Annotated in this window: 50 protein-coding genes and 1 tRNA gene (2 of these 51 running past the window's edge); 22 read left to right on the plus strand and 29 right to left on the minus strand. The window is 72.3% G+C overall.

What is annotated here, in order from left to right; translation table 11 throughout:
- The 7 genes in view from ACFVQZ_RS16970 to ACFVQZ_RS17000 are tightly spaced (each overlapping or abutting the next) and all read right to left on the minus strand, a layout consistent with a single transcriptional unit that may run on beyond the window.
- Window positions 1-97: the 5' portion of an HpcH/HpaI aldolase/citrate lyase family protein gene (locus ACFVQZ_RS16970; protein WP_383623229.1), read on the minus strand. 758 nt of this gene lie to the left of the window's left edge; the window shows 97 of its 855 coding nt (coding positions 1-97); it begins with the start codon at window positions 95-97; its stop codon lies off the left edge, out of view.
- Entirely contained in the window at window positions 94-1,311 is a 1,218-nt protein-coding gene (locus ACFVQZ_RS16975; protein ID WP_383623232.1) for a CaiB/BaiF CoA transferase family protein, read from the minus strand. Before ACFVQZ_RS16975 ends, ACFVQZ_RS16970 begins: the two co-directional genes overlap by 4 nt.
- On the minus strand, window positions 1,308-2,228 hold the full coding sequence (gene rbsK, locus ACFVQZ_RS16980) for a ribokinase (RefSeq protein WP_030492936.1): 921 nt from the start codon (window positions 2,226-2,228) through the stop codon (window positions 1,308-1,310). Before rbsK ends, ACFVQZ_RS16975 begins: the two co-directional genes overlap by 4 nt.
- On the minus strand, window positions 2,225-3,604 hold the full coding sequence (locus ACFVQZ_RS16985) for an ADP-ribosylglycohydrolase family protein (RefSeq protein WP_383623235.1): 1,380 nt from the start codon (window positions 3,602-3,604) through the stop codon (window positions 2,225-2,227). Before ACFVQZ_RS16985 ends, rbsK begins: the two co-directional genes overlap by 4 nt.
- The gene (locus ACFVQZ_RS16990) at window positions 3,601-4,752 is read right to left on the minus strand and encodes an ADP-ribosylglycohydrolase family protein (protein WP_030492934.1); all 1,152 of its coding nucleotides are present in this window, start codon (window positions 4,750-4,752) and stop codon (window positions 3,601-3,603) included. Before ACFVQZ_RS16990 ends, ACFVQZ_RS16985 begins: the two co-directional genes overlap by 4 nt.
- Window positions 4,733-6,016 (minus strand): ADP-ribosylglycohydrolase family protein, encoded by a 1,284-nt coding sequence (locus ACFVQZ_RS16995; RefSeq protein WP_383623239.1) that lies wholly within the window; start codon window positions 6,014-6,016, stop codon window positions 4,733-4,735. Before ACFVQZ_RS16995 ends, ACFVQZ_RS16990 begins: the two co-directional genes overlap by 20 nt.
- Window positions 6,013-7,011 carry an ADP-ribosylglycohydrolase family protein gene (locus ACFVQZ_RS17000; RefSeq protein WP_030492932.1) on the minus strand — a complete coding sequence of 333 codons (999 nt, stop codon included), beginning with the start codon at window positions 7,009-7,011 and terminating at the stop codon, window positions 6,013-6,015. Before ACFVQZ_RS17000 ends, ACFVQZ_RS16995 begins: the two co-directional genes overlap by 4 nt.
- 277 nt (window positions 7,012-7,288) lie before the next feature.
- Between ACFVQZ_RS17000 and ACFVQZ_RS17005 the strand changes: the two genes are divergently transcribed.
- The 5 genes from ACFVQZ_RS17005 (at window position 7,289) to ACFVQZ_RS17025 (ending at window position 15,934) form a co-directional block, all read left to right on the plus strand.
- Window positions 7,289-8,017 (plus strand): VIT1/CCC1 transporter family protein, encoded by a 729-nt coding sequence (locus ACFVQZ_RS17005; RefSeq protein WP_030492931.1) that lies wholly within the window; start codon window positions 7,289-7,291, stop codon window positions 8,015-8,017.
- A gap of 572 nt (window positions 8,018-8,589) precedes the next feature.
- Window positions 8,590-13,164, plus strand: coding sequence for a glutamate synthase large subunit (gene gltB, locus ACFVQZ_RS17010; protein ID WP_383623243.1), 4,575 nt, complete (start codon window positions 8,590-8,592; stop codon window positions 13,162-13,164).
- The gene (locus ACFVQZ_RS17015) at window positions 13,157-14,617 is read left to right on the plus strand and encodes a glutamate synthase subunit beta (RefSeq protein ID WP_030492929.1); all 1,461 of its coding nucleotides are present in this window, start codon (window positions 13,157-13,159) and stop codon (window positions 14,615-14,617) included. The genes gltB and ACFVQZ_RS17015 overlap by 8 nt, the downstream gene beginning before the upstream one ends.
- A gap of 189 nt (window positions 14,618-14,806) precedes the next feature.
- Complete coding sequence (locus ACFVQZ_RS17020; protein WP_383623246.1) at window positions 14,807-15,526, plus strand: VWA domain-containing protein; 720 nt, start codon at window positions 14,807-14,809, stop codon at window positions 15,524-15,526.
- Window positions 15,527-15,586: 60 nt separating this feature from the next.
- Window positions 15,587-15,934, plus strand: a complete 348-nt coding sequence (locus tag ACFVQZ_RS17025) for a VOC family protein (protein ID WP_383623249.1) — start codon at window positions 15,587-15,589, stop codon at window positions 15,932-15,934.
- Window positions 15,935-16,013: 79 nt separating this feature from the next.
- Here the strand turns inward: ACFVQZ_RS17025 and ACFVQZ_RS17030 are convergent, their stop codons facing one another.
- Both ACFVQZ_RS17030 and ACFVQZ_RS17035 read right to left on the minus strand, forming a co-directional pair.
- Entirely contained in the window at window positions 16,014-16,220 is a 207-nt protein-coding gene (locus ACFVQZ_RS17030; RefSeq protein WP_383623252.1) for a hypothetical protein, read from the minus strand.
- On the minus strand, window positions 16,217-16,612 hold the full coding sequence (locus ACFVQZ_RS17035) for a hypothetical protein (protein ID WP_383623255.1): 396 nt from the start codon (window positions 16,610-16,612) through the stop codon (window positions 16,217-16,219). Before ACFVQZ_RS17035 ends, ACFVQZ_RS17030 begins: the two co-directional genes overlap by 4 nt.
- Before the next feature lie 161 nt (window positions 16,613-16,773).
- Here ACFVQZ_RS17035 and ACFVQZ_RS17040 point away from each other — a divergent pair, with 161 nt between their 5' ends.
- Window positions 16,774-17,025 carry a GntR family transcriptional regulator gene (locus tag ACFVQZ_RS17040; protein ID WP_383623258.1) on the plus strand — a complete coding sequence of 84 codons (252 nt, stop codon included), beginning with the start codon at window positions 16,774-16,776 and terminating at the stop codon, window positions 17,023-17,025.
- A 55-nt stretch (window positions 17,026-17,080) separates the two neighbouring features.
- Here the strand turns inward: ACFVQZ_RS17040 and ACFVQZ_RS17045 are convergent, their stop codons facing one another.
- The 3 genes from ACFVQZ_RS17045 to ACFVQZ_RS17055 form a co-directional block, all read right to left on the minus strand.
- Complete coding sequence (locus ACFVQZ_RS17045) at window positions 17,081-17,959, minus strand: hypothetical protein (RefSeq protein ID WP_383623261.1); 879 nt, start codon at window positions 17,957-17,959, stop codon at window positions 17,081-17,083.
- Between the two features lie 104 nt (window positions 17,960-18,063).
- Complete coding sequence (locus tag ACFVQZ_RS17050) at window positions 18,064-18,519, minus strand: NUDIX domain-containing protein (RefSeq protein ID WP_383623264.1); 456 nt, start codon at window positions 18,517-18,519, stop codon at window positions 18,064-18,066.
- Window positions 18,520-19,154: 635 nt separating this feature from the next.
- Window positions 19,155-19,367 (minus strand): hypothetical protein, encoded by a 213-nt coding sequence (locus ACFVQZ_RS17055; RefSeq protein WP_383623267.1) that lies wholly within the window; start codon window positions 19,365-19,367, stop codon window positions 19,155-19,157.
- 140 nt (window positions 19,368-19,507) lie between these two features.
- Here ACFVQZ_RS17055 and ACFVQZ_RS17060 point away from each other — a divergent pair, with 140 nt between their 5' ends.
- Together ACFVQZ_RS17060 and ACFVQZ_RS17065 are read left to right on the plus strand one after the other, a co-directional pair.
- Entirely contained in the window at window positions 19,508-20,872 is a 1,365-nt protein-coding gene (locus tag ACFVQZ_RS17060) for a hypothetical protein (RefSeq protein WP_383623270.1), read from the plus strand.
- A 598-nt stretch (window positions 20,873-21,470) separates the two neighbouring features.
- Window positions 21,471-21,707 carry a hypothetical protein gene (locus tag ACFVQZ_RS17065; protein ID WP_383623273.1) on the plus strand — a complete coding sequence of 79 codons (237 nt, stop codon included), beginning with the start codon at window positions 21,471-21,473 and terminating at the stop codon, window positions 21,705-21,707.
- Here ACFVQZ_RS17065 and ACFVQZ_RS17070 read toward each other — a convergent pair.
- The 4 genes from ACFVQZ_RS17070 to ACFVQZ_RS17085 form a co-directional block, all read right to left on the minus strand.
- A complete protein-coding gene (locus ACFVQZ_RS17070; protein WP_383623406.1) occupies window positions 21,704-22,039 on the minus strand; it encodes an HNH endonuclease in 336 nt (111 codons plus the stop codon). The genes ACFVQZ_RS17065 and ACFVQZ_RS17070 overlap by 4 nt on opposite strands.
- A gap of 298 nt (window positions 22,040-22,337) precedes the next feature.
- A complete protein-coding gene (locus tag ACFVQZ_RS17075; RefSeq protein WP_383623276.1) occupies window positions 22,338-22,835 on the minus strand; it encodes a hypothetical protein in 498 nt (165 codons plus the stop codon).
- A 2-nt stretch (window positions 22,836-22,837) separates the two neighbouring features.
- Complete coding sequence (locus ACFVQZ_RS17080) at window positions 22,838-23,074, minus strand: hypothetical protein (protein ID WP_383623279.1); 237 nt, start codon at window positions 23,072-23,074, stop codon at window positions 22,838-22,840.
- A 502-nt stretch (window positions 23,075-23,576) separates the two neighbouring features.
- Window positions 23,577-25,310 carry a recombinase family protein gene (locus ACFVQZ_RS17085; RefSeq protein WP_383623282.1) on the minus strand — a complete coding sequence of 578 codons (1,734 nt, stop codon included), beginning with the start codon at window positions 25,308-25,310 and terminating at the stop codon, window positions 23,577-23,579.
- Window positions 25,311-25,583: 273 nt separating this feature from the next.
- Here ACFVQZ_RS17085 and ACFVQZ_RS17090 point away from each other — a divergent pair, with 273 nt between their 5' ends.
- Window positions 25,584-26,096: a pyridoxamine 5'-phosphate oxidase family protein gene (locus ACFVQZ_RS17090; RefSeq protein ID WP_030492926.1), complete on the plus strand. Its 513-nt coding sequence runs from the start codon at window positions 25,584-25,586 to the stop codon at window positions 26,094-26,096.
- 39 nt (window positions 26,097-26,135) lie between these two features.
- Window positions 26,136-26,753: a TetR/AcrR family transcriptional regulator gene (locus ACFVQZ_RS17095; RefSeq protein ID WP_030492925.1), complete on the plus strand. Its 618-nt coding sequence runs from the start codon at window positions 26,136-26,138 to the stop codon at window positions 26,751-26,753.
- 61 nt (window positions 26,754-26,814) lie between these two features.
- Here ACFVQZ_RS17095 and ACFVQZ_RS17100 read toward each other — a convergent pair whose 3' ends face one another.
- The 5 genes from ACFVQZ_RS17100 to ACFVQZ_RS17120 form a co-directional block, all read right to left on the minus strand.
- Window positions 26,815-27,705 (minus strand): tyrosine-protein phosphatase, encoded by an 891-nt coding sequence (locus ACFVQZ_RS17100; protein WP_383623287.1) that lies wholly within the window; start codon window positions 27,703-27,705, stop codon window positions 26,815-26,817.
- 191 nt (window positions 27,706-27,896) lie between these two features.
- A complete protein-coding gene (locus ACFVQZ_RS17105; protein ID WP_383623290.1) occupies window positions 27,897-28,418 on the minus strand; it encodes a MarR family transcriptional regulator in 522 nt (173 codons plus the stop codon).
- Between the two features lie 64 nt (window positions 28,419-28,482).
- Entirely contained in the window at window positions 28,483-29,955 is a 1,473-nt protein-coding gene (locus tag ACFVQZ_RS17110; RefSeq protein ID WP_383623293.1) for an ankyrin repeat domain-containing protein, read from the minus strand.
- Between the two features lie 54 nt (window positions 29,956-30,009).
- Window positions 30,010-30,768, minus strand: coding sequence for a methyltransferase domain-containing protein (locus tag ACFVQZ_RS17115; protein ID WP_383623296.1), 759 nt, complete (start codon window positions 30,766-30,768; stop codon window positions 30,010-30,012).
- A 45-nt stretch (window positions 30,769-30,813) separates the two neighbouring features.
- Entirely contained in the window at window positions 30,814-31,719 is a 906-nt protein-coding gene (locus ACFVQZ_RS17120; RefSeq protein ID WP_383623299.1) for a hypothetical protein, read from the minus strand.
- 210 nt (window positions 31,720-31,929) lie between these two features.
- On the opposite strand from ACFVQZ_RS17120, the gene ACFVQZ_RS17125 reads away from it, so the two are divergent.
- The gene (locus ACFVQZ_RS17125) at window positions 31,930-32,718 is read left to right on the plus strand and encodes a serine protease (protein WP_030492919.1); all 789 of its coding nucleotides are present in this window, start codon (window positions 31,930-31,932) and stop codon (window positions 32,716-32,718) included.
- A 62-nt stretch (window positions 32,719-32,780) separates the two neighbouring features.
- Here ACFVQZ_RS17125 and ACFVQZ_RS17130 read toward each other — a convergent pair whose 3' ends face one another.
- Entirely contained in the window at window positions 32,781-34,538 is a 1,758-nt protein-coding gene (locus ACFVQZ_RS17130) for a beta-galactosidase family protein (RefSeq protein WP_383623302.1), read from the minus strand.
- 80 nt (window positions 34,539-34,618) lie between these two features.
- On the opposite strand from ACFVQZ_RS17130, the gene ACFVQZ_RS17135 reads away from it, so the two are divergent.
- The 6 genes from ACFVQZ_RS17135 (at window position 34,619) to ACFVQZ_RS17160 (ending at window position 42,318) form a co-directional block, all read left to right on the plus strand.
- A complete protein-coding gene (locus ACFVQZ_RS17135) occupies window positions 34,619-35,506 on the plus strand; it encodes a helix-turn-helix transcriptional regulator (protein WP_030492917.1) in 888 nt (295 codons plus the stop codon).
- An 11-nt stretch (window positions 35,507-35,517) separates the two neighbouring features.
- Window positions 35,518-35,853 carry a chorismate mutase gene (locus ACFVQZ_RS17140; protein ID WP_030492916.1) on the plus strand — a complete coding sequence of 112 codons (336 nt, stop codon included), beginning with the start codon at window positions 35,518-35,520 and terminating at the stop codon, window positions 35,851-35,853.
- Window positions 35,853-36,842 (plus strand): asparaginase, encoded by a 990-nt coding sequence (locus tag ACFVQZ_RS17145; RefSeq protein ID WP_030492915.1) that lies wholly within the window; start codon window positions 35,853-35,855, stop codon window positions 36,840-36,842. The genes ACFVQZ_RS17140 and ACFVQZ_RS17145 overlap by 1 nt, the downstream gene beginning before the upstream one ends.
- A gap of 66 nt (window positions 36,843-36,908) precedes the next feature.
- Window positions 36,909-39,395 carry an aminopeptidase N gene (gene pepN, locus ACFVQZ_RS17150; RefSeq protein WP_383623306.1) on the plus strand — a complete coding sequence of 829 codons (2,487 nt, stop codon included), beginning with the start codon at window positions 36,909-36,911 and terminating at the stop codon, window positions 39,393-39,395.
- Between the two features lie 128 nt (window positions 39,396-39,523).
- Window positions 39,524-40,909: an aspartate aminotransferase family protein gene (locus tag ACFVQZ_RS17155; RefSeq protein ID WP_030492913.1), complete on the plus strand. Its 1,386-nt coding sequence runs from the start codon at window positions 39,524-39,526 to the stop codon at window positions 40,907-40,909.
- Entirely contained in the window at window positions 40,906-42,318 is a 1,413-nt protein-coding gene (locus tag ACFVQZ_RS17160) for a SidA/IucD/PvdA family monooxygenase (protein WP_030492912.1), read from the plus strand. The genes ACFVQZ_RS17155 and ACFVQZ_RS17160 overlap by 4 nt, the downstream gene beginning before the upstream one ends.
- A 3-nt stretch (window positions 42,319-42,321) precedes the next feature.
- Here the strand turns inward: ACFVQZ_RS17160 and ACFVQZ_RS17165 are convergent, their stop codons facing one another.
- A complete protein-coding gene (locus tag ACFVQZ_RS17165) occupies window positions 42,322-44,121 on the minus strand; it encodes a bifunctional metallophosphatase/5'-nucleotidase (RefSeq protein WP_383623310.1) in 1,800 nt (599 codons plus the stop codon).
- Window positions 44,122-44,269: 148 nt separating this feature from the next.
- On the opposite strand from ACFVQZ_RS17165, the gene ACFVQZ_RS17170 reads away from it, so the two are divergent.
- From ACFVQZ_RS17170 to ACFVQZ_RS17185, 4 genes are all read left to right on the plus strand, one after another.
- The gene (locus ACFVQZ_RS17170) at window positions 44,270-44,953 is read left to right on the plus strand and encodes an SIMPL domain-containing protein (protein WP_383623313.1); all 684 of its coding nucleotides are present in this window, start codon (window positions 44,270-44,272) and stop codon (window positions 44,951-44,953) included.
- A 147-nt stretch (window positions 44,954-45,100) separates the two neighbouring features.
- Window positions 45,101-46,528, plus strand: coding sequence for a pyruvate kinase (gene pyk, locus ACFVQZ_RS17175; protein ID WP_030492909.1), 1,428 nt, complete (start codon window positions 45,101-45,103; stop codon window positions 46,526-46,528).
- A gap of 296 nt (window positions 46,529-46,824) precedes the next feature.
- A complete protein-coding gene (locus ACFVQZ_RS17180) occupies window positions 46,825-48,339 on the plus strand; it encodes an NCS1 family nucleobase:cation symporter-1 (protein WP_030492908.1) in 1,515 nt (504 codons plus the stop codon).
- A 25-nt stretch (window positions 48,340-48,364) separates the two neighbouring features.
- On the plus strand, window positions 48,365-49,093 hold the full coding sequence (locus ACFVQZ_RS17185) for an aspartate/glutamate racemase family protein (protein WP_383623318.1): 729 nt from the start codon (window positions 48,365-48,367) through the stop codon (window positions 49,091-49,093).
- A gap of 112 nt (window positions 49,094-49,205) precedes the next feature.
- On the opposite strand, the gene ACFVQZ_RS17190 is transcribed toward ACFVQZ_RS17185, so the two are convergent.
- Window positions 49,206-49,278: transfer RNA gene (locus tag ACFVQZ_RS17190), tRNA-Leu, on the minus strand.
- A 116-nt stretch (window positions 49,279-49,394) separates the two neighbouring features.
- Between ACFVQZ_RS17190 and ACFVQZ_RS17195 the strand changes: the two genes are divergently transcribed.
- Window positions 49,395-50,048 (plus strand): ANTAR domain-containing response regulator, encoded by a 654-nt coding sequence (locus ACFVQZ_RS17195; RefSeq protein WP_383623321.1) that lies wholly within the window; start codon window positions 49,395-49,397, stop codon window positions 50,046-50,048.
- Window positions 50,049-50,128: 80 nt separating this feature from the next.
- Here the strand turns inward: ACFVQZ_RS17195 and ACFVQZ_RS17200 are convergent, their stop codons facing one another.
- The 5 genes from ACFVQZ_RS17200 to ACFVQZ_RS17220 form a co-directional block, all read right to left on the minus strand.
- Window positions 50,129-50,845, minus strand: a complete 717-nt coding sequence (locus tag ACFVQZ_RS17200) for an ABC transporter ATP-binding protein (RefSeq protein WP_030492904.1) — start codon at window positions 50,843-50,845, stop codon at window positions 50,129-50,131.
- Window positions 50,842-51,843: an ABC transporter ATP-binding protein gene (locus tag ACFVQZ_RS17205; protein WP_383623325.1), complete on the minus strand. Its 1,002-nt coding sequence runs from the start codon at window positions 51,841-51,843 to the stop codon at window positions 50,842-50,844. Before ACFVQZ_RS17205 ends, ACFVQZ_RS17200 begins: the two co-directional genes overlap by 4 nt.
- A gap of 3 nt (window positions 51,844-51,846) precedes the next feature.
- Window positions 51,847-53,703 (minus strand): branched-chain amino acid ABC transporter permease, encoded by a 1,857-nt coding sequence (locus ACFVQZ_RS17210; protein ID WP_383623328.1) that lies wholly within the window; start codon window positions 53,701-53,703, stop codon window positions 51,847-51,849.
- A complete protein-coding gene (locus ACFVQZ_RS17215) occupies window positions 53,700-54,629 on the minus strand; it encodes a branched-chain amino acid ABC transporter permease (RefSeq protein WP_030492901.1) in 930 nt (309 codons plus the stop codon). The genes ACFVQZ_RS17210 and ACFVQZ_RS17215 overlap by 4 nt, the downstream gene beginning before the upstream one ends.
- Window positions 54,630-54,736: 107 nt before the next feature.
- Window positions 54,737-55,804: the 3' portion of a branched-chain amino acid ABC transporter substrate-binding protein gene (locus tag ACFVQZ_RS17220; RefSeq protein ID WP_030492900.1), read on the minus strand. 177 nt of this gene lie beyond the right edge of the window; the window shows 1,068 of its 1,245 coding nt (coding positions 178-1,245); its start codon lies off the right edge, out of view; the stop codon is at window positions 54,737-54,739.

Here is a 55,804-nt window from a genome sequence, read left to right on the forward strand (position 1 = left end):
GGTCGCCGGGGGCGTACAGCCAGGTGAGCGGGGACCGGACGGGGGGACCGCCGCGCTGCGCCGCGGGCAGGCCGCGGGTGGTGCCGGGGGCGCTCATACGGCCCCCCGGGCGCGCAGCGCGTCGATCTCGTCGAGGGTGAGGCCGGCGGCCGTCAGGACCTCGTCGGTGTCGGCGCCGTGCGGGCGGCCGGCCCAGCGGATGCCGCCCGGGGTCGCGGAGAGCCGGAAGAGCACGTTCTGCATGCGGATCGGGCCCAGTTCCGGGTCGGGGACCTCGGTGACGGTGCCGAGCGCCTGGAACTGGGGGTCGGCGAGCACGTCGCGGACGTCGTAGACGGGGGCGATCGCCGCCTCCGCCTTCTCGAAGGCGGCCATGGCCTCGTCGCGGGTGTGGCGGGCGATCCACGCGCCGACGGCCTCGTCGAGGACGTCGGCGTGCGCGGCGCGGCCGGTGCCGTCGGCGAACCACGGCTCGTCGATCAGGTCGGCGCGGTCCACCAGGCGCATCACGCGTTCGGCGATGGACTGGGCCGAGGTGGAGACGGCCACCCAGGAGCCGTCGGAGGTCCGGTAGGTGTTGCGGGGGGCGTTGTTGCGGGAGCGGTTGCCGGTGCGCGGCTGGACGTAGCCGAGCTGGTCGTACCAGAGGGGGTGGGGTCCGATGACGGAGAGCATCGGTTCGATGATGGCCATGTCCACGACCTGGCCCTGGCCGGTCGTGGTCCTCGCGGTGAGCGCGGTCATCACCGCGTACGCGGTGGCGAGGGCGGCGACCGAGTCGGCGAGGCCGAAGGGCGGGAGGGTCGGCGGTCCGTCCGGTTCGCCGGTGATCGCGGCGACGCCGCTCATCGCCTCGGCGAGGGTGCCGAAGCCGGGGCGGCGGGCGTACGGGCCGAACTGGCCGAAGCCGGTGACCCGGGCCAGCACCAGCCGGGGGTTGACCGCGGACAGCTCCTCCCAGCCGAGGCCCCAGCGCTCCAGGGTGCCGGGGCGGAAGTTCTCCACGATCACGTCGGCGTCGGCGGCGAGCCGGAGCAGGGCGTCCCGGCCGCCCGGGGTGGACAGGTCGAGGGTGATGGTCCGCTTGTTGCGGCCCAGCACCTTCCACCACAGGCCGACGCCGTCCTTGGCCGGGCCGTGGCCCCGGGACGGGTCGGGCCTGCGGGGGTGCTCGACCTTCACGACGTCGGCGCCGAAGTCGCCGAGCATCATGGCGGCCAGCGGGCCGGCGAAGAGCGTCGCCAGATCGAGGACGCGCAGTCCCTGGAGCGGCGGGGCCTGCTCGGCCGGGGACGCGGTGGGGGTGGTCATACGGGATCGGCCTCCAGGGACTCGGGGGTGTCGAGGGCCGTCTCGATCTCGGCGCGGTACGGCATCGAGGTCGAGGCGCCCTCGCGCCGGACGGAGAGCGCGGCGGCCGTGCCCGCCCAGGTCAGGGCCTCCGGCATCGGGCGGCCCTCCGCGAGGGCGACCGCGAGGGCGCCGACGAAGGTGTCGCCGGCCGCGGTGGTGTCGACGGCCCGCACTTGGGGGGCGGGAACGGTGAGCGGGTCCGCGCCGCGTGCCGCGTAGAGGCAGCCGGCCGCGCCGAGGGTGACGACCACCTCGGGGACCACTTCGAGCAGGGCGAGGGCGGCGGCGCGCGGGTCGGTGCGGCCGGTGAGCGCGACGGCCTCGTGCTCGTTGGGCACCAGCAGGTCGGTGGCGTCGAAGAGGTCGGGCGGCAGCGGCTGGGCGGGGGCCGGGGTGAGGACGGTGCGCACGCCGTGCTCGCGGGCGTGGGAGGCGCCTTCGACGACGACGGGGAGGGGGAGTTCGAGCTGGAGGAGGAGCAGGCCGGCGGTGGCGATCAGGGCCTCGTCGCCGGCGGTGAGGGAGGTGACGGTGGCGTTGGCGCCGGGGACGACGACGATCGCGTTGCCGCCCTCGTCGTCGACGACGATGTGGGCGGTGCCGGAGGGGCCGTCGACGGTGCGGAGGAGGTCGGTGTCGACGGAGGAGTGCTCCAGGACGTCCCGCAGCCGGTAGCCGAAGTCGTCGGCGCCGACCGCGCCGATCAGGGCGACCTCGCCGCCCGCGCGGGCGGCGGCGACCGCCTGGTTGGCGCCCTTGCCGCCGGGGATCGTGCGGAACGCGCGGCCGATGACGGTCTCGCCGCGCGCCGGGGCCTTCCCCACGTACGCGACGAGGTCCATGTTGGTGCTCCCGAGCACCACGATGCTGGTCATGGGCGTACTGCCTCCAGGTGGGTCAGGTCGGCGAGGGTGTCGAAGCCGGTGCCGTCGAAGCCCGGCACCGAGGTGGCGAGCCGGTTCTTCAGCGGGGAGGTCCAGCGGTCCGGCAGCCGGTCGGGGTGTCCGGCGAGCAGGCCGGCGACCGAGCCGGCGGTGGCGCCGTTGGAGTCGGTGTCCCAGCCGCCGGAGACGGCCGCGCAGATCGAGCGGGTGAAGTCGCCGTCGGCGTGGGTGAGGGCGGCGGCGAGGAGCGCGGTGTTCGGCACGGCATGGACCCAGTGGTACCCGCCGTACCGGGCGTGCAGCCGGTCGGCGACCGTGTCGAAGAGGGGCGTGGCGCGGGCGGTGGCGATGCCGTACCGGACGGCCTCGGCGAGCCGGGAGCGGGGCGGGACGACGGAGAGCCCGGCGGCGAGCGCCGCGTGGACGTCGGCGGTGCCGCCCGCCGCGGCGGCCACGGTGGCGGCGACGAACAGGGCGCCGTGGACGCCGGTGCCGGTGTGGCTGAGGACGGCGTCCCGGTGGGCCTGGGCCGCGGCCGCGCCGGGGTCGCCGGGGTGGGTCCAGCCGTGCACGTCGGCCCGGATCTGGGCGCCGATCCACTCCCGGAAGGGGTTGCGGCGGACGGCGGTCAGCGGGGGCTCGATCCCGTCGAGGAGGTTGCGGTAGGCGATCCGCTCGGCGGTGAAGGCACGGCCGGCGGGGAGCTCGGCGAGCCAGAGGCGGGCGACGTCGGCGGTGGTGAAGCCGCGGCCGTGGCGGCGGAGCAGGAGCAGGCCGAGGAGCGGGTAGTTGAGGTCGTCGTCCTCGGGCATCCCGTCGATGGTCTCGGCGAGCGAGGTGGCGGCGGAGCGGCGGTTCCAGGGGTGGGCCGCCAGCAGGTCCGGCGGGACGCCGCGCGCGGTGAACCAGTCGTCGAGCGGCCAGTTCCCGGCGGCCCGGGCGAGCGCGCGGATCGCGCCGAGCGGCAGTTTCTCGACGGGCTTCCCGAGCAGGCACCCGGCGGCGCGGCCGAGCCAGGCGGCGTGCAGCCGGTCGCGGAGGGCGGGGTCGGCGCCGCCGCCGGGGGTCGGGGCGGGCCAGTCGGGGCAGGCGGCGGTGATGTCGTCGAGCGCGGTGGGCTCGGCGGCGGCGAGGGGGGAGGGGAGGGCGGCCAGCTCGTCGAGCAGCTGCTCGGCGAGCGACCGCAGTCCGGGCCGGGGCGCGTCCGACGCGCCGGCGGCGGACGGGGCCGGGTGCCCGCCGGCGGCGAACCAGCGCTCCGCGATCTCCCCGGCCTCCCGCCCGTCCTCGGCGGCCTGCCGCAGCTCGTGCCCGATCAGGTCCTCGGGCTGCACCCAGGTCAGGCGCACCGGGTCGGGGGGTGTCATCGGGCCGGGTCCGTCAGGGCGGCGCGGGCGGACTCGCAGGCGCGGCGGCGGTCGGCGTCCCGGGCGAAGACCTCCCGGGCCACGGCGGACAGGGCGCGCGCCGGAGCCTGCAGGTCGAGGCGGCTGGCCTCGGCGACCCGCTTCGCCCAGTCGGCGGGGACCGCGTCCTCGCCGTGCAGGGCGCCGGCGATCGCGCCCGCCATGGTGGCGATGGAGTCGCAGTCCCGGCCGTAGTTGACCGCGCCGAGGACCGTGCGGCGATAGTCGCCCTCGCCGACCAGCAGCATGCCGAGGGCGATCGGCAGTTCCTCGATGGCGTGGAGGCGGGAGGGGCGGCGGGCGCCGAGGCCGGGGTTGCGGTAGTCGGGGCCGACCGAGTCGTACGGGGCGACGGCGCGGCGCAGGGGGGTCAGCGCGGACTCGAAGTCCCGGTGCCGCTCGGCGACTTCGGCGACGGCCTCGATGGCGGCGCGGGTGCCGTCCTTGGCGAGGCCGAGGGCGGTGTCGACGACCGAGCGCGGGGTGGCGCCGGGCAGGCAGGCCGCCGCGACCGCCGCCGCGAAGACGCCCGCGGCCTCGCGGCCGTACGAGGACTGGTGGGCGCCGGCGACGTCGATCGCCTCGGCGTAGGCGCCGTGCGGATCGGCCGCGTTGACCAGCCCGACGGGCGCCATGTACATCGCGGCCCCGCAGTTGACGATGTTTCCGGTGCCGGCCTCGCGGGGGTCGTGGTGGCCGTAGTGGAGGCGGGCGACGATCCACTTCTCGGCGAGGAAGATCCGCTGGAGGGGCAGGGCCTCCGCCTCCAGTTCGGGGATCCACACGGGGGTGCCCATGAGTTCGGGGACGAGGTGGTCCGCGACGGCGTACGCGTCGAGGTGGTCGCGGACCTTCTCGTACACCCGGATCAGCGCGTGGGTCATCAGGGTGTCGTCGGTGACGTGCCCGTCGCCCTTGTGGTACGGGGCGATGGGGCGGGCGGTGCGCCAGGAGTCGCCGTTCCAGGGGCCGACGACGCCGGTGACGCGACCGCCGTGGCGTTCGGCGATCTGCTCGGGGGTGTACCCCTCCACGGGGCCGCCGAGGGCGTCGCCCACCGCGGCCCCGAGGAGACTTCCGCTGATCCGGTCATCCAGTGTGGGTGTCATGTCGGAATTGTCCACCTGGGGGTGCCGGTTCCGTGGTTCCCAGCAGCCCGGCGAGTTCCACCAGGTCGGTGCCGGCGAGCCGGGGGAGCGCGCAGCCGGCGAGCGTCCGGCAGGCGTCCCGCCAGCTCGCCGGGACCGAACGCCCGCCGCCCAGCGCGCCGGTGAGCGCCCCGGCCAGGGCGGGCGCCGAGTCGGCGACCCGGGAGAGGCAGGCGGCGGCCGGCACCGCGGCCGTCGTCGCGCCGCGCGCGGCGACGGTCAGCGCGAGCGCCACCGGCACGGTCTCGGCGGCGGCGATGCCGTAGCTGTAGACGTGGTCGACGATCTGGTGCTCCAGCAGCGGGACCAGTTCGAAGGCCGAATCGGCGGTACGGGCCAGCTTCACGGCGTGCCGGGCGTTGCGGCCGATCTCGGTGACGGGCGGGAGTTCGGCGAGGGCGGCCTCCACGGCGGTGTCGGGGTCCGCGCCGCCGAGGGCAGCCGCGACGGCCGCGGCGAGGGCGCGGGCGCCGTGCACGCCGTCGCCGTCCTGGGTGTACCGGGCGTCGAACTCGGCGAGTTCCGCGGCGGCGCGCGGGTCGCCGGGGTGGACGACGGCGAGGACGGCGGCCCGCACGCAGGCGGCGTCGTCGAAGTAGTGCGGGTTGTCGTGGCCGGTGGCCGGCGGGCGCAGGCCCGTCGCCAGGTTGCCGAGGCCGGCCCGGACCGAGATCCGGGCGCGCAGCGGCAGCACGGCGGACTCGATCTCCGGCGCGCGGTCGGCCGCGGCGGCGACCTGGCCGGCGAGGTGGTTCCAGGCGAGGTCCACGGCGGCGCGGAGCCGGCGCTCCCGGGGGAGCGCGGCGAACAGGGGGCCGGCGGCGGCCAGCACCGCCTCCGCCGTGAAGGCCGCCCATTCGGCGTCGTCGGACGGGCCGAGGCGGAGGGGCTCCGGGGGCTGGTTCAGGGCGATGGGGACGGGGAGGGTGGTCGTCGCGTTCTGCTCCGCGAAGGTGTCCAGCTCGCGGGTGAGGCGGCGGGTCCATTCGGGCATGCGGGCGGCGCGGTGGCGGGCGGCGGGCCAGCCGGCGGCGTCGCCCGCGGCGAGCCCGAGCAGCAGGCCCTCGATCCGCTCGCGGTCCGTCCGGGCCGGGGCGGCCGGCCTCGGCGGCGTCTCCTGGGGCGCGCCCCAGGAGCCGGTGCCGCGCGCGGTGCCGTGCGGCGCGGCGGCGGGTCCGGTGTCCTGGCGGGACGGGTGGGGGTCGGTCGTGGGGTGGAGGGTCATCGGGGGGCCTCTTCGGTGGCGGTGAGGAGGTCGGCGACGTCGAGGACGTGGTAGCCGCGCATGGTGGGGAGACAGCTGCCGGTGACCGGGGCGATGGCGGTGGCCCATTCCTCCGGGATGGCGTCCAGGCCGCCCGCGGCGCCGGCCAGCGCGCCGGCCACCGCCGCCGTGGTGTCGGCGTCGCGGCCCATGTTCACGGCCGTGAGGACCGCCGTCCGGAAGTCGCCGCGGGCCGCCGCGAAGGCGCCGAACGCGAGGCCGACGGCCTCCGGGGCCAGGTCGGTCCACGGGTAGCCGCCGATGACGACCGCCGAGCGGACCTGGCGTTCGCGGGTGAGCGGGTCCGGCTGGACGCGCTGGGCCGCGACCACCGCGCGCCGCAGCGACCGGGCCGTCCAGGAGTCCATCGGGATCACCGAGAGGGCCGCCGCGATCACGGACGTGACGCCGGCGCCGGTCATCGCCGCGGCGACGCCCGCCGCGACCGCCTGGCCGCCGTAGATGCCCTCGCCCTCGTGGCTGACGCTGCCGTCGACGGCGACGAGCCGCGCCGCCTCCGCCGGCCGGCCGGCCGCGAAGACGCCGAAGGGCGCGGCGCGCATGGCCAGCCCGTCGGACCAGGCGTGCCGGTGCTGGGCGGAGATGGGGGCGGCGAGGCCGCGGCGCAGGTTCTCCAGGGTGCCGCGCTCGGAGAAGCCGGCGCCGCGGAAGGGGCCCTCGTCGAGGTCGGCGATCCAGCGGTGCCAGGCCCGCTCGACGTGGGCGACGGTGAGGGCGGAGCCGTGCCGGGCGAGCAGCAGCGCGGAGAAGATCGCGTACTCGGTGTCGTCGGTGCCGGCCGGACGGTCCGTCAGGAAGCCTTCGATCCGTCCCCACCTGCGGCGGATCTCGGAGGGCTTCAGGTTCTCGGCCGGGGCGCCGAGCGCGTCCCCGACGGCGAGGCCGAGCAGCGCTCCCCTCGCCCGTTGCCGGGTGTCGCATGTCGTGGTCACCATTCCGCGCCCCTTCCTCGGTGCGGGGCACCTCTTCGGCGGTACCCCTTCGCCTGGATCTGTGCCACGGCGGGCCCGCGACTCGCGGGTGGACGGCTTCTGTCACCCGTCTGTCAGTGCGGGAGCGGCGGGTGACGGGCCGTCAAGGAAGGGTCGCCACACTGAGGCGGGCCTTACTAAGTACGGCCTGCCTTGCTGGCGCGCCCCTTACATCGCGCGTATTTTCGAGGGTGTTGGGGGCGGCGGGTGCGACCCGGCCCGCCGGAACGAGGGGAGAGTCATGTCCATCATCGAAGCCCAGGCACCACTGCACGAGGCCCACCGCGACAACCACACCCACCGCGACGTGAACGGCGGCTGGCTGCGGCCCGCGGTCTTCGGCGCGATGGACGGCCTGGTCTCGAACCTCGCGCTCATGACCGGCGTCGCCGGCGGTTCCGTCTCCTCGCAGACCATCGTCGTCACCGGCCTCGCCGGGCTCGCCGCCGGAGCCTTCTCCATGGCGGCCGGCGAGTACACCTCCGTCGCCTCGCAGCGCGAACTCGTCCAGGCCGAACTGGACGTCGAGCGACGCCAGTTGCGCAAGCACCCGATCGACGAGATGGAGGAGCTGGCCGCCCTCTACGTCTCCCGCGGCGTCGAGCCGGCGCTCGCGCGTGAGGTCGCCATGCAGCTGTCGAAGGACCCGGAGCAGGCGCTGGAGATCCACGCCCGCGAGGAGCTGGGCATCGACCCCGACGACCTGCCGTCGCCGGTCGTCGCCGCCGTCTCGTCCTTCGGCTCCTTCGCGCTCGGCGCGCTGCTGCCGCTGCTGCCGTACCTGCTCGGTGCCACCGCGCTCTGGCCGGCCGTGCTGCTCGCCCTCGTGGGCCTCTTCGCCTGCGGCGCGCTGGTCGCCCGGGTCACCGCGCGCGGCTGGTGGTTCAGCGGCCTGCGCCAGCTGGCGCTCGGCGGAGCCGCCGCCGCCGTCACGTACGGACTCGGCACGCTCATCGGCGCGGCCGTCTAGCGGCCCGCGCCGGACCGTCCGCGGGCTCCCCGCCGCCCGGCCCGCGCCGGACCGTCCGCGGGCCCGCCCGTGGGGCCCGTTCCCGCCGCAACCGGCGGAACGGAATCCGTACCGCCGCAGAAGCCCGAGAGGCCCCCGCATGGGGCCTTTCGGGCTTTCGGGGTGACTTTTCGGGGCAGAGGCCGCATTCTCACTGTGACGCATATCCCTGGTCACAACCCGCGCGGCGGTGAGACACTATGCAGGACGCCACATATGTAGCCGGTTACCCGGCGGTTTCGAACCCGTGACGGACGGGAAAGAGGCTGAAGCGTCGTGGGGCAACGAAGCCCTTCTCGGACGAGCCCGAACGGCGTCGTCCCCCGCGGATCAGTCACGGTGCCGTCGCTGTCCCCGCACCCCCAGGAAACCGGTGAACGCGCACCGCCGCTCCGTATCGGAATCGTCCGCATGCTGGAACGAGCTATCCGCTAGGCGAGAAGCGCGCCATCATGTAACCTGCACGAAATTTCGCGGAGGGCCAACGTCGTCCCTCGGCATCTGCATATGCCACGACGACGACGGGAGAGCCGATGCGTTCCGACGCCTGGTCGCCCATGGACGGTCGCCCCGCCCCCCAGGGCATGTACGACCCCCGTAACGAACACGACGCCTGCGGTGTCGGGTTCGTGGCCACCCTCACCGGTGTGGCCGGCCACGAGCTGGTCGAGCAGGCGCTGACCGTACTGCGCAATCTCGAACACCGCGGCGCCACCGGCTCCGAGCCCGACTCCGGCGACGGCGCCGGCATCCTGCTCCAGATCCCGGACGCCTTCTTCCGCGAGGTCACCGGCTTCGAGCTGCCCGAGGCCGGCGCGTACGCCGTGGGCACCGCCTTCCTCCCCGTCGACACCGCCGACGAGACCGCCGCCGCCATCGAGGCGATCGCCGCCGACGAGGGCCTGACCGTCCTCGGCTGGCGTGAGGTCCCCGTCGCCCCCGCCCTGCTCGGCGCCACCGCCCGCTCCACCATGCCGGTCTTCCGCCAGCTGTTCGTGGCGGACGGCGAGAGCACCGGCATCGCCCTGGACCGCAAGGCGTTCGTGCTCCGCAAGCGCGCCGAGCGCGAGGCCGCGGCGTACTTCCCGTCGCTCTCCGCCCGCACCCTCGTCTACAAGGGCATGCTCACCACCGGGCAGCTGGAGCCCTTCTTCCCGGACCTGTCGGACCGGCGCCTGGCCTCCGCCGTCGCCCTCGTCCACTCCCGGTTCTCCACCAACACCTTCCCGAGCTGGCCGCTCGCCCACCCGTACCGCTTCGTCGCCCACAACGGCGAGATCAACACGGTCAAGGGCAACCGCAACTGGATGACCGCCCGCGAGGCCCAGCTCGCCACCGACGTCTTCGGCGAGAGCAAGGCCGGCAAGGGCCTCGACCGGATCTTCCCGATCTGCACCCCGGACGCCTCCGACACCGCCTCCTTCGACGAGGTCCTGGAGCTGCTGCACCTCGGCGGCCGTTCGCTGCCGCACGCCGTCCTGATGATGGTCCCCGAGGCGTGGGAGAACCACGACTCCATGGACCCCGCGCGGCACGCCTTCTACCAGTACCACTCCACGATGATGGAGCCCTGGGACGGCCCCGCCTGCGTCACCTTCACCGACGGCGTCCAGGTCGGCGCGGTCCTCGACCGCAACGGCCTGCGCCCCGGCCGCTACTGGGTCACCGACGACGGCCTCGTCGTCCTCTCCTCCGAGGTCGGCGTCCTCGACATCGACCCCGCCAAGGTCGTCCGCAAGGGCCGCCTCCAGCCCGGCAAGATGTTCCTCGTCGACACCGCCGAGCACCGCATCATCGAGGACGACGAGATCAAGGCCGGCCTCGCCGCCGAGCAGCCGTACGCCGAGTGGCTGGAGACCGGGGAGATCGAGCTCTCCGACCTCCCCGAGCGCGAGCACATCGTGCACACCCACGCCTCGGTCACCCGCCGCCAGCAGACCTTCGGCTACACCGAGGAAGAGCTCCGCGTCATCCTCGCCCCGATGGCCCGCACCGGCGCCGAGCCGATCGGCTCCATGGGCACCGACTCGCCCATCGCCGCCCTCTCCGAGCGCCCCCGGCTGCTCTTCGACTACTTCACCCAGCTCTTCGCGCAGGTCACCAACCCGCCGCTGGACGCCATCCGCGAGGAGCTGGTCACCAGCCTGCGCTCCTCCCTCGGCCCCCAGGGCAACCTGCTGGAGCCGACCGCGGCCTCCTGCCGCTCGGTCACCCTGCCCTTCCCGGTGATCGACAACGACGAGCTGGCCAAGCTCATCCACATCAACCACGACGGCGACATGCCCGGCATGAAGGCCGCCACGCTCTCCGGCCTCTACCGGGTCTCCGGCGGCGGCGAGGCCCTGGCCGCCCGCATCGACGCCATCTGCGCCGAGGCCGACGCGGCCATCGAGGGCGGCGCCCGCCTGATCGTCCTCTCCGACCGGCACTCCGACGCCGAGCACGCGCCGATCCCGTCGCTGCTGCTCACCGCCGCCGTCCACCACCACCTCATCCGCACCAAGCAGCGCACCATGGTGGGCCTGCTGGTCGAGGCCGGCGACGTCCGCGAGGTCCACCACGTCGCCCTGCTCATCGGCTACGGCGCCGCGGCGGTCAACCCGTACCTCGCCATGGAGTCCGTCGAGGACCTGCTCCGCGCCGGCACCTTCCTCTCGGACATCGAGCCCGAGCAGGCCATCCGCAACCTCATCTACGCCCTCGGCAAGGGCGTCCTCAAGGTCATGTCGAAGATGGGCATCTCCACGGTCGCCTCCTACCGCGGCGCCCAGGTCTTCGAGGCCGTCGGCCTCGACGAGGAGTTCGTCGCCCGGTACTTCAACGGCACCGCCACCAAGATCGGCGGCGCCGGCCTGGACGTCATCGCCCGGGAGGTCGCCGCCCGCCACGCCAAGGCGTACCCCGCCACCGGCATCGCCTCGGCGCACCGCGCCCTGGAGATCGGCGGCGAGTACCAGTGGCGCCGCGAGGGCGAGCCGCACCTCTTCGACCCGGAGACCGTCTTCCGCCTCCAGCACGCCACGCGGAACAAGCGGTACGACATCTTCAAGCAGTACACGGACCGGGTGAACGAGCAGTCCGAGCGCCTGATGACGCTCCGCGGCCTGTTCGGCTTCGCCGCCGAGGGCCGCACCCCAATCCCCGTCGACGAGGTCGAGCCGGTCTCCGAGATCGTCAAGCGCTTCTCCACCGGCGCCATGTCGTACGGCTCCATCTCCCAGGAGGCGCACGAGACCCTCGCCATCGCCATGAACCGGCTCGGCGGCAAGTCGAACACCGGTGAGGGCGGCGAGGACCCGGAGCGCCTGTACGACCCGGCGCGCCGCTCCGCGATCAAGCAGGTCGCCTCCGGCCGCTTCGGCGTCACCTCCGAGTACCTGGTCAACGCCGACGACATCCAGATCAAGATGGCCCAGGGCGCCAAGCCCGGCGAGGGCGGCCAGCTGCCCGGCCACAAGGTCTACCCGTGGGTCGCCAGGACGCGTCACTCGACGCCCGGCGTCGGCCTCATCTCGCCGCCGCCGCACCACGACATCTACTCCATCGAGGACCTGGCGCAGCTGATCCACGACCTCAAGAACGCCAACCCGCAGGCCCGCATCCACGTGAAGCTGGTCTCCGAGGTCGGCGTCGGCACGGTCGCGGCCGGCGTGTCCAAGGCCCACGCGGACGTCGTCCTCATCTCCGGCCACGACGGCGGCACCGGCGCCTCCCCGCTGACCTCGCTGAAGCACGCGGGCGGCCCCTGGGAGCTCGGCCTCGCCGAGACCCAGCAGACGCTGCTCCTCAACGGCCTGCGCGACCGGATCGTCGTCCAGACCGACGGCCAGCTGAAGACCGGCCGCGACGTCGTCATCGCCGCGCTGCTCGGCGCCGAGGAGTTCGGCTTCGCCACCGCGCCGCTCGTCGTCTCCGGCTGCGTCATGATGCGCGTCTGCCACCTCGACACCTGCCCGGTCGGCATCGCCACCCAGAACCCGGTCCTCCGCGACCGCTTCTCCGGCAAGGCCGAGTACGTCGTCAATTTCTTCGAGTTCATCGCGCAGGAGGTCCGCGAGCTCCTCGCCGAGCTGGGCTTCCGCTCCATCGAGGAGGCCGTCGGCCACGCCGAGCTGCTCGACACCAGCCGCGCCGTGAACCACTGGAAGGCGCAGGGCCTCGACCTCGCCCCGCTGTTCCACGTGCCCGAGCTGCCCGAGGGCGCGGTCCGCCACGCCGTGGTCGAGCAGGACCACGGCCTGGAGAAGGCGCTCGACAACCAGCTGATCCAGCTCGCCGCCGAGGCGCTGAACGCCGCCTCCGCCGAGGAGGCCCAGCCGGTCCGCGCCCAGGTCGCCATCCGCAACATCAACCGCACGGTCGGCACCATGCTCGGCCACGAGGTGACGAAGAGGTTCGGCGGCGCCGGCCTCCCGGCCGACACCATCGACCTCACCTTCACCGGCTCCGCCGGCCAGTCCTTCGGCGCCTTCCTGCCGGCCGGTGTCACCCTCCGCCTGGAGGGCGACGCCAACGACTTCGTCGGCAAGGGCCTCTCCGGCGGCCGGATCGTCGTCCGCCCGGACCGCGGCGCCGACCACCTGGCCGAGTACTCCACCATCGCGGGCAACACCATCGCGTACGGCGCCACCGGCGGCGAGCTGTTCCTGCGCGGCCGCACCGGCGAGCGGTTCTGCGTCCGCAACTCCGGCGCCCTGGTCGTCTCGGAGGGCGTGGGCGACCACGGCTGCGAGTACATGACCGGCGGCACGGCGGTCGTCCTCGGCGAGACCGGCCGCAACTTCGCGGCGGGCATGTCCGGCGGCGTCGCCTACGTCATCGACCTCGACCGGTCCAACGTCAACTCCGGCAACCACGGAGCGATCGAGGAGCTGTCGGACACCGACAAGGCGTGGCTGCACGACGTCGTGCGCCGCCACCAGGAGGAGACCGGCTCCACCGTCGCCGAGAAGCTCCTGGCCGACTGGGACGCGGCGGTGAGCCGCTTCAGCAAGATCATCCCCACCACGTACAAGGCCGTGCTCGCCGCCAAGGACGCCGCTGAGCTCGCCGGTCTCTCCGAGCAGGAGACCACCGAGAAGATGATGGAGGCGGCGACCCATGGCTGACCCGAAGGGCTTTCTCACCACCGGCCGCGAGGTCGCCCGGACCCGCCCCGTCGAGGAGCGCGTCCGCGACTGGAACGAGGTCTACGTCCCCGGCTCCCTGCTGCCGATCATCAGCAAGCAGGCCGGCCGCTGCATGGACTGCGGCATCCCGTTCTGCCACAACGGCTGCCCGCTCGGGAACCTGATCCCCGAGTGGAACGACTACGCCTACCGCGAGGACTGGTCGGCGGCGCAGGAACGCCTGCACGCCACCAACAACTTCCCGGAGTTCACCGGCCGCCTGTGCCCGGCCCCGTGCGAGTCGGCGTGCGTCCTCGGCATCAACCAGCCGGCCGTCACCATCAAGAACGTCGAGGTCTCCATCATCGACAAGGCGTGGGACGGCGGCGACGTCAAGCCGCAGATCCCCGAGCGCCTCTCCGGCAAGACCGTCGCCGTCATCGGCTCCGGCCCGGCCGGCCTCGCCGCCGCCCAGCAGCTGACCCGGGCCGGCCACACCGTGGTCGTGTACGAGCGCGCCGACCGCATCGGCGGCCTGCTGCGCTACGGCATCCCCGAGTTCAAGATGGAGAAGCGGCACATCAACCGCCGCATCGAGCAGATGCGCGCGGAGGGCACCAAGTTCCGCACCGGCGTCGAGGTCGGCCGCGACATCACCGCCACCGACCTGCGCAAGCGGTTCGACGCGGTCGTGGTCGCCGCCGGCGCCACCACCGCCCGCGACCTGCCGGTCCCCGGCCGCGAGCTCAAGGGCATCCACCAGGCGATGGAGTACCTGCCGCTCGCCAACAAGGTGGTCGAGGGCGACTTCGTGGCCTCCCCGATCTCCGCCGAGGGCAAGCACGTCGTCGTCATCGGCGGCGGCGACACCGGCGCCGACTGCGTCGGCACCGCCCACCGCCAGGGCGCGGCCTCCGTCACCCAGCTGGAGATCATGCCGAAGCCGGGCGAGGAGCGCAGCCCCCACCAGCCCTGGCCGACCTTCCCCATGCTGTACAAGGTCACCTCGGCGCACGAGGAGGGCGGCGAGCGGGTCTACTCCGTCTCCACCACCCACTTCGAGGGCGACGAGGACGGCAACGTCCAGTTCCTGCACCTGGTCGAGGTCGAGTTCGTCGACGGCAAGCTGACCCAGAAGCCCGGCACCGAGCGGAAGATCCCCGCCCAGCTGGTCACCCTCGCCATGGGCTTCACCGGCACCGACGTGCAGAACGGCCTGGTCTCCCAGTTCGGCGTCGACCTCGACGAGCGGGGCAACATCGCCCGCGACGCCGACTTCGCCACCAACGTCGACGGCGTCTTCGTCGCCGGCGACGCCGGCCGAGGCCAGTCGCTGATCGTCTGGGCCATCGCCGAGGGCCGCTCCGCCGCCCGCGGCGTGGACCGCTACCTGACCGGCGCCAGCTCCCTGCCGGCCCCGATCCGGCCGACGGACCGGGCCCTGCTGGTCTGACGCACCGCCCCCCGAACGTCCCGTACAACGGCGTACGGAACCGAGCGACGCCCGCCCCGTCCCCGACCAAGGACACCTGGGGCGGGCGTCGCCGTGTGCGGGGCGCGGGCGTCCGGGACGGAACCGTCCCCACCGGTCCGCCGTCCTCCAGCAGAGGCGGACGGCGGACGGACACGAGGAGAGACCCCCATGGCACTGAGCCTGCGCAAGGTCGAGGAGACCGCGCCCGCGCTGGTCAGCCTGTACAAGACGGCGGGGGAGTCGCTGCGCCGGCACGGCGTCGACGGGCAGCGCGTCGCCGTCTACCTCGTCGTCGACTACTCCGGCTCGATGAAGCCGTACTACAAGGACGGCAGCGTCCAGGCCCTCGCCGACCGGGTCCTCGGGCTCTCCGCCCAGCTCGACGACGACGGGCGGGTGCCGGTCGTCTTCTTCTCCACCGACGTCGACGCCGAGACGGAGATCCGGCTGGACGACCACCAGGGGCGGGTCGAGCGGATCGTCGCCGGCCTCGGGCACATGGGGAAGACCAGCTACCACCTCGCCATGGACGCGGTCATCGACCACTACCTCGACAGCGGGGCCACCGCGCCCGCGCTCGTCGTCTTCCAGACCGACGGCGGCCCCATCAACCGGCTCGCCGCCGAGCGGTACGTCTGCAAGGCCGCCCGGCTGCCGCTCTTCTGGCAGTTCGTCGGCTTCGGTGACCCCGGCAGCAAGCAGTTCGACTTCCTGCGCCGGCTCGACGAACTCGCCGTCCCCGAGCGGCGGTGCGTCGACAACTCCGGCTTCTTCCACGCCGGGAAGGACCCCGGCCGGGTCGCCGACGCGGAGCTGTACGACCGGCTGGTCGCCGAGTTCCCCCGCTGGCTCGCCGCCGCCCGCGCCCAGGGCATCGTCCGGCCGTGACGGGCCGGCCCGCCCGGCAATCCGATGGCCGGCGGGCGGCCCGCCGGGGATCATGACGCCATGAGCTCTCTCGTACGCCACGTGACCGTCGACTGCGCCGACGCCTACGCCCTCGCCCGCTTCTGGGCGGAGGTGCTGGACGGCACCCTCGCCGACGACGACCATCCCGGGGACCCCGAGGCGACGGTCGAGTCCGCGGGCGCCTCCCTGCTGTTCATCCGGGTCCCCGAGGGGAAGACCGTGAAGAACCGGGTCCACCTCGACCTCCAGCCGCAGGACCGGACCCGGGACGAGGAGATCGAGCGGGTGCTCGCGCTCGGCGCGACGCTCGTCGGCGACCACCGGAACCCGGACGGGACGGGCTGGGCGACCCTGGCGGACCCCAACACCTCTGACTACCAGTTCTGAGCATACGCGCACGTCAGTACCAACGACAGAGCCCCGCCCGGCACTTGGCCGAACGGGGCGTTTTGCTGTCTGCGAGGGGCTACGCGCCCCCCTCCAGCTCTCCGGGCATGGGGCGGGGGGTCATGGCTACGGCGTGGCTCGGGCAGCCCCAGAGGACGAATCCGGGGCCGCTCTGACGCTCGACGTAGCCGACTTCCACGGGGGCCCACGTCCACCGCTTGCAGCGGACGCAGTAGGCGCCGAAGGGCGCGGGGGCGGGGGCGGTGGTGAGTGCTTCGCGGGTCATGCGGTCACCCCCGCAGCGGTGAGAGCGGCGAGGGTTTCGAAGTGGTCTCCCGCGTACCCGTACGCGTAGTCCACGCCGAGCGTGGCGAGGACCGCAGCCGTACGACGCTCGCGGATCACCCGTAGTTCCAAGGTGTCGTCCACGCGGACGTAGGGGCGAATCAGGGCGGTGTCCTCGCCGCGGAGCGGGGTGTGTCGCGTGGCGACGTGCTCCGGGGTCAGGGTCGGCCACGGCGCCGCACGGGGTACCGCGAGGGTAGGCAGGGTCTCGGGCGCGCAGTATGCGGCGGAGTGGCGTCCGGGCCGACGTCGGTCCGGCCACAGTTCCAGCACACACCAGAGGACGAGCAGAGACCCCAGTCCGATAGCGGCGAGGGCGATAAGCTCACGCATGGTCGTTTCAGCTCCCTAAAGCTGTCTCGGCAAGCCCTGAGGGACCGGGCCTAATCGGTTCCTCAGGGCGTTTTTCGTTTCGACGGTAACGAACTCCTCTACCCTCGTCTACCTACGTATAGGAACGGCTCCCGCTATGGCTGGTTGTCTACGCTTCCCCCATGAGCCCGAGTATTGATTACGAAGCCCCAACACCGCCGTACCAGCAGATCGCGGCGGAGCTCATCCGGGATATCGAGTCGGGCGCCCTCGCGGTAGATCGTCCGATCCCCTCGGAGTCGGCGTTGATCCAGCGGTGGGGTGTAGCCCGGGACACCGCCCGCCGTGCGGTGCGGCACCTGCGGGAACTCGGATACGTCTACACCGTGCCGCAGCGGGGCACCTACGTACGCGACCGCAGCGAGAACACGTAGGTGGCACGTCCGCGCACCCCTGGGGGCGCGGGTGCACGGACAACGCAGGAACCGTTCAGACGGGCACCCCGGGATCGAAGTACTCCGGCGTACGGAACAGGCCGGCGAAGGTACCGGGGCCGTGCCGGTCGTCCAGCCATCCCGAGAGGGTCCCGGTCGCTCCGCTGATCACCGAGCGCAGGACAAGGGTGTGTAGGTCTTCCTGTTCCCCGGGAGCGAACTCGTCCAGGAACGACGCGTACCGCCGATTCACCCCAGTTTCATAGCGCCAGAGCGCCCCGGTGTAACGCGTGATCTCGTCCGTGGGCTCGTCGGCCGAAGCGGCTCCGTCGTCCCCCGCCAGGGTACCCGTCACGTCTCGGAACGCGAGCCTTCCCATCATGTCCCCGGGTTCCTCGACTCCGACACGTGCAGCGGCCTCACGGGTGATGCGGCGGGCTTCCCTGTCGCACGCTCCCTCCATGACGACGCCGAGGTTTCGGGTGTGCGGCGCGTCCTTCGGGTCAGCGGCGGAGTACGTACGTCCGGACGCGCGACGGAAGTTGATGCCGTACTGCGTGCGAACCAAGCGCCCGTCGATTTCCACGTACCGACGGCGGGAACCGAAGTGGAGACAGTCGTGTGCGTAGGCACGCAACAAATCGAGTAGGGCCAGGTTCGCCCGTTCGGGAACGTCGCTCCCCAACGGACCGTGCATGGTGACCAGCGCGACCATCTGTAAGTGCCGGTATCCCTGGTCGGGGTGGTGGAATCCCCCGAACGCACCGGGGCGCGATGACTCCGCCCCTACCAGGACCCGGTGCAACGGGAGCATCTGCGAGAGTCCGAGTTCGACGTACCGATCCCACGCCATGTAGAAGCCGGCATGGAAGACCCCCGTGTCCAGACCCGCCGCCTGCCATCGGGCCAGACGTTCGGTGGCGGTGCGGAACACGTGGTCGGGGTGGGCCGAGGTGAGGACGGCGGTGTCGGCCCGCAGGGAGGCCAGAGCCTCTGACGCCCGCGCGCCGACCACCGTTTCGTTCGGTGCCAGAGGGGCTACGACGGGGTGGTGCCCCTGATGAGCTGCCGGTGGGAGTCCTGCATCCCCTCCGGCAGGGAGTCCGGTTCGAACCACTGCGCCTCCAAGATCTCGAAACCATCGATGGACAGCGTTCCTCCGGCATGCAGTGCCTCGTAGGCGACTTCCACGCGGAGCTTGTAACCGCTCGTCACGCTCACCAGGCGACCGGGCTTGACGATGAGTCCGGTCTCTTCCTTCACCTCCCGGACGATGGTCGCCGGGAACTCCTCGCCCTTGATCGCATAGCCCGTGGGCAGTCCCCACGGGCGCTCCGGCGGCCACATCCGGTGCTTGAGGAGCAGAACGCGCCCCTGGTCGTCGCGTACGACACCGGTGACGCCCACCATGAACTTGGCATGGGCGAACCACAGGACGCGCCACTGCAACGGGCCCCGGATGAGCCGCCAGAGCCGGGCCACAACGCGCTTCATGAGCAAGCCTTTCGAGGGGAACAGGTCCGCAGGGTTGCCGGACACGGCACCAACCTGTCAGACCGCGAGGGGGTCACGTCCGCTCTGCGAAACCGACGCGCGCCGCGTCACTCCACAAGGACGGCGACGAGCAGAGAGAGCAGCAGGAGAAGAGCGGTCACCGTGACGGCCGCGGCTTCCTTCACTCACGGGTCACCAGTGCCACGTACTCCAGCGTCACGGCAAAGACGGTGTGTCCGGTCGTGGCCGTGTGCGCTTCACACCCACCCGAGGGCATGTCGGCCGGTATCGGCGCCGACTCCCAAGCACACCCGCCCCCCAGGCAGCGAGCCGTCATGGTCACCTCGGACTCCCGCCCGGGATACTTGGCCAGGCGGTAGACCGGGACCGCGACAGCCGGCGCCGTGGTCACGGAGCACACTCCTTGATCATCAACTTCGGTTCCTCGTGCGGGTGATTGCGTATCTCGACGCGGTAGTCCGCAGCCGCTGACTCGTCGCGGACGCGGACGCTGTACCGCTCTCCCTCCGCCGCGAGCGCACATGTCGTGCAGCCCGGGACGGGCACGGCGGGCGGTACGGACGTCATCGGAAGGGTGATCGGGGACTCGGCGTAGGTCCGCACTCTGTCGGTCCTCACTGAGGCATCCCCGGCGTCCCGCTCCGGATGGCTCGGCGCATCCCGTTCTCCTCCGAGACCCGCGCCATGAGGGCGACCAGTACGGGCGAGTCATCGGCGGTGCCGGTCGGCACGGCCTGGTCGTGCCCGGCGTCGTCGATCCGGTCCCCGTCGGGCACCTGCGGGTGGTCCACACTCGTCACCGGGTCTGCCGGGGGGCCATCCATCACGGCTCACCTCCTTCACGGGAACGGCTTGTTCCCGCCGTGCGCTGATCTCTTGCGTACGAAGAGCAAACCGCGAAGCACGCTTGAACCGGTACCGTTGCGGGGAGGGCAAACCATAAGACTCATAAGCGCCGGGGGTTGTCGTGCCCAGAGCTTCCGAACGACCGCGCAATGAAGGTCTCTGCACCCTCCTTGAACAGGCGGGATACTCGGAAACGAAGTTCGCCCATGCCGTGAACCGCGTTGCTGCCGAAGCCGGTCTGACGGTCGACTACCGCCAACCTTCCGTATCGCAATGGAAGCAGGGCGGGCAGCCAAAACCCCAGATCAGGCCCGTGATCATCGCCGTACTGGAACGGAAGCTAGGGCGCCCGGTCTCTTACGCGGAAGCGGGCTTGCAGCGGCCTGCCGGGGTGGCTGCCGATCCCGGGCGTGACACCGTGGATTCTCTTATCGACCTCGGGAAGGAAGATATGGACCCGTCCCGCCGCAAGCTGCTCACGACGACGCTGTACTCCGCCGCCCTCACCGTTCCGGCCTTCTCCGCGCTGATGACCACGGCGCACGCAGAAGACCAGGGAAGGATCACCAGGCCCACGGGTCGCATCGGTCGAGGTGAGGTCGAGACCGTTCGACGGATGACAGACAAGATCGCCGACATTCTCGATGATCTCGGCGGCGGGCACGCCCGTCCGATGGCATCGGCGTTCCTCGTCAACACCGTTGGCGGGTACCTGCGCGCGGCAGCACCGGAAGCCGTACACCGTGACATGCTCTCCGCCGCCTCCGACTTGGTCTATCTCACCGGGTGGATGGCGATGTACGAGCGCGCCCATGGTCTGGGACAGACCTACTACCTGCACGCTCTCGACCTCGCTCGGGAGTCCGGCGACCAGCTCACGTACTGCCGGACCCTGCGCGGGATGAGCTTGCAGGCATCACACCTGCGCTACGGCCGGCGAGCCCTGGAGTTCGCGGACTCTGCGGCAGAGGCGGCTCCGACCGGTGCGGCCGGTCCCCGTCTCGTGGCGTTCCTGCGGGGGCAGCAAGCCCACGCCTCCGCGATGGTCGGCGACCGGCGGACGGCCGTCGTCCGGCTCCGGGAGGCGGAAACCGCGCTCTCCCGGGCGGACTCGCGGCGCGACGCCGTGGGGGGCTACGACCGTGCCGCGTTCCTGTTCCACGTCTCGCACGTCCACTACGAGGGGCGGGACCTGGAAGGTTCGATCAAGGCACTCAAGTCCTCCATCCGGGTCATGTCCCCGTCGGAACGTCAAGGCCGACTCCACGCGCACGCGGTGCTGGCACAGCGGCAGCACGAACACGGGCACCTCGAAGAGTCATGCCGTACGTGGGGGCGCTTCCTGGACGACTACGAAGTGCTGTCCACCGCGCGCGGGGACGAACATTTCGGCAAGCTCCGGGCACTCACGATGCCGCGCAACTCTTCCGTCGTTCGGGAACTTCACGAACGCGTGCGCGAAGTGGCCAAGCTCAAGGCCGCGTAACTTCCTGAACGCAGAAAGCCCCGCCAGCCTCACGAAAGAGGACTGGCGGGGCGATCAGCGTTCCGCGGAAACGCTCAAATGAGCCATGCGAGTTTTTTGCCTCCCTGCCGTGCTTCCAGGGCTCGGGGAGGGGGTCACCCCCTGGTCGGGGGCTCGGGCAAGCGAGGACGGACGCGCTCGGCAGCCCATCCGCCGGGCTGATGCTTCGCGGTCTCGCGGTTGTGGCACGACGTGCACAGCGGACGCAGCCGCGACCACGCATCGGGATCGGACACACCACGCGCGACCAGCGAGCGACGCGACTCCGGGAAGTGGTCGGCCACCGTCGCCGGCTTCGTGCACAGCACGCACCACGGATGGGCGTAGAGGTAGCGGCGCCGGATGTTTGGCCACCGTCGCCCGTACGCGCTCGTCCCTGGTGTCTCCCGCAGTGCGTTCGCCTCACGCTCGTGAGCGGCACAGCGGCCACCACGGGCAGTCAGTTCGGGACACCCGGGTACCGAGCACGGGGGGCGGGGTCTACGGGGCATGGGCACACCTCGTTACGCAGGGGGCAGTGTTGAACGTGACCCGACAGGTCCAAGATCGTTGGTGAGGCATGAACAACACCAAGCGCGCACTCGCCGCCATTGCCCTTGCAGGGGCCGCCCTGTCCTTCACCAGCACTGCGCACGCCGATTCGATCGGGGCCGGGGACTCGGGAGGACTGGTGCTGGACCAGTCGCACAACTTCGCCCTTGACGCACAAGGCGACTCGATTTTTAGCGGACAGAACAACGAGTTCGGTGCGGTGACGAACGAAATCCAAGACGCCGCCAAGAACATCGTCTTCTAGCATCTGGACACCGCAGATGCAGCACGGGGAGTCTGGAAATCAGGCAAGCCTGACGCCCCGAACTCGGTGCTGGTCTTGAGCTGGTGACACCCCCGGCACAGCACTTGAACGTTGCCGTCCGTGTCGGTCCCTCCCATCGAGAGGGGCCGCACGTGGTCCACGTCCACGTCCGCCGCGGGGAAGTCGTCCAGGCACCAGTCACACCACGCGTGCCCCTTCCGCTCGATGATCCGGCGGAGCCTTGCAGCAGCATCGTTCCGGGCCGCTCGTCGTCGGCTCCGGGCTCGGCGTTGCCGGCGAGAAGAGGCCCGGACAACGGGTGGGGGCTGCATCACTTGTGCAGCCCCCCAGCTCTTCCCGCACAACCCCTGCACTACGCGGGGGTCGTTCCCTTCGGCGGGATGGGCGGCGGATCGATGGGCGAGCCATCCGGCAGGCGTGGTGTGACGTCCACGAACACCACGCGACCAGGGTTCGCCGGATCGCGCATCGGCTGGACGCCGCGGGGCATCACTGTTCCCCCTTCCGGCGCCGGGTCCGTGTCGGACCAATGCGGCCGTCCCTGCGCATCACGAGGGAAGTACGGGTAATCCCCGTCCGGGCCCGGGTCGAGCGCGTCAACAGCCATCGTCAGTCCCGTTCCGCAATGAAGGCTTCGCGCTGCGCGTCCAGGTCTTCAGAGAACTTGGCCCCCAGCGCTGCCGCCTGCTTCTCTACGGCCCGCTGGATCTCGTCCAGGATCTCGGCGTCGTACCAACGCTGTTCAGGCACCGTCACCACCTCTCGTAGCGCCGTCTGGGCACGCTGCGCCTCGGTGAGGACGTGCCCTCGCTTGTAGCGGGCAGACCGGTACTCGACATACGCCGCGAACCACGGTTCTGCGGAAAGAGCCTCCAGGAACCGCGCGTGTGCGTCATCGCCGGAGTGAGCGGCCTCCTCCGCACGGTCCATCCATGTGCGGACGAAGTTGCGGTTGTACTGCCCCTCTCGCTCGGCACGGCGCGCCGCTTCCGCCTCCTGGACTGCCTCCAACTCGGCTTCCGCTTCGGCCAGTGGTCCGGCGAACTTCTCCGCCTGTGCACGCAGCTTTGCCACCCGCTCGGCAGCCTTCTCGATGTCAGTAGCCATGCTCACTTACCCCCGTTGGTCACATCGCGGCCGTGCTCGGCAGCCACCTTCTTGTCCTGCTCGTAGTAGCCGAGACTCATCCGCAAAGTCGGGTTCAGACGGTCGAACGTCTCGGGGTTCGACACCTTGAGAGCGGCCAGTTCCTCCATCCGCTCGTCCCGCTTCCATGCATCGGCCTGGATCTGCCCCTTGTTCCTCGGCCCGTCCAGAAATCCCGCTTCACTCAGAATGGCGCCCATGGGCTACCTCTCCTGTTCTCTATCGCCGACGGCCCTACCACCGCCGAACCCGGTGCGGGGCGGTGCTACTCAGTTGTAGGGACCAGTGGATTCCCGCCCCGCAGCCCCCTTGGGCGCACAGGAGCCACCCCGCGCCTTCTCTGTGTAGTAAGGGGCAACGAATTCCCGGCACCCGCCGTGCGGCGCGCTCGGTGACTCTGCACAGCCCCTCACTGTGTTGTGGAGGCCAGCAGATTCCCGCACCCTCTGTCCGGCCGCAAGCCGTACCGTGCCACCCCTCGTGTTGTAGAGAGCGGGAAGATCCTGCCGACCACATGACGGCATGGCGTTTCGACGGTCGGTTTGGTTTTCTCCTTATTTTTTCTTGTGCATACGAAAAAATAGTCTGAACCGTCATACCGTCATGGCTCGGTCCGCTGGTCGGCCCCGCTGCGAGCACAGCAAAGCCTCTGCTGTCCGTGAGGGACTACCGGGGCTTGGCTCGGGCGGCACGGCCGTCCGGTCACGCAGCGGTGAGCACACGTTCTCCGCTCGTCTCCGCGAGCCGTACGGCGTTGCCCGGGGCCGGTGGCGCGTCGTTGCGGCTCTCGGCTTCCTGGTCCCCGGCGGTGTCGGTGACGGCTTCCGCGGCGGGGTCCAGCTCTCCGCGCATGGTGAAGTCCACGCGGCGCGTGTCCAGCTTCCGCCACCCGCCACGGGTGCCGCGCCGTACGTCCAGCCGGACCCCGGCTTCGGTGAGCATGGCTCGCCGGCCCGCGGTGTCCTTCTCCGCCCACTCGTCGGCGAACGTGCGGCCGGTCGGGGTGACGACTCGGCTCGGCTCTACCTTCTCGGCGGCTTCCAGCAGGGCTATACGGGCATCCAACGCGTCCGCGCGGCGCTGCCACTCGGCAGCCGCGTGCTTGGACCTCTGCCGCCCCTTCTGTTCCTGGTGCTCGGCGAACTCGGCGACCGTGGCAAGCAACTCGGGTTCGGGGTCGTAACCCGGGATCTCTACTACGTGCTTGGTCTGGATCGGGCCGACCAGCCGCAGGAACTCCGCGGTCACGTACTCGTCTGCCCAGTCCGCCCGAATGTTGGAGGGGGCTTCGCAGACGTCTCCCCGGGCGTGGCTGTTGCACTTGTAGTTGCCGCGCTTGCCCTCTTGCTTGCTGAGGTACATACGGCCCCCGCACGAGTCGCAGTGGATCACGCGCAACAGCAGCGCGTCCGTGTCGTGCCGCTCGCGGTTGTCGATGCTGCGGGAGTCGAGCACGGCGCCGATGGCATCGAACTCGGCACGGGTCATGATCGGCTGTTCGGTCTGCATGACCGGGTTGCCCTCGGCGTCCCGCACGGGCTTGCCCTTGTGCATCTTCCAGCCGAGCAGCGATTCGTTACGCAGCATCCGCGTGATGACGGCGGGGGTCCACTTGAACATGTCGCGCACGACGTGCGACCCCTTGGCTCCGCCGGTCTTGCCGCCGGTCTCGCGCTCCTTCTTGAGGGCCCAGTGATCGCGCGGGCTCGGCACCCCGTCTTCGTTGAGCCCCGCCGCGATAGCGGAGACGGTCATCCCTTCCAAGAGTTCCCGAACGATGCGCTCGATGACCTTGACGGCATCCGGGTCGGGAACGAGCGTCCAGCCGACCCCGCCATGTTCGGCGGGCATCGGGACTGCCATGTATCCGTACGGGGGGCGCCCGCCGCGCCACCGAAGCGGCATCTTGCGGATAGCGGCCATGGCACCGGTTACGCGGTCCCGGATGCTCTGCGACTCCACCTGAGCGGCAAAGGCAAGCATGAGCATCATGAGTTCGCTCATGGGGTCCATGGGGTTCCGGAAGTCCAGAACCATCGGGCCCCCGCCGATGCCCTCGGCGAACAACAGAACCTTCCGGTGCGTCCTCGCCCACTCGGCAAGGTTCTGCATGTCGCTCATGGACCGAATGGCACGGTCGAACCGCCACCACACCAGGACGTCAAAGTCATCCGGGCGGGCGAGCCACGCGCCGAGCTGCGGGCGATCAAACGGGCTGATCTTGGAAGCCGAGACGTCAAGGTCGACGGCTTCGCGGAGCTGGTCACCCTCGCCGAAGCTGATGTTGTTCGCGGCTGCCGCTACGTCGCCGGCTTCGCGCTGCCGCTCGGGGCTGGTGGTCTCGTCTGTGAGCACGGACAGCCGGACGCACCGGACCCCCCGAAGGGTCTCGGTGTAGACCGTGCCCGCAAGAGGGTTCCGCGGTGTAGTCGTCATGGTCTCTGTGGAGACCAGCGAATTCCCGACTGCATCTCTGACCAACACCGACGTACCCACGGCAACACTCCAGAACAACTAGTTCCGTGTGTTGGGAGACCCGGAGGGCAACGAGTTCTGCGTCGAGCGCAGCAAGGCGGAGCGCGCCGGAGCGTGACCCCGGGGGCACCCGGACCGCCCACAGCGCCCGAAACGCCCGGACCGGCCGGTTTCCGTGGCCTGCCTGGAGCAATCCGGACAGTAGGTGTCGGGTATCCGGTGTCTCCTGGACCCATGCGAGACACCGGAACCGTCACCTGGGCGGCCTTCGCCGCCGCCGAACCCGCCCTCGCCGCCACCGTGCGGGAGCGCTTCGGCCAGTACACCCACCACGCGCTCGCCACCCTCCGGAAGGACGGCTCGCCGCGGCTCAGCGGCATCGAGGCCGACTTCCGGGGCGGTGAGCTGTGGCTCGGCATGATGCCGCGCTCGCGGAAGGCGCTCGACCTGCGGCGCGACCCCCGCTTCTCGCTGCTCGCCAACCCCGGCGCCGGCACGGACATGGGCGGCGGCGACGTGCGGATCTCGGGGCGTGCCGTCGAGGTCACCGACGCCGGCGAGGTCGAGCGGTACGCCGCCGAGGCCGGGGCGCCGCTGCCGTTCCACCTCTTCCGGGTCGAGCCCGCCGAGGTCGTACGGACCTGGGTCGAGGGCGACGAGATCTGTTTCACCACCTGGCGTCCGGGCCGGGCGCTCCGCACCCTGCGGCGCGGCAACGACGACGCCCCGCCGCGCGAGGACGGCTGAGCCCGCCCCGGTCCGCGCCGGACCGACGACAATGGGCGGGTGTCAGCGACCAAGAAGAAGAACCAGGTGAACGCCGCCGCGCCGGAGCGGCGCCGCGAACTCCTCGACACCGCCGCCGAGGTGTTCGCCGCCCAGGGCTACAACGCCACCACCGTCCGCAAGATCGCGGACGCCGCCGGGATGCTCGCCGGCAGCCTCTACTACCACTTCGACTCCAAGGAGTCGATGCTCGACGAGATCCTGTCCACCTTCCTCACGGAGCTGTGGGAGGGGTACGACGCCGTGCTCGCCGCCGGTCTCGGCCCCCGGGAGACGGTCGAGGCGCTGGTCACCGAGTCCTTCCGGGAGATCGACCGGCACCGCGCCGCCGTCGCCATCTACCAGAAGGAGTCCCGGCACCTCACCGACCTGCCCCGGTTCGCGTACCTCACGGACTCGCAGAACCGGTTCGAGAAGGCGTGGCTCGGCACCCTGGAGCGGGGGGTGGCCGACGGGGTGTTCCGGGCCGACCTCGACCTCCGGCTCACCTACCGCTTCCTCCGCGACACCGTCTGGGTCGCGGCCTCCTGGTACCGGCCGGGCGGACAGCACGGCCCCGAGGAGATCGCCCGCCAGTACCTGTCGATGGTCCTGGACGGGATCGCCGTCCGCGCCTGACCCGCCCGCCGGGCGGTACGCGGGCGGGCGCGGCCCCCGCACGGGCCGCGCCGCACCCGCGTCAGCCGGTGAGCCGGTCCCGCAGCCGCGCCAGGGCGCGCGGGTCCAGGCCGAGGCCGGCCGTCACATGGCGGTAGAGGCCGCCGTACCCGGAGCGGACCTCCGCGAGGGCCGCGTCCAGGTACTCCCGGCGGACTTCCTGGAGCGGCACGATCAGCTCCGGGTTCCGCATCAGCCCCGCCGCCCTCAGGCCCTCGCGGACCCGGGCGTCGTGCGCGGCGCGGAGGGTGTTGGAGGCCAGGTAGTCCTCGGTGGCGAGCCGTTCCGGCACCCCGGCGAGCCGCAGGACCAGCCAGCTCGCCCAGCCGGTGCGGTCCTTGCCCGAGGTGCAGTGGTACAGCACGGGGCCCGTGCCGGGCGCGGCGAGTTCGCGGAGGGTCCGCCCGAAGGCGTCCCGGTTCGCCGGGTCGGTGACGAAGGTGCGGTACACGTCCGTCATGAACGCCGCCGCGCGGCCGCCGCCCAGCATCTCCTCCTGCCGCACCGGGTCCCGCGAGGCGATGGCGGCGGTGAGCTGCCCGAAGAGGCCGTTGTCGGTGACCGGCCGGGAGACGGCGGCCACCCCGGCGGGCAGCCGGTCGGCCCCGTCGTGGCCGACCTCCATCGGGATCCGGAAGTCGATCGCCCGGGCGAGGCCGAGCCCGCCGAGCACGGCCACGTCGGCGTCGGTCAGCTTGCCGAGGTGGTCGGCCCGGTAGACGAGGCCGTGCCGGACCCGCCCGCCGCCGTGGGTGGGGTATCCCCCCAGGTCACGGACGTTCACGGCGCCCTGGAGCGGGATGTGGCGGATCGGCGGCGCGGTCCGGGGGCGGGCGGCGGCGCCCGGCGCGGCGGTCGCCACGAGGGCGGCGGCCCCGGCGGTGGTCAGCAGCGCGCGTCTGGAGAGGGACATGCGGACTCCCTGGCTGAGGGGAAAGGGGTGCGGTCACCCACCTAACGCTAGTTAGGTGGCGTCCCGGTGAGGAAGGTAGCAGCCGTGCGGCCGGGCGGCGAGGGGTGTGCGCGCCCCCGCCTGAACGTCTTCATGTTGCGTACATGACAAGCAGGAGACGTGTCGCCGTACGCCCGGACGCCTTCGGGGGATCAGTGCTCGCCGGGTTCCACCAGGCGCTGCGCCGCGGCGCGCTGGCGCTCGGTGGCGCCGGTCATGAAGCGCAGCACCGTCCGCAGTTCGGCCGTGGTGAACTCCGCGTACAGCGCGTGCACGTCGCGGGACCAGTCCTCGAACAGCGGGGCCAGCTCGGCCAGTTTCTCGGGCCGCGGCTCGATCAGCACCCGCCGCTTGTCCGTCGGGTGCCCGACCCTGCGGACGTACCCCTTGCGCTCCAGGCGGTCGACGAGGCCGGTGACGGAGGCGGGGGCGAGGCCGGAGTGCCCGGCCAGCTCCTTCGCGGTGAGCGGCCCGAGCCGCGCGAGCAGGTCGAGCGCCTTGGTCTCGGTGGCGCCGAGGTCCTGCCGGGCGGCGACGGCCGTGTGGAAGGCGACGGCGGCGGCGCTGGAGTCGCGGCCGGCGGCGGTCAGCGCGGCGACGACCTCCGCGCGCTCCGCGTCCCCGCCGGCCGGCTCGCTGTCTCGGCCCTCCGTGCCCCGGTTCCGCTCGCTCATGGCGGCAGCCTAGCAAGAACCCTTTCGTTCGACCGAACGAAAGAAGGATCGCCCGGTGGCCTGGTCAGCGGCGGCGCGGCGGGATCCACTCCAGCCGGGTCCTGACCCGGGCGTCCCGCACGAACTCCAGGGCCGCCAGCGCCGTCTCGCGGGGCGCGCCGTCCGGGTCGCCGTCCGCGAGGACCGCCGCCAGCGCGTCCACCGCCCGCGGGTCCTGCCGGATCGCGAGCCCGCGCGCCGCCTCCGCCGCCGTCTCCGGGTCGGGATCGGCGAGCCGCTCCGCCAGCGCCTCCCGCACCAGCGGCGTGTCGTCCGGCAGTTCGGCCAGGGCCAGCACCGCCCAGTCCCGCACCCGCGCGTCCCCGTCCCGGCTCAGCGCGAGCAGCACCCCCAGCGCGTCCATGTCACCGGCCGGCACCAGTCCCGCCAGCGCCCCCGCCGCCGCCCGCCGCACCTCCGGGTCCGGGTGGGCCGCGGCGCCCAGCAGCTCCGGCACCGCCGCCGGTTCCGCGCACGCCCCGAGCGCCGTCACCACCGACAGCAGCGGCTCCCGCGCGGGGCCCGCCGTCTCCGCGGCCAGCCGCCGCAGCACCGGCACCGCGCTCGCCGCGAACCCCGGCAGCGCGCCGAGGACCCGCGCGCCGAACGCCCGCCGCAGCGGATCGCGGTCGGCGCACCAGCCGGCCGCCGCCACGAAGGTCTCCTCGTCGGCCCGCCCGGCGAGCGCGTCCACGGCGGTCGTCCAGTCGTCGAGCTCCGGGTCGCCGCGGCGCAGCGCCCGCGCCGCCAGCTCCTCGGCAGGGACGCGCCGGCCGAGCGCCGCCTCCAGCAGGGTCGCGACGGCCGCGTGCCCGGTCTGCCGCTCGTCGCCGCGCCCGGGCCGGCCGTCCTCCCGCAGCAGTTCGACGACGACGGTCACGCCGCCGTCCTCGCGGACCCGCCGGACCACCGCCTCGTACGTGTCGCCGCTGTCGTGCTCCGCGACCAGTCCGCGCCGCAGCTCGGCCGCGATGTCGACGCCGATCCAGCGCCGCGCCTCCCGCAGCGCCGCCTCCGCGTCCGGCGCGCCGTGGTCGAGCAGCGCCCGTACGCAGGCGGTCGAGCCGCGCCGGGCGGCGGCGGTCAGCGGGGTGAGGCCGTCGGGGCCGGGGCGGCCGGGGTCGGCGCCGTGGTCGAGCAGGGTCCGTACGGTCTCCGCGTGGCCGAGCCGGACCGCCCAGGCGAGCGCGGTGAAGCCGAACTCCTCCTCCTGGTCGGGGTCGGCGCCCGCCGCGAGCAGCGCCCGTACCGTCCCGGCGTGTCCGCCGCAGGCCGCCCCGCACAGCGGCAGGTCGCCGCCGCCGGAACCGCTCGGCCGCCCCGGGTCGGCGCCGGCGGCGAGCAGCAGCCGGACGATCCCGGGCTCGTCGGCGACCGCCGCCCGGTAGAGGGCGGTCTCCCCGTCGTCGTCGGCGGCCTCGGCGCCGGCCCCGGCGCGCAGGGCGCGGACGACCGCGTCCTCGTCCCCGCCGGCGATCGCCTCGAACAGCGTGCTCATGCCCCCATCCTGACCGTCCGTCCGCTTCCGGCGCACCTCCGTCCCGGCCCCCGGTCAGGGCTTGCGGGCCTCGATGAGGAAGCGGGTGGTGTGCGCGACGAAGGGGCCCTCGGCGGTGATCCGTTCGTGCAGGGCGCGGAGCCGGTCGCGGTACGCGTCGACCGTGAAGCCCGGGACCATCCAGATCACCTTGCGGAGGAACCACACCACCGCGCCCACGTCCAGGAACTCGGTACGCAGCGACTCCGCCCGCAGGTCCACCACCTCCAGGCCGGCCGCCTCGGCGTCCCGCCGCGCGTCCTCGGGGTGCCGGGCGCGGCGGACGTCCTCCGGCTGCGGTCCGAGGAAGTACTCGACCAGCTCGAAGACGCTGGCGGGGCCGACCTGCTGGGAGAAGTAGGTGCCGCCGGGCCGCAGGACGCGCGCGATCTCCTCCCACCAGACGGTCACCGGGTGGCGGCTGGCGACCAGGTCGAAGGCGGCGTCGCCGAAGGGCAGCGGCGGCTCGTCCTCGTCGTGGACGACGACCGCGCCGAGCGGGTGCAGCAGGCGGGTCGCCTTCGCCACGTTCGGCGGCCAGGACTCGGTGGCGGCGGTCAGCGGCGGCAGCGGACCGGCCCCGGCGAGCACCTCGCCGCCGCCGGTCTGGATGTCGAGGGCGGCCGAGGCCCGGGCCAGCCGCGCGCCGAGCAGCCGCTGATAGCCCCACGAGGGGCGTTGCTCGGTGGCCCTTCCGTCGAGCCAGGAGAAGTCCCAGCCCTCCATCGGGGCCGCTTCGGCCTCCGCCACCAGGTCGTCGAACGTTCGCTCCATGTCCGTATTGTCGCCGCGCCGCCTCTGACGTGCTCGGATTTTCTCTCACCCGGCGCAGTCGAGGACCGCCCCGCACAGCCGGCAGCGGGCCCGCAGCCGGCGTCCGGCGGGGACGCGCAGCCGCTGCCGGCAGACCGGGCAGGGGAAGGCGACGCCGGTCGCCGGGGCGCCGCCGTCGAAGGCGTACGGGGCGCCGGGCGCGGCCCGGCCCAGGCGCCGGTCCCGGGCGTAGCGGCGGCGGTCGGTCCAGGGGGCGCCGGCCAGCGGGGGCAGCCGGCGCTCGCGGTCGGCCTCGGCGCGGCCGCGCCGCCACGCCTCGTACGCGGCGGCGCTGGTGAACCAGGGGGAGGGGTCCTCGCCGAAGACGCCGGCCCGCTGCGCGAGCACCCAGCCGAACTCCTCCGGGGTGAGGTAGCCGAGCTTCTGGCTCTCGGCGCCGTCCTGCCGGAAGGCGTCGAGAAGCAGCCAGCCCGCGCCGAGGTAGGCGGTGGTCACGTCGGTGAGGATCTCGTTCCGCCCGGTGTCGGGAAAGCCCAGGCCGAGGCGGTGGAGGAGGACGTGGGCGAGTTCGTGGGCGAGGGCGGCGCCGATGTCGCGGGGGCGGCGCCGGAAGCGCTCGTTGAGCTCGACGGAGTAACCGCTCCGGGCGGCGGGTTCGACGGTGGCGGCGTGCTCCATCCGCCGGAACGCCACCGTGACCGGGGCCTGCGGCAGGCGCAGGTGGCGCACCAGGACGCCGGCCACCCGGACGGCGCCGGCGCCGGGGTCCTCGCCGGGGGAGAGGGCCACGTCGGAGGCGGTCACGCTGGTCGCGTACCGGCCGATTCCGGCGGGGCCGAGGCGCCGGTAGAGGGCGGTGAGCGAGGCCCGTACGGCCTCCCGGTGGGGGAAGCCGTGCTCCACCCCGTGGGTGTCCCGGCCGACCCGGTCGGCCCTGTCCCGGTCCGTCATGGGCGATCCCCCTCGCGTCCCACTGTACGGTCCTGCCGTGGCGTCTGGCCGAAAAGGCTTCCTTGTGGCGGCAGTTGGGAGCTGTCCATAATCCGGACGTGCCTTGACGGGCGCATGTCACTCCGAGTCTCCGGCCGGTGACCCGTGCGCGCACCGCCGCCGAGGCCCGCAACCCCCCATGCCTGAACCCCCCACGAGAGAAGGCAGACCGTGCAGAAGAAGAACCGGCTCGTCCGCACCCTGCAGAAACTCGCCGCCGCGGGCGCCGTCGCCCTCGCCGCCCTCAGCCTCCAGCCCGTCTCCACCGCCACCGCCGCCCCCACGCCGGTCGTCGGCGGCACCCGCGCCGCCCAGGGCGAGTTCCCCTGGATGGTCCGGCTCTCCATGGGCTGCGGCGGCTCCCTGCTCACCCCGCAGATCGTCCTCACCGCCGCCCACTGCGTCAGCGGCTCCGGCAACAACACCTCCATCACCGCCACCGCCGGCGTCGTCGACCTCCAGTCGAGCAGCGCCATCAAGGTCCGCTCCACCAAGGTCCTCCAGGCCCCCGGCTACAACGGCAAGGGCAAGGACTGGGCGCTCATCAAGCTCGCCAGCCCCATCACCTCGCTGCCCACCCTGAAGATCGCCGAGACCACCGCCTACAACAGCGGCACCTTCACCGTGGCAGGCTGGGGCGCGGCCCGCGAGGGCGGCGCCCAGCAGCGCTACCTGCTCAAGGCCAACGTGCCCTTCGTCTCGGATGCCTCCTGCCAGGCCGCGTACGGCAGCGACCTCGTGCCCTCCGAGGAGATCTGCGCCGGCTACACCCAGGGCGGCGTCGACACCTGCCAGGGCGACTCCGGCGGCCCCATGTTCCGCAAGGACAACGCCGGCGCCTGGATCCAGGTCGGCATCGTGAGCTGGGGCGAGGGCTGCGCCCGGGCCGGCTACCCCGGCGTCTACACGGAGGTCTCGACCTTCGCCGCCGCCATCAAGTCCGCCGCGGCCACGCTGTAACCCCCCCACGGACCGGGCCCCGGGGCGGCACAGCGCCCCGGGGCCCTTCCCCGTACGTCCCCTCAGCCCAGCTCCACACCCCCCGGCCCCGCGCCGTCCGCCGGCTCCACCTCCAGCACCCACACCTCGTTCGCGCCCTCCCGCAGCACCGGCCCCGGCACGAACAGCCCCTCCTGCGGCCCCGCCGCCGGCCAGTACCGGCCCAGGCAGAAGCCGTTCACCCACACGAAGCCCCGCCCCGCGCCCGGCAGCCGCAGCTCCGCGTCCCCGGCGCCCGCGACCTCCACCGACGCCCGGTACAAACCCCGGCCGCCCCGCTCCGGGACCTCCCCGAACGGCACCCGGCCCACCGCCTCCGCCGTGAACGCGTCCAGCCGCAGCCCCCGGGCCCGTACCCCGTGCACGTACTGCCGCTCGTGCAGCACCCCGCCGGTGATCCCCTTCGGCTCCGCCAGCCGCGGCCCGTAGTTCACCCGGCCCAGCGACTCCACCCACAGCTCCACCACCGCCGGACCCGCCACCGGCTCCGGCAGCACCGCGTCCTCCTCCGTCAGCACCCCCGCGAAGACGCCGTCCACCCACACCTGCGCCCGGTCCCGCAGCCCCGTCACCCGCAGCGGATACGGCTGCCGCGGCCCCGGCACCGCGCAGCGGTACCGCACCAGACCCCGGTCCACGCCCAGCTCCTCGAAGGCCGGCGGCACCCCGGACTCCACCTCCGCCCCGCCCAGCACCTCCAGGACCGCGCCCAGCGGCGCCCACTCCGCGAAGCCCGCCCGCACCGGAGCCGCCAGCCGGGCCGGCGGCTCCGGCACCTCCGGCAGCGGCCCCGCCGCGTACCCCGCCAGCACCTCCCGGAAGCGGTGGAACTTCTCCGTCGGCCGGCCCCACTCGTCCACCGGGGCGTCGTAGTCGTACGAGGTCACCGTCGGCAGCAGCCGCCCGTCGTGCAGCTCCCCGGACCGGTTCGCCCCCGCCCAGCCGCCGAAGTTCGAGCCCCCGTGCGCCATGTAGACGTTCACCGACGCCCCGCATTCCAGGACCTCCCGCAGCGCCCGCGCCGCGTCCGCCGCGTCCCGCACCGCGTGCTCCGTGCCCCAGTGGTCGAACCAGCCGCACCAGAACTCCATGCACATCAGCGGCCCCGACGGCCGGTGCCGGCGCAGCACCGCGAAGCCGTCCGCCGCGCCCGACCCGAAGTTCGCCGTCGCGAGCACCCCCGGCACCGAACCGCCCGTCAGCATGTGGTCCTCCGGCCCGTCCGACGTGAACAGCGGCACCGACACCCCGCACTCCCGCAGCAGCCCCGCCAGCCACTCCAGATAGCGGGCGTCACTCCCGTAACTCCCGTACTCGTTCTCCACCTGCACCAGCACCACCGGCCCGCCCCGGTCCACCTGCCGCGCCACCACCTGCGGCAGCAGCCGCCGGAACCAGCGCTCCACCGGCGCCAGGAACTCCGGATCCCTCGTCCGCACCCGCCGCCCCAGCGGCCCGGTCACCCAGTGCGGCAGCCCGCCGTTCTCCCACTCGGCGCAGATGTACGGCCCCGGCCGCACGACCGCCCGCAGCCCCGCCGCCGCCACCGCGTCCAGGAAGCGGCCCAGCGCCTCCGGATCCGCGAACCGGCCCGGCTCCGGCTCGTGCAGGTTCCACGGCACGTACGTCTCCACGCAGTCCAGGCCCATCGCCCGCAGCATCCCCAGCCGGTGCGCCCAGTGCCCCTCGTGCACCCGGAAGTAGTGCAGCGCCCCCGACAGCAGCCGCACCGGCCGCCCGTCGAGCAGGAAGTCCTCGTCACCCACAGCGAACGTGCTCATGGCCCCACCCTCACCCCCTGGCGGCGGACCGGTCCATGGACAAAGATCGTCGCAGTTTGGACGTTACGGAAGGCACGGGCATGTACCACACCTGGATGCGCTACTTCACGCCCGGACCCGTCCACCACCGCCTCGGCCTCGTCTGCCTCGGCGTCGGACTCCAGCACGGCCGGCTCCCCGTCGTCGGCCCCCGCACCCTCGACCACCACGTCGCCGTCGTCGTCTCCGCCGGCCGCGGCTGGTACCGCTCCGCCGACGGCCGCACCACCCCCGTCACCGCCCCCGCCCTCCTCTGGCTCACCCCCGGCGTCCCCCACCACTACGGCGCCGACCCCGCCACCGGCTGGGACGAGTCCTTCGTCGACTTCACCGGCCCCGCCGCCGCCACCTACACCGAACTCGGCTACATCGAACCCGACCGGCCCGTCGTCCCCCTCGCCGACGCCGCTCCCGCCCGCGCCGCCGTCGGCCGCATCGCCCGCGCCGCCCGCCCCGGCAACCCGCTGCTGGAGGTCGAGACCGCCGCCGCCGTCCACGAACTCCTCGTCGCCCTGCGCCGCGCCCGCGCCGACACCGACGCCGACGGCGACCCCGTCCTCACCCGCCTCGCCCGCGACGCCTTCCAGCCGTACTCCGTCGCCGAACACGCCGCCCGGCACGGCATGACCGCCGCCGAACTCCGCGCCGCCGTCCGCCGCGCCGCCGGCCGCAGCCCCAAGGACTACCTGCTCACCGTCCGCCTCGGCCGCGCCAAGGAACTCCTCGCCGCCACCGAGCTGCCCGTCGCCGCCGTCGCCCGCCGCGTCGGCTACGACGACCCCGCCTACTTCTCCCGGCTGTTCACCCGAAGGGTCGGACTCGCCCCCGTCCGCTTCCGCGAACAGCAGGGCCGCGCCGTCCACGGCGGCTGGAGCGACCGGGTCCCGGATCCCGAACACCCGCCCACCATCGCCGGGGACTCCGTCTAAGCTCGCTGACCATGAGCGACACGAGCGACACCAGGAACGACTCCAGCGACATCGACCCCGCCGTCCGCGCCGAGCTGACCCGGCTGCGCGAGTCGATCGACAACATCGACGCCGCCGTCGTCCACATGCTCGCCGAACGCTTCAAGTGCACCCAGCAGGTCGGCGTCCTCAAGGCCGCGCACCAGCTGCCGCCCGCCGACCCCGCCCGCGAGGCCCGCCAGATCGCCCGGCTGCGGGAGCTCGCCGAGAGCGCCAAGCTCGACCCGGCCTTCGCGGAGAAACTGCTCAACTTCATCATCGCCGAGGTCATCCGCCACCACGAGACGATCGCGGACGGAGCACGCTGATGACCCGCGTCACGGTCTTCACCCTCGGCGGCACCATCTCCGCCCGGGGCGGCGAACTCGGCCGCCTCAGCGGCACCGAGGTCCTCGCCGGCCTCGGCGCCCCCGACGACGTCGACCTGCGCGACTTCCGCCGCCTCCCCTCCTCCTCGCTCACCCCCGAGGACCTCGCCGCCCTCGCCGCCGAGATCGACCGGACCGTCGCCGACGGCTCCGGCGCCGTCGTCGTGCAGGGCACCGACACCCTGGAGGAGACCGCCTTCCTCCTCGACCTGCTCTGCCGCACCGACCGGGCCCCCGTCGTGGTCACCGGCGCCATGCGCCGCCCCGACCTGCCCGGCGCCGACGGCCCCGCCAACCTCGCCGCCGCGCTCGCCGTCGCCGCCGACCCCGCCTGCCGCGGCCTCGGCGTTCTCGTCGTCCTCAACGACGAGATCCACGCCGCCCGGCACGCCCGCAAGACCCACACCACCTCCACCGCCACCTTCGCCTCGCCCGGCGCCGGCCCCCTCGGCACCGTCGTCGAGGGCACCCCCCGGATCCTGCTCCGCCCCGCCGTGCCCACCACGCCCTGCCGGCTCCGCTACGACCCCGCCGTCCGGATCGCCCTCGTCACCCTCACCCTCGGCGACCGCGGCGAACTCCTCGACGCCGTCGACGACCGCTTCCACGGCCTCGTCGTCGCCGCCTTCGGCGCCGGCCACGCCCCCGCCCGGCTCGTCGAACCCCTCGCCCGCCTCGCCCGCCGCATCCCCGTCGTCCTCGCCTCCCGCACCGGCTCCGGCACCCTCCTCAGCGACACCTACCGCGGCCCCGGCTCCGAACACGACCTCCTGCACCACGGCCTGATCCCCGCCGGACCGCTCGACCCCGCCAAGGCCCGGCTGCTGCTCGCCGCCCTCGTCTCCAGCGGCGCCGCGGGACCCGCCGGATACGACCGCCCCCGGATCACCGCCGCCTTCGCCCACCTCGACGGCACCGGCCGCGCCTGACCCCGCCGCCGCCCGCTTCCGCACCACCCCTGCCCGCCGACCGGGCGATCGGGCAGCATAGGGCCCATGTCCGTACTGACGCGCGACGAAGCGCAGACCCGTGCCCAGATGCTCGACGTCCACCACTACGCGGTGGACCTCGACCTCACCGGCGGCGACGAGACCTTCGGGTCCACCAGCCGCATCCGCTTCACCGCCCGCGCCGCCGGGGACACCTTCGTCGAGATCAAGCCGGACACCCTGCACTCCGTCACCCTCGACGGAAAGCCCCTCGACCCCGCGGCCCTCCACGAGAACCGCGTCCCGCTCGCCCTCACCGCCGGCGAGCACGAGCTCACCGTCACCGCCACCATGCGCTACTCGCACACCGGCGAGGGCATGCACCGCTTCCTCGACCCCACCGACGGCGAGTCCTACGTCTACACCCAGCTCTTCATGGAGGACGTCCAGCGCGTCTTCGCCGCCTTCGACCAGCCCGACCTCAAGGCCGTCTTCGACGTCGCCGTCACCGCCCCCGAGGGCTGGACCGTCCTCTCCAACGGCATCACCGAGCACCAGGGGAACGGCCGCTGGACCGCCGCCACCACCCCGCCGCTCTCCACCTACTTCGTCTGCGTCGCCGCCGGCCCCTGGCACTCCGTCCGCACCGAGCACGCCGGGCTGCCCTTCGGCCTCCACTGCCGCCGCTCCCTCGCGCCGTACCTCGACGCCGACGCCGACGAGATCCTCGCCGTCACCACGGCGTGCTACGACCGCTACCACGAGAAGTTCGACGAGCCCTACCCCTTCGACTCCTACGACCAGGCGTTCGTCCCCGAGTTCAACGCCGGCGCCATGGAGAACCCCGGCCTCGTCACCTTCCGCGACGAGTTCGTCTTCCGCTCCGCCGTCACCGCCACCGAGCGGATGACCCGCGCCATGGTCATCGCCCACGAGATGGCCCACATGTGGTTCGGCGACCTCGTCACCCTCCGCTGGTGGGACGACATCTGGCTGAACGAGTCCTTCGCCGAGTACATGGGCTACCAGACCGTCAACGAAGCCTGCTCCGACCTCTTCGCCGACACCTGGATCGACTTCGGCGTCGCCCGCAAGGCCTGGGGGTACGACGCCGACCAGCGCCCCTCCACCCACCCCGTCGCCCCCGACCCCGAGGCCGTCCCCGACACCGCCTCCGCCCTCCTCAACTTCGACGGCATCTCCTACGCCAAGGGCGCCTCCGCCCTCCGCCAGCTCGTCGCCTGGCTCGGCGAGACCGACTTCCTCGCCGGCCTCAACATCCACTTCAAGCGCCACAAGTTCGGCAACGCCACCCTCGCCGACTTCATCGACAACCTCGCCGCCGCCACCGACCGCGACGTCCACACCTGGGCCGAACAGTGGCTCCGCACTACCGGCGCCGACACCCTCACCCCCCGCCTCACCGGCGAGGGCAACCGCTGGGAGCTCGCCGTCGACCGCGCCGGCAGCCGCCCCCACCGCATCCGGGCCGGCCTCTACGACCGCCGCCCCGACGGCGAACTCTCCCTGCGCGAGCACCTCCTCCTCGACGTCCCCCAGCAGGAGCCCGCCCGCCTCACCGGCCCCCGCCCCGACCTCGTCGTCCTCAACGACGGCGACCTCAGCTACGCCAAGCTCCGCTTCGACGAGGTCTCCGAGGAGTCCGCCCTCCGCGGCCTCTCCCGCATCCCCGACCCGCTCACCCGGGCCGTGGTGTGGAACGCCCTGCGCGACATGGTCCGCGACGGCGAACTGGCCCCCGCCGACTACCTGGAGATCGCCCGCGCCCACCTCCCCGAGGAGTCCGAACTCGCCATCGTCCAGGGCGTCCTCGCCTTCGCCCGGCAGCAGATCGCCGACCGGTACGTCCCCGCCGGGGACCGCCCCGCCGCCCTCGCCGCCGTCCGCGAGATCGCCCGCTCCTTCCTCCGCCGCACCGAGGACGGCGAGGAACCCGGCCTGCGCCTCACCGCCGTCCGCGCCCTGATCGACAGCGCCACCACCCCCGACCAGATCGCCAGCTGGCTCGACGAGGGCACCGTCCACGGCGGCCCCGAACTCGACCCCGAGCTCCGCTGGCGGATCCTCGCCCGGCTCGCCGTCCTCGGCGCCACCGACGAGGCCGCCATCGCCGCCGAACTGGCCCGCGACCCCAGCGCCACCGGCCAGGAAGGCGCCGCCCGCTGCCGCGCCGCCCTCCCCGACCCGGCCGCCAAGGCCACCGCCTGGGCCGCCATGTTCGACTCCGACGACCTGTCGAACTACCTGTTCACCGCCACCGCCCTCGGCTTCTGGCAGCCCGAACAGGCCGACCTCCTCCAGGAGTACGTGGAGCGCTTCTACGACGCCGCCATCGCCCTCGGCGACCGCCGCGGCCCCGCCATGGCCGAGGCCGCCGGCCGCCACGCCTTCCCCGCGTACGCGATCGACGCCGACGCCCTCGCCCTCGGCGAACGCCGGCTCGCCGACGGCACCATGATCCCCGCCCTCCACCGCAAGCTCGTCGACCAGCTCGACGACCTCGCCCGCGCCCTCCGCGTCCGCGCGAGCTGACCCCGCCCGGCCCGGCGCGCACCCCACCGCGCCGGGCCCCGGCAGCACGCAAGCCGCACGTCCCCCGTTCGGGTCACGTCACCGCGGACGCCGGACACGGCCCCGCACCCCCCGGCACGCTGTCGTCCATGCGTGCCGCACCCCCGCCACCCCTCGCCGCCCAGCCCACCCCGCTCAGCAGGCTCCTCGGCATCGCCCTGGACGCCCTGCGCACCGGCGCCGACGAACGCGGCGGCCCGCTCCCGGCCGGCGGACCCGCGGCCGTCACCGCACGCGTCCGCGCCACCCTCGGCGACGTCCTCCCCGAGACCGGCACCGGACAGGACGAGGCCCTGCGCACCCTCGTCCACCTCGTCGCCGCCGGCGCCGCCGACCCCGCCCACCCGCTGTGCGCCGCCCACCTCCACACCCCGCCGCTCGCCCTCGCCGCCGCCGCCGACCTCGCCGCGAGCGCCCTCAACCCGTCGATGGACTCCTGGGACCAGGCCCCCGCCGCCTCCGCCCTGGAGACCGAGGTCACCGCCGCCCTCGCCGCCGAGGTCTTCCCCCGCGCGACCCGCCCCGACGCGCTCGTCACCACCGGCGGCACCGAGTCCAACCAGCTCGCCCTCCTCCTCGCCCGCGAACGCCACGGCCCCCGCCTCACCACCGTCACCGGCGCCAACGCCCACCACTCCGTCCGCCGCGCCGCCTGGCTCCTCGGCCTCCCCGAACCCGTCACCGTCCCCACCCCGCGCGGCGTCCTCGACCCCGAGACGGTGGCCGCCACCCTCGCCCGCCTCGACGGACCCGTCCTCCTCACCGCCACCGCCGGCACGACCGACGAGGGCCTGATCGACCCGCTGCCCGCACTCGCCGACGTCTGCGCCGCCCACCGCGCCGACCTCCACACCGACGCGGCCTACGGCGGCCCGCTCCTCCTCAGCCGCACCCACCGGCACCTCCTCGCCGGCCTGGACCGGGCCCGCACCGTCACCCTCGACCTGCACAAACTCGGCTGGCAGCCGGTCGCCGCCGGCCTCCTCGCCGTCCGCGACCCCGCCGACCTCGCCGCCCTCGGCCACACCGCCGCCTACCTCAACGCCGGCGACGACACCGACGCCGGCCTCCCCGACCTCCTCGGCCGCTCCCCGCGCACCACCCGCCGCCCCGACGTGCTCAAGGCCGCCGTCACCCTCCGCGCCCTCGGCCGCACCGGCCTCGGCACCCTCGTCGACCTCTGCATGGAACGCGCCCAGGACCTCGCCGACCTGGTGGAGAAGTCCCCCGGCCTGGAACTGCGGGACCGGCCCGTCCTCACCACCGTCCTGCTGCGCCCCGCCGGAGCCGACGACGCCCGGGTCGCCCGGATCCGCCGCACCCTCCTGACCGGCGGCCAGGCCGTCCTCGGCCGCGCCGAGGCGGACGGCCGGCTCTGGCTCAAGGCCACCCTCCTCAATCCCCACACCACCCCCGACGACCTGGCCCAGCTCATCTCCCTCGTGGAACTCGCGGAAGGCGACACCGACCGATGACCGGCAGCACCCCCCAGCAGGACCTCGACCGCCCGCACGACCTGGTGGGCGTCGGCATCGGCCCGTTCAACCTCTCGCTCGCCGCCCTCGCCCACGGCGTCCCCGGCGGACTTGCCGCCACCTTCTTCGAGCAGCGCCCCGCCTTCCACTGGCACCCCGGTCTCCTCATCGACGGCGCCACCCTCCAGGTCCCCTTCCTGGCCGACCTGGTGACCCTCGCCGACCCCGCCAGCCCCTGGTCCTTCCTCAGCTACCTCCGCAGCCGCGAACGCCTCTTCCCCTTCTACTTCGCCGAGAAGTTCCACATCCAGCGCGCCGAGTACGACGCCTACTGCCGCTGGGTCAGCGAGCGGCTGCCCGGACTCCACTTCGGCCACCAGGTCGACTCCGTCCGCTGGAACCCCGAACGCAAGCTGTTCGAGGTCGACTTCACCCAGCTCGACCCCGACGGCGAGGCCGCCGCCCTCGGCCGCGCCTACACCCGCAACGTGGTCCTCGGCGTCGGCACCGAGCCGTACGTCCCCGAACCGCTGCGCCCGCTCGCCGACGCCCCCGGCGTCCCCGTCTTCCACTCCGCCGACTACCTGACCCACCGCGAGGCGCTGCTGCGCGCCGGGCACGTCACCGTCATCGGCTCCGGCCAGTCCGGCGCCGAGGTCTTCCTCGACCTGCTCCGGGCCCGGCCGGCCGGCGCCGAGCGGATCAGCTGGCTCGCCCGCACCGAGGCGTTCGCGCCGATGGAGTACTCGAAGCTGGGCCTGGAGCACTTCACGCCCGACTACACCCGCTACTTCCACGCCCTGCCCGAGCCGGTCCGGGGTGAACTGGTGCCCCGGCAGTGGCAGTTGCACAAGGGCATCGACGCGGAGACCATCGCCGCCATCCACGACGAGCTGTACCGCCGCACCCTGCACGGCGGCTGGCCGGACGCCGTCCTCACCCCCGGCGTCCGGGTCCGCACGGCGGGCCGGGTCGCCACCACGCAGGTCGAACTGCACCTGGAGCACGTTCAGCAGGGCAGCCGCTCCCGCCTCACCACGGACGCCGTGGTCCTCGCCACCGGCTACCGCGAGCGCCCGGTCGACCGGATGCTCGCCGGCCTCGACCCGTACCTGCGGCACGACTCGGCGGGCCGGGCGCGGATCGACGAGCGGTACCGGCTGGTCCTCGACCCGTCGGTGACCGGCTCCGTGTACGTGCAGAACGCGGAGCGCCACACGCACGGCGTGGGCGCCCCCGACCTGGGTCTCGCCGCCTGGCGCAGCGCGGTGATCCTCAACGCGGTCACCGGGAAGGAGCCGTACCCGCTGCCGCGCCGGACCGCCTTCACCAGCTTCGGCCTGGACGCGCGAGAGGCGCCGAGCATCCCGTCCCAGGAACGGAAGCTGACGCCTCTCGTGGAGCACTGAGGTCTAGAGGACCGGGACGCCGTCCCGGGTCAGCTTCCAGTCCACCGACGCGAACTGCGCGGGGTCGACCGTGCCCTTGGCCTGCACCCACTGGATGATCGTGTTGCGGATCTCGTCGGAGTTCGCCCACAGCTGCTCGGCCTTGGCGACGTGCGGGAACGCGCCGCCGCCGCTGGCGCGGTAGTTGTTGACGGCGAGGACGAACTTCGCGGCCGGGTCGAGCGGCTTGCCCTCGAAGGTCAGGCCGGTGATCCGCTGCCCCACCGGCTTGGCGATGTCGATCTCGTAGGCGAGCCCGTACACGGCGTCGTAGTTGTAGTCCGGGGTGTTGTCCGCGTTGGTGAGCTTCGCGGTGTCGACGGGGGCGCCCGCCGGCGTCTGGACGTAGTACTTCGCCGAGTACTCCAGGTACTCCTTCAGCTGGGCGCCCGTCATCAGGCGGGCCTCCAGGGTGTTCTCGAAGGGGTAGAGCCCGGCGGCGTCCTTGATGGTGATCTCGCCGGCCGGGATGCGGGCGGTCCGGGAGAAGCAGGACGCCTGGGAGAGCACCGGCAGGGCGGCGTGCGGGCCGCCGGCCAGCGCCGCCTTCACCGTCTCGGCCTGGACGACGTTGATCAGGTCGATGATCGGCTCGTCCTTCCACGGCGCGTCGGCCGTGGTCATGGCGGTGGTGGAGGTGCCGATGACGGTGTTGACGTACGCCACGACCTTCCGGTGCTCGTCGGCGAGCAGGCCGGTGATCTCCGGGTCCTCCTCCACGGTGTTGGAGTTGAGGACCTGGGCGGCGACCTTCTCCACCGTCCAGCGGCCCTTCTCCCACACCAGGTCGAAGTCGAAGAGGGTGAGGCGCTGGCCCCACTTCAGCGGCTCGGAGAGGACGACCTCCTTGCCGGTCTCCTTGTTCGCGATCCGGTACTCGGGGATCTCGGTGTGGGCGTGGCCGACGAGGATCGCGTCGATGCCGGGGACCTGCTCGGCGACGAGGCCGGCGGCGTTCTCGACGTGGGGGAGCTGGTCACCCCAGGAGGACGTGCCGCTGGAGCCGGAGTGCGCGGAGACGACCACGACGTCGGCGCCCATCGAGCGCAGCTTCGGCACCCACTTCGCGGCCTGCTCCTCCAGGCCGGGGAAGACCATCTTGCCGGTGACGTTGGCCTTGTCCCAGATGGCGATGCCGGGGTTGGTCAGGCCGAGCACCGCGACCCGGACGTCCTTGCCGTGCGGGGTGCGCAGCCGGTGGATGCTGTACGGGGGGAAGGCGGGGCGCAGCGTCCTCGCGTCGAGCGCGTTGGCGCCGAGCAGCGGGAAGTCGCACTGCTCCTCGAACTTCCGCAGCACGGGGATGCCGTAGTTGAACTCGTGGTTGCCGAGCGCGGCGGCGTCGTAGCCGATGGCGTTCATGGCCTGGGCCATGGGGTGGACCGGGCCGCCGGCCTGCGTGATCGGGTCGATCTTGGCGTAGTAGTACGAGAGCTGGGTGCCCTGGATGGTGTCGCCGGCGTCGATGAGGAGGGTGTTGCGGCGGCCTCGCTCGGCGCGGACGCGGTTCACCAGGGTGGAGATCTTGGCGAGGCCGACGTCGTTGTGGGCCTTGTCGTCGAACTCCTTGTCCGTGAAGTAGTCCCAGTTGAAGACGTTGCCGTGCAGGTCGGTGGTGCCCATGACGGTGAAGGAGTACCGCTTGGCCGGCTTGGGCCGGCGTTCCTGGGCCGCGGCGGCGGGGGCGGCGGTCCCGGCGGTGAGGGCGGCCCCGGCTCCGAGGGCGGCGGAGCTCTCCAGGAAGGTCCGGCGGTTCAGCGGCATGTGTGTACTCCTCGGTGTCCGTGGCGCTGTCGCAGGTGCACAACGCGCGTAGATTCTGGCTCAGACGCCCCTGCCGGAACAGCTCTTTCGGGTTACGGAGTGGGAAAGTGTTCGTATGCCACCGATTCCCGGACCGGAGGAGCCCGCCGTGACGCACACCCACCCCACCCCCCAGGCGCCGCAGGTGACGGTCCGGGGCGAGGGCCGCCTCGACGTCGAGCCCGAACTGGCCCGGTTCTGGCTCGTCGTCTCCGCCCGGGGCACCGACCGCGCCGCCGTCCTCGCCGACCTCACCCGCCGCAACGCGGAGGTCCTCGACCTCATCAGGGCGCGCGGGGAGGCGGTGCGGAAGCTGGAGACCGGAGGCTTCTCGATCGCCCCCGAGCAGTCCCGCCGGCAGCGCGGCGAGCAGGTCCGCGCCTACCGGGGACAGGTCCGGATCACGGTCGAGCTGACCGACTTCACGGTCCTCGGCGAACTGGTGCCGGCCCTCGCGGACCGGGACCAGACGGAGGTGGACGGGCCGTGGTGGGAGCTGCGCCCGGACTCGGAGGCGTACGCCGAGGCCCGCCGGCTCGCGGTGGCGGAGGCCGTGCGGCGGGCCCGGGCCTACGCGGAGGCGCTGGGCACCTCGCTCGGCTCACTCCTCGAACTGTCGGACGCCGGACTGCCGGAGGCGGGCGTGCCGAGGGGCGGCGGCTTCCATCCGCTGGCCGTCGGGTACGCGGCGGAGGAGGCGGGCGCGGCCCCCTCGCTGGACCTCGCGCCGCAGCGCCGGACGGTCACCGCCGAGGTCGTCGCACGCTTCACGATGCTGCCGCCCGCACTCTGAGACGACGGCTCCCGGGGCGCGGAAAACGCTCATCGGAGCACTCCGGCGCACAGATTCAAGTCTTGTCAACAACGTTTCATGGAAAGGTTGTTGAGTAGTCATGCCGGACCCACCGGCTACTGATGGGTAAGGCCCTAGGCTCGCCTCATGCGCCGAGCGAAAATCGTCTGCACCCTGGGACCCGCCACCGCGACATACGACCAGATCAAGGCATTGGTCGAGGCCGGCATGGACGTGGCCCGCCTCAACCTCAGCCACGGCACCTACGCCGAGCACGAGGAGCGGTACCAGCGGGTCCGCAAGGCGGCCGACGAGACCGGCCGCAGCGTCGGCGTCCTCGCCGACCTTCAAGGCCCGAAGATCCGCCTCGGCCGCTTTCGCGAGGGACCCGTACTCCTTGAACGCGGCGACGCGTTCACCCTCACCGTCGAACCCCGGGAGGGCGACCGCGAGGGCTGCGGCACCACCTACACCGGCCTCGCCGGCGACGTCACCGCCGGGGAGCGCATCCTCGTCGACGACGGCCGGGTCACCCTGGAGGTCGTCTCCGTCGACGGCCCCCGCGTGCACACCCGGGTCGTCGAGGGCGGCATGGTCTCCGACCACAAGGGCCTCAACCTGCCGGGCGTCGCCGTCTCCGTCCCCGCCCTCTCCGAGAAGGACGTCGAGGACCTCCGCTGGGCGCTGCGCACCGGCGCCGACGTCATCGCCCTCTCCTTCGTCCGCTCCGCCCGGGACATCGAGGACGTCCACCGGATCATGGACGAGGAGGGCCGCCGCCTCCCGGTCATCGCCAAGATCGAGAAGCCGCAGGCGGTCGAGAACATCGACGAGATCGTCGCCGCCTTCGACGGCATCATGGTCGCCCGCGGCGACCTGGGCGTCGAGATGCCGCTGGAGCAGGTCCCGATCGTCCAGAAGCGCGCCGTCAAGCTCGCCAAGCGGAACGCCAAGCCGGTCATCGTCGCCACCCAGATGCTCGACTCGATGATCGACAACTCCCGCCCCACCCGCGCCGAGGCGTCCGACGTGGCCAACGCCGTCATCGACGGCACGGACGCGGTGATGCTCTCCGGCGAGACCAGCGTCGGCCGCTTCCCGGTCGAGACCGTCCGCACCATGAGCCGGATCGTGGAGGCCGCCGAGGAGGACGTCCTCGCCAAGGGGCTGCCGCCGCTGACCGAGCGGAACAAGCCGCGCACCCAGGGCGGCGCGGTCGCCCGGGCCGCCGCCGAGATGGGCGACTTCCTCGGCGCGAAGTTCCTCGTCGCCTTCACCCAGTCCGGCGACACCGTGCGGCGGCTCTCGCGCTACCGCTCGCCGATCCCGCTGCTGGCGTTCACCCCGGACCCGGCGACCCGCTCGCAGCTCAACCTGACGTGGGGCGTCGAGACCTTCCTCGGCCCGCACGTCGAGTCCACGGACGCGATGGTCGCCCAGGTGGACGAGGAACTGCTGCGGATCGGACGCTGCGCGAAGGGCGACGTCGTGGTGATCACGGCCGGTTCCCCGCCTGGTGTTTCGGGCTCGACGAACCTGGTCCGGGTGCACCGCATCGGAGACCCGCTCGGCTGACCCGCGGCGACCTGCGACCGCGACGGTATACCAAAAAGGACCCCGCCACCAGACCTCGGTGGCGGGGTCCTCTCGTGCGTCCGCACAAGCCGGAAGTGGCGGCTCTGGAGCTCTTGACGGGTCCTCCGGGCGAAAACTACGTTCTGTCCGGCGGAAGGAAACTTCCACTTCACGGAAACCCCTGCCGCCCGTCACCTCCACCGGCCGCCCCGGAACCCCGTCCCGCGCCGCACCCCCGTCGCAGCGCACCCCCACGGTCACCCCGCCGCGGCCCCGAGAACACGCGAGGGCCCCAGATGACTGCCGTGGACGCCACCCGGCCCACCGGACCCGGAAACGACACCGGGAACCCCGACGCTCCCGACACCGCAACCGCCAGCTCCGTCCTCTACACCTACGACCTCGCCCCCACCAAGAAGGAAGGCCGGCGCTGGGGCGCCTACAACGTCTTCACCCTCTGGGCCAACGACGTCCACAGCCTCGGCAACTACGCCTTCGCCATCGGCCTCTTCGCCCTCGGCCTCAACGTCTGGGGCATCCTCGCCGCCTTCGTCCTCGCCTCCGTCCTCCTCTTCCTCCTGCTCACCCTCTCCGGCTTCATGGGCCACAAGACCGGCGTCCCCTTCCCGGTCATGAGCCGCATCGCCTTCGGCATCCGCGGCGCCAAGATCCCCGCCGCCGTCCGCGGCATCGTCGCCATCGCCTGGTTCGGCATCCAGACCTACCTCGCCTCCACCGTCCTCGGCGCCCTCCTCCTCGCCCTGTTCCCCGGCCTGCGCACCCTCGACGACACCTCCTTCCTCGGCCAGTCCGCCCTCGGCTGGATCACCTTCCTCGCCCTCTGGGCCGTCCAGCTCGTCATCGTCAGCTACGGCATGCAGATGATCCGCCGCTACATGGCCTTCGCCGCCCCCACCACCCTGATCACCATGTGCGCCCTCGCGATCTGGATGTTCGTCCGCGCCGGCGGCACCATCTCCTTCTCCACCGACACCCCGCTCACCGGCGGCGAGATGTGGCTCCAGATCCTCCAGGCCGCCGCCCTCTGGGTCGTCATCTACGGCACCTTCGTCCTGAACTTCTGCGACTTCACCCGCTCCGCCAAGAGCCGCGCCTCCATCGTCCGAGGCAACGTCATCGGCATCCCCGTGAACATGCTGTTCTTCGCCGTCATCGTCGTCGCCCTCAGCGGCGCCCAGTTCACCCTCGACGGCCGCGTCATCACCAGCCCCACCGACATCGTCCGCACCATCCCCAACATGGCGCTCCTGGTGATCGCCTCACTGGCGCTCATCGCCCTCACCGTCGCGGTCAACCTGCTGGCCAACTTCGTCGCACCGATCTACGCCCTCATCGACCTCTTCCCCCGCAAGCTGAACTTCCGCCGCGCGGGCGTCGTCAGCGCCGTCATCGGCCTGCTCATCCTGCCCTGGAACCTCTACAACAGCCCCGTCGTCGTCAACTACTTCCTCGGCGGACTCGGCGCCCTCCTCGGCCCCCTCTTCGGCGTGATCATGGCCGACTACTGGCTGCTGCGAAAGTCCCAGGTCAACGTCCCCGACCTCTACACCGAGGACCCCGCCGGCGAATACCACTACCGCCACGGCTTCAACCCGCGCGCCGTCGCCGCCTTCGTCCCCAGCGCCGCCATCGCCGTCGCCGTCGCCCTGCTCCCCGCCTTCCACGCCGTCGCCGGCTTCTCCTGGTTCGTCGGCGCGATCCTCGGCGCCGCCGTGTACGCCGTGATCGCGGACCGCACGACCCCCCTCAGGGACGTCGACGGCGAGGCCATCGCCGTCGCCGCCGAATGAACCCCCTCCCACCGAAAGTCACCCGATGCGCATCCTCGTAGCCAACGTCAACACCACGACCTCGATCACCGAAGCCATCGGCAAACAGGCCGCCGCCGCGGCCTCGCCCGGCACCGAGATCATCCCCCTCACCCCCGCCTTCGGCGCCGAATCCGTCGAAGGCAACTACGAGAGCTACCTCGCCGCCGTCGCCGTCATGGAGACCGTCCGCGCCCACCCCGAACCCTTCGACGCCGTCATCCAGGCCGGCTACGGAGAACACGGCCGCGAAGGACTCCAGGAACTCCTCGACGTCCCCGTCGTCGACATCACCGAAGCCGCCGCCACCACCGCGATGTACCTCGGCCGCAGCTACTCCGTCGTCACCACCCTCGACCGCACCGTCCCGCTCATCGAGGAACGCCTCCACATCGCCGGCCTCGCCGCCCGCTGCGCCTCGGTCCGCGCCAGCGGCCTGCCCGTCCTCGCCCTGGAGGAGGACGAGGAGACCACCGTCGAGGCCATCGTCGAACAGGCCGTCCGCGCCGTCGAGGACGACCGCGCCGAAGTGATCTGCCTGGGCTGCGGCGGCATGGCCGGCCTCGCCGAACGCGTCGTCGCCCGCACCGGCGTCCCCGTCGTCGACGGCGTCAGCGCCGCCGTCACCATCGCCGAATCCCTGGTACGCCTCGGCCTCACCACGTCCAAGATCCGCACCTACGCGCCACCCCGCCCGAAGACGATCCTCAACTGGCCCCCGGCCCCCGGTGCGTGAGGTCCCGCCGTGGAGAGGCCCGGCCGACGACGGCCGGGCCCGCGGTACGGCTCCTCGTCCGGAGCGCCCCGCGGGCGCCCGGATGTCTCATTCCTAGGAATCAAAGGTAATGTGCCCCGGGTGGGATTCGAACCCACGCTGGATGGTGTTTGAGACCACTGCCTCTACCGCTGGGCTACCGGGGCTCCCTTTGAAACAAAGGCCGATGATCACCCGCCGTGCCCCTACCTTACAGGAGGTAGGTAGGCTCATGGGGAGCTGTATCCGCCTCCGGAACGAGGCCATCGAACGAGGAGCCCGCGTGACCGCCCCCGAGTCGCCCCAGCCCGCCGAGGACGCCGAGGCGTCCCACGTCCCGCCGCTGACCACCCGCGTCGTCATCGCCGAGGACGAGGCCCTCATCCGTCTCGATCTCAAAGAGATGCTGGAGGAGGAGGGCTACACGGTCGTCGGCGAGGCGGGCGACGGCGAGGCCGCCATCGAGCTGGCCCGTGAGCACCGCCCCGACCTGGTCATCCTCGACGTGAAGATGCCCAAGCTCGACGGCATCTCCGCCGCCGAGAAGATCGCCGGCGAGTCCATCGCCCCGGTCCTCATGCTCACCGCCTTCTCCCAGCGCGACCTCGTCGAGCGCGCCCGCGACGCCGGCGCCATGGCGTACCTGGTCAAGCCGTTCAGCAAGAGCGACGTCGTCCCGGCCATCGAGATGGCGGTGTCCCGCTTCGCCGAGCTGCGCGCCCTGGAGAAGGAGGTCGCCGACCTCAGCCAGCGGCTGGAGACCCGCAAGCTGGTCGACCGCGCCAAGTCGATCCTGCAGACCCAGTACGGCCTCACCGAGCCGGCCGCCTTCCGCTGGATCCAGAAGACCTCCATGGATCGCCGCATGTCCATGCAGCAGGTCGCCGAGGCCGTCATCGAGGACGCCGAGGAGAAGAAGGCGGCGAAGGGGCAGTAGCCCGGAGCCGTACACGGCAGGAGGCCCGCCCCGCGTCGACGCGGGGCGGGCCTCCTCTTCGTGTGCGAACCGCCCGGGGATCAGTCCTCGCCGAGGTACGCCTTGCGGACGGACTCGTCGTGCAGGAGGTCGCCGCCCGTGCCGGACAGCACGATCTTGCCGATCTCCATGACGTGACCGTGGTCCGCGAGCGCCAGCGCGGCCTGGGCGTTCTGCTCGACGAGCAGGATCGTGGTGCCCTGGGCCTTCAGCTCGGCGATGGTCGCCATGATCTTCTGCATCATGATCGGGGAGAGGCCCATGGAGGGCTCGTCGAGCATGAGCAGCTTGGGCTGGGACATCAGCGCCCGGCCCATGGCGAGCATCTGCTGCTCGCCGCCGGAGAGCGTGCCGGCGGCCTGCTTGCGACGCTCGCCCAGGATCGGGAAGAGGTCGTAGGCGCGCTGGACGTCCTTGGCGATGCCGGCGGAGTCCTTCCGGAGGAAGGCGCCGAGGAGCAGGTTCTCCTCGATCGTCATGCGCGGGAAGATGTGCCGGCCCTCGGGGGAGTGGGCGAGCCCCAGCGAGACGATCTTGTGGGCGGGGATCTTGCGGAGGGACTTGCCCTCGAACTTGATCTGGCCGCCGACCGGCTTGAGGAGCCCGGAGAGGGTCCGCAGGGTGGTGGTCTTCCCGGCGCCGTTGGTGCCGATGAGGGTGACGACCTCGCCGGCGTCCACGGAGAAGGAGATGCCCTTGACGGCCTCGATCTTTCCGTAGGCGACGCGCAGGTCCTCGACTTCGAGCAGTGCGGTCATGCGTCGTTCTCCTTGCCCGGAGCGGCGTCCTTCGCGGTCTTGGCCGCGTCCGCCGGGGTGTCGTCCTCGGCCGGGGTGTCCTCCGCCGGGGCCTCGTCGTCCGCGGGGGCGTCGTCCTCCGGAGCCTCATCCGCCGGAGCCGCTGCCGCCGGGGCGTCGGCCTTCGGGGCGTCGGCCTTCGGCGTCTCCTCGATCGGCTCGCCGAGGTACGCGGCGATGACCCGCTCGTCGCTCTGGACGGTCTGGCTGTCGCCCTCGATCAGCTTCTGGCCCTGCACGAGCACGGCGACCCGGTCGCACAGGTTGAAGATGAAGCGCATGTCGTGCTCGATGACGAGCACGGCGATGCCCATGTCCCGGATGGCGAAGATGAGTTCCTCGGCCGCCCGGGTCTCCTGCGGGTTCATGCCGGCGGTGGGCTCGTCCAGCAGGATCAGGCCGGGGTCGCTGGCGAGCGCGCGGGCGATCTCCAGCTTGCGCTGCTCGCCGTACGGCAGGTTCTTGGAGAGCAGCTGCGCCTTGTGCGCGAGGCCGACGAACTCCAGGAGTTCCATCGCGCGCTTCTCGGAGGCCGCCTCGGCCTTCTTGAAGCCCGGGCCGCGCAGCAGGGCGGACCAGAGGCCCTCCTTGGTGCGGGTGTGCCTGCCGACGAGCACGTTCTCCAGGACCGTCATGTTGTTGAAGAGACGGATGTTCTGGAAGGTACGGGCGATGCCGGCGGCGGTGACCTTGAAGGACTTCGGCGGCAGCACCTGGCCCTTGTAGCGGACCTCGCCCTCGGTGGGCACGTACAGACCGGTGAGGCAGTTGAAGAAGGTGGTCTTGCCGGCGCCGTTCGGGCCGATCAGACCGACGATCTCGCCGCTGTTGACGGTGAGGTTCACGTCGCGGACGGCGGTCAGGCCGCCGAAGCGCATGGTGACCCCGCGCGCGTCCAGCACGGTCTCGCGGGCGGCCGGCTCCGGGGCGGCCTCGGCCTTGGTGGTGGTCGTCGTCATGGTTCAGGCACCTGCCTTGGCGGGCGTCGCAGCCGGCGCGTTGTCGTCGTCGTGCTCGTGGAACTCCAGCTGACGGCGCTTGTCCGCGATGATGCCCTCCGGACGGAAGCGCATGATCAGCACGAGCGCGACACCGAAGGCGAAGAGCTGGTACTCGCCCATGAACTGGAGCTTGTTCGGGATGAGGAACAGCAGGGCCGCGCCGACCAGCGGGCCGCTCATCGTGCCCATGCCGCCGAGGACGACGGCCGCGAGCAGGAACGCGGAGTTGGGCGGGATGGGTCCGGCGAAGAGGTACTGCTCCGGGGTCACCGTGTAGGTGACGTGGGCCTGCACCGTACCGGCGAGGCCGGCCAGGCCGGCGCCGAGCGCGAAGGCGATCAGCTTCACGCGGAAGCCGTTGATGCCCATCGCGAGCGCGGCGGTCTCGTCCTCGCGGATCGCCACCCAGGCGCGGCCGATGCGGGAGTCGCCGGAGCGCCGGAAGACCAGCACGACGACCGCCGTGATCAGCAGCATCAGGAAGAAGTAGTTGGCGAAGCGGCCGATGGTGAAGCCGGCGATGGTGTGCGGCTGGCCGAAGTCGAACCCGAAGAGGTTCAGGTTCGGGATGGACGCGATGCCGTTGGAGCCGTTGGTGATGTCGGGGCCGGAGGTGCCGTCGGTGTTCATCACGGTGATGCGGAAGATCTCACCGAAGCCGAGCGTCACGATGGCGAGGTAGTCGCCGCGCAGCCGGAGGGTCGGGGCGCCGATCAGGACGCCGAAGACCACCGAGGCCGCGGCGCCGACGAGGATCGCCGCCCAGAAGGGGAAGTGGACGCCGAAGGGCGAGGTCGGGGCGCCCGAGACGAGGGCCGCCGCGTAGGCGCCGACGCCGAGGAAGGCGACGTAGCCGAGGTCGAGGAGGCCGGCGAGGCCGACGACGATGTTCAGGCCCAGGGCGACCGTGGCGAAGATCAGGATGTAGACGCCGAGCGTCGCGTACTGGTCGTCGGTCTGGGTGAAGGGGAAGAGCGCGGCGGCGATGAACGCGCCGGCGATCGACAGGTTCTGGTGCTTCGCGGTGAGCTGGGTGGCCTGCTTGAGCAGACCGGAGGCGCTGACCGCGGCGAAGCCGAGGCCGGCCGTGATCAGGAAGCCGAGGAACAACTCGTCGTACTCGGTGCCGATGCCGTACGTGAAGACGCTGAGCGCCAGGCCGAGGACGACGGCGATGATCAGGATCTCGACGGCGGACGGCAGCGGCGGGAGCTTCTTCACCGGGCGCGGGGCGGCGAAGGCGGCCTTGACCGTGGCCCACTTGTTGCGGCGGCGCTGGGTGAACTGGTCCCAGGCGGTGTCCTCCGGGTCGACCGGCAGCACGGTCGGGTGGGTGAAGGGCAGGGCCAGGGCGGCGATCAGGGTGACGAGGGTGGCCACGGCGAGGACGACGCCGCCGGGCTCCAGGTTGACCAGGCCGCCGAGCTGGACGCTGATCGCGATGACGGTGAACCAGGCGGTGCCGAAGGAGGCCAGCGCGGCGAACTTGACGGCGCCGTCGGCGCCGGCCGGGGTCAGCCAGCCGAGCCCCTTGATCCCGTAGGAGGAGAGGGCGAAGAGGACGGTGAGCAGTCCGGTCACCAGCACCTGGAGCTGGAGGCCGGCCGGGTAGCCGTACACGGTGAGGTCGCCGGGGAAGCTGGAGTCCCAGGTCCAGGAGAGGAAGCAGCTCGCGACGGTGAGGACGGCGCCGCCGAGGACGGTGGCGCGGGCGGCCCGCTCGGGGAGGAAGCCGATCAGGCCGCGGTGGGCGGTCTTCACGGTCTCGTCGGCGGCGGGTGCCTGGGGGTTCTCGGAGATGGTGGTCATGGTGCTCACGCCCTGTCCGCGACGCGCTCGCCGAGCAGGCCCTGCGGCCTGGCGAGGAGGACGACGATGAGGAGTACGAAGGCCCAGACGTTGGCCCAGGACTGGCCGCCGAGCTGCTCCATACCGGGGATCTGGTCGACGTAGGCGGTCGCCAGGGTCTCGGCGACGCCGAGGACGAGGCCGCCGATCATGGCGCCGTAGATGTTGCCGATGCCGCCGAGGACGGCGGCGGTGAACGCCTTGAGTCCGAGGAGGAAGCCCATCTTGTAGTCGACGACGCCGTACTTGAGGCCGTACGCGACGGCGCCGACGGCGGCGAACACGGCGCCGAGGGCGAACGCGATCACGATGATCCGGTCGGTGTTGACGCCCATGAGCTTGGCGGTGTCCGGGTCCTGCGCGGTGGCCTGCATGCCGCGTCCGGTGCGGGTGCGCATGACGAAGAAGGCGAGGAAGGCCATGCAGATCGGGGCGGCGATCACCAGGAAGACGTCGCCGGTCTGGACGGTGACCGGGCCGAGCTCGATCGGGCCGCCGGGGATCTGCGGGAAGGTCCGGGCGGACTTCGCCTCCGGGTACCAGACCCAGACCGCGTACTGCAGGGCGAGGGAGAGGCCGATGGCCGTGATGAGCGGCGCGAGCCGTGGACCGCCGCGGAGCGGACGGTAGGCGAAACGTTCCGCTCCGACGGCTATGGTCGTCGCGACGATCACGGCACCGATGATCATGAGGGGCAGCGCGACCCACATGCTGGTGCCGCCGGGCAGGATGAGCCAGACCGTCAGGGCTCCGAAGCCACCGGTCATGAAGATCTCGCCATGGGCGAAGTTGATGAGCTGGACGATGCCGTAGACCATCGTGTAGCCGACGGCGACCAGCCCGTACATGGATCCCAGTAGCAGGCCGTTGACCAGCTGCTGCGGCAGTTCGTTCACCGCATTGTCCTCCGAGACTTTCGACGGATATGACACCGCGCGGGGCGCCGATGGTGTGCGGCCCCCCGCGCGGTGAAAGTGGTGCTGAGGTGGGGTGGAGCTGGGGATCAGCCGCCGAAGGTGCCGGACTTCACCGGCTTGAAGGCGCCGCCCTGGACCTGGTAGACGGTGAGCTGCTTGTTGGTGGTGTCACCGAACTCGTCGAAGGCGACCGAGCCGGTCACGCCCTCGAAGGAGACGCCCTGCAGGGCCTCGACGACCTTGGCGCGGGCGTCGTCGGGGAGCTTGCCGCCGTTGCCCTCGACGACCTTCTTGACGGCCTCGATGATCGACCAGGTCGAGTCGTAGGAGTAGCCGCCGTAGGCCTCGAAGGCCTCCTTGTAGTTCGCGGCCTTGTAGTTGGCCAGGAACTCCTTGGCGGAGTTGAGGGACTCGATCGGGGCGCCGACGGAGGTGGCGATGTCGCCCTCGGCCGCGGTGGCACCGGCGAGCTTGACGTACTCGGGGGAGAAGAGCGCGTCGCCGCCGACGACGGTGACCTTGGCGCCGGCCTCCTTGATCTGCTTGGCCAGCGGGCCGGCGGCCGGGTACTCGCCACCGTAGTAGACGACGTCGGCGCCGGAGCTCTTGACCTGGGTGGCGACCGCGGAGAAGTCCTTGGTGTCGGGGTCGATGTGCTGGGTGCCGACGACCTTGCCGCCGAGCTTCTCCCACTCGCCCTTGAAGGTGCCCGCGAGGCCGGCGCCGTAGGTCTTCTTGTCGTCGATGATGAACGCCTTGGTCTTCTTGGCGTCCTTGAAGACGTACTGGGCCGCGAACGGGCCCTGGATGGCGTCGGTGGTGGCGGTGCGGAAGTACGACTTGTAGCCGCGCTTCTTCTCGCCGGCGGCCCAGTTCGGGCCCTGGGACAGCGACGGGTTGGTGTTGGCCGGGGAGACCTGCACCAGCTTCGCGTCGTCGAAGACCTTCTGCATGGACTCGGCGACGCCGGAGTTCAGCGGGCCGACCACGCCGAGGACGGTCTTGTCGGCGACCAGCTTGGTGGCGTTCTGCTGGCCGGCGGACGGCTGGGCCTGGTCGTCCAGGGCCACCAGCTTGAAGGTGACGCCCTTGACGTACTGCTTCTTGTTGGCCGTGTTGACCGCGAGGTCGGCCGAGTTCTTGATGCCGAGGCC

Source organism: Streptomyces sp. NPDC057854 (genome assembly GCF_042797055.1).
Lineage (GTDB): Bacteria > Actinomycetota > Actinomycetes > Streptomycetales > Streptomycetaceae > Streptomyces.

Excerpts from the sequence above, each read along its gene's own strand:
- ACFVQZ_RS17050 (WP_383623264.1), bottom strand. The coding sequence starts at position 18,519 with ATGAAGCGCGTTGTGGCCCGGCTCTGGCGGCTCATCCGGGGCCCGTTG.
- ACFVQZ_RS17115 (WP_383623296.1), bottom strand. The coding sequence starts at position 30,768 with ATGGAGCGAACGTTCGACGACCTGGTGGCGGAGGCCGAAGCGGCCCCG.
- pyk (WP_030492909.1), top strand. The coding sequence starts at position 45,101 with ATGCGCCGAGCGAAAATCGTCTGCACCCTGGGACCCGCCACCGCGACA.
- ACFVQZ_RS17085 (WP_383623282.1), bottom strand. The coding sequence starts at position 25,310 with ATGACGACTACACCGCGGAACCCTCTTGCGGGCACGGTCTACACCGAG.
- ACFVQZ_RS17130 (WP_383623302.1), bottom strand. The coding sequence starts at position 34,538 with ATGAGCACGTTCGCTGTGGGTGACGAGGACTTCCTGCTCGACGGGCGG.
- ACFVQZ_RS17015 (WP_030492929.1), top strand. The coding sequence starts at position 13,157 with ATGGCTGACCCGAAGGGCTTTCTCACCACCGGCCGCGAGGTCGCCCGG.
- ACFVQZ_RS17075 (WP_383623276.1), bottom strand. The coding sequence starts at position 22,835 with ATGGCTACTGACATCGAGAAGGCTGCCGAGCGGGTGGCAAAGCTGCGT.
- ACFVQZ_RS17135 (WP_030492917.1), top strand. The coding sequence starts at position 34,619 with ATGTACCACACCTGGATGCGCTACTTCACGCCCGGACCCGTCCACCAC.
- rbsK (WP_030492936.1), bottom strand. The coding sequence starts at position 2,228 with ATGACCAGCATCGTGGTGCTCGGGAGCACCAACATGGACCTCGTCGCG.
- ACFVQZ_RS17205 (WP_383623325.1), bottom strand. The coding sequence starts at position 51,843 with ATGACGACGACCACCACCAAGGCCGAGGCCGCCCCGGAGCCGGCCGCC.
- ACFVQZ_RS17165 (WP_383623310.1), bottom strand. The coding sequence starts at position 44,121 with ATGCCGCTGAACCGCCGGACCTTCCTGGAGAGCTCCGCCGCCCTCGGA.
- ACFVQZ_RS17140 (WP_030492916.1), top strand. The coding sequence starts at position 35,518 with ATGAGCGACACGAGCGACACCAGGAACGACTCCAGCGACATCGACCCC.
- ACFVQZ_RS17155 (WP_030492913.1), top strand. The coding sequence starts at position 39,524 with ATGCGTGCCGCACCCCCGCCACCCCTCGCCGCCCAGCCCACCCCGCTC.
- ACFVQZ_RS17090 (WP_030492926.1), top strand. The coding sequence starts at position 25,584 with ATGCGAGACACCGGAACCGTCACCTGGGCGGCCTTCGCCGCCGCCGAA.
- ACFVQZ_RS17000 (WP_030492932.1), bottom strand. The coding sequence starts at position 7,011 with ATGGTGACCACGACATGCGACACCCGGCAACGGGCGAGGGGAGCGCTG.
- ACFVQZ_RS17035 (WP_383623255.1), bottom strand. The coding sequence starts at position 16,612 with ATGCGTGAGCTTATCGCCCTCGCCGCTATCGGACTGGGGTCTCTGCTC.
- ACFVQZ_RS17020 (WP_383623246.1), top strand. The coding sequence starts at position 14,807 with ATGGCACTGAGCCTGCGCAAGGTCGAGGAGACCGCGCCCGCGCTGGTC.
- ACFVQZ_RS16975 (WP_383623232.1), bottom strand. The coding sequence starts at position 1,311 with ATGACCACCCCCACCGCGTCCCCGGCCGAGCAGGCCCCGCCGCTCCAG.
- ACFVQZ_RS17200 (WP_030492904.1), bottom strand. The coding sequence starts at position 50,845 with ATGACCGCACTGCTCGAAGTCGAGGACCTGCGCGTCGCCTACGGAAAG.
- ACFVQZ_RS16995 (WP_383623239.1), bottom strand. The coding sequence starts at position 6,016 with ATGACCCTCCACCCCACGACCGACCCCCACCCGTCCCGCCAGGACACC.
- ACFVQZ_RS17025 (WP_383623249.1), top strand. The coding sequence starts at position 15,587 with ATGAGCTCTCTCGTACGCCACGTGACCGTCGACTGCGCCGACGCCTAC.
- ACFVQZ_RS17030 (WP_383623252.1), bottom strand. The coding sequence starts at position 16,220 with ATGACCCGCGAAGCACTCACCACCGCCCCCGCCCCCGCGCCCTTCGGC.
- pepN (WP_383623306.1), top strand. The coding sequence starts at position 36,909 with ATGTCCGTACTGACGCGCGACGAAGCGCAGACCCGTGCCCAGATGCTC.
- ACFVQZ_RS17040 (WP_383623258.1), top strand. The coding sequence starts at position 16,774 with ATGAGCCCGAGTATTGATTACGAAGCCCCAACACCGCCGTACCAGCAG.
- ACFVQZ_RS16985 (WP_383623235.1), bottom strand. The coding sequence starts at position 3,604 with ATGACACCCCCCGACCCGGTGCGCCTGACCTGGGTGCAGCCCGAGGAC.
- ACFVQZ_RS17070 (WP_383623406.1), bottom strand. The coding sequence starts at position 22,039 with ATGCAGCCCCCACCCGTTGTCCGGGCCTCTTCTCGCCGGCAACGCCGA.
- ACFVQZ_RS17005 (WP_030492931.1), top strand. The coding sequence starts at position 7,289 with ATGTCCATCATCGAAGCCCAGGCACCACTGCACGAGGCCCACCGCGAC.
- ACFVQZ_RS17185 (WP_383623318.1), top strand. The coding sequence starts at position 48,365 with ATGCGCATCCTCGTAGCCAACGTCAACACCACGACCTCGATCACCGAA.
- ACFVQZ_RS17110 (WP_383623293.1), bottom strand. The coding sequence starts at position 29,955 with ATGAGCACGCTGTTCGAGGCGATCGCCGGCGGGGACGAGGACGCGGTC.
- gltB (WP_383623243.1), top strand. The coding sequence starts at position 8,590 with ATGCGTTCCGACGCCTGGTCGCCCATGGACGGTCGCCCCGCCCCCCAG.
- ACFVQZ_RS17120 (WP_383623299.1), bottom strand. The coding sequence starts at position 31,719 with ATGACGGACCGGGACAGGGCCGACCGGGTCGGCCGGGACACCCACGGG.
- ACFVQZ_RS16990 (WP_030492934.1), bottom strand. The coding sequence starts at position 4,752 with ATGACACCCACACTGGATGACCGGATCAGCGGAAGTCTCCTCGGGGCC.
- ACFVQZ_RS17080 (WP_383623279.1), bottom strand. The coding sequence starts at position 23,074 with ATGGGCGCCATTCTGAGTGAAGCGGGATTTCTGGACGGGCCGAGGAAC.
- ACFVQZ_RS17065 (WP_383623273.1), top strand. The coding sequence starts at position 21,471 with ATGAACAACACCAAGCGCGCACTCGCCGCCATTGCCCTTGCAGGGGCC.
- ACFVQZ_RS17180 (WP_030492908.1), top strand. The coding sequence starts at position 46,825 with ATGACTGCCGTGGACGCCACCCGGCCCACCGGACCCGGAAACGACACC.
- ACFVQZ_RS17100 (WP_383623287.1), bottom strand. The coding sequence starts at position 27,705 with ATGTCCCTCTCCAGACGCGCGCTGCTGACCACCGCCGGGGCCGCCGCC.
- ACFVQZ_RS17105 (WP_383623290.1), bottom strand. The coding sequence starts at position 28,418 with ATGAGCGAGCGGAACCGGGGCACGGAGGGCCGAGACAGCGAGCCGGCC.
- ACFVQZ_RS17160 (WP_030492912.1), top strand. The coding sequence starts at position 40,906 with ATGACCGGCAGCACCCCCCAGCAGGACCTCGACCGCCCGCACGACCTG.
- ACFVQZ_RS17145 (WP_030492915.1), top strand. The coding sequence starts at position 35,853 with ATGACCCGCGTCACGGTCTTCACCCTCGGCGGCACCATCTCCGCCCGG.